Genomic DNA, 57671 nt, shown 5'->3' on the forward strand with positions numbered 1-57671 from the left:
ACCCCTGACCTGGAGTACCCATGGGCACGGACAGGACCCACGAGATCGCCACCCTGGTCGTTCGCCACCGCGTCAAAGCCGGCAGCGAAGACGCCTATGAAATCTGGCTGCGGCGCACCATCGACATCGCCAGCCGCTACGTCGGCCACATGGGCGTCGACGTCATCCGCAGCCGCCACGAGGGCCTGGCCCTGTTCACCTGCGTGCTGCGCTTTTCCTGCACGCTGCACCTGCAAGCCTGGCTGGACTCCACCGACCGCCATGAGCTGGTCGACGACGTCGCCCCGCTGCTCGCCGACGGCGACCACACCGATATCAGCCAGGCCCGCGAGTTCTGGTTCGTGCCACCGGCCGACCAGCCGCAACCGCCGCGCTGGAAGCAGGCCTGCGTCACCTTCCTGGTGATCCTGCCGCTGAGCCTGCTGGTGCCGCTGCTGTGGCAGCCGCTGTTCGCCAGCGTTCCACCCCTGGGCGGCTACGTGGCCAGCAACGTGCTGATCACCCTGAGCATCGTGCTGCTGGTGGTGTACCTGTTCATGCCCCTGGCCACGCGCCTCTTTTCCCGTTGGCTAAACCCCTGATTCCATGGAGAATTGCCATGAGTAAAGACCCCTCGGACAACAGCCGCCGTCAGTTCCTCGCCGCCAGCACGGTGGTGGGTGCAGCGGGTGCGCTCTGGTCCGCCCTCCCTTTCGCCGGCACCTCCGGCTCCGCTTCCGCCAGCACTCAAGGAGTTCCAATGAGCGCCGATCTGATCCTGTTCAACGGCCGCCTGCACACGGTCGACCGTGAGAAACCCCAGGCCACCGCCGTCGCCATCAAGGACGGCAAATTCGTCGCCGTGGGCAGCGATGCCGAAGCCATGGCGCTGCGCACCGACGCGACCCGGGTGATCGATCTGCAACGGCGTACCGTGGTCCCCGGCCTCAACGACTCGCACCTGCACCTGATCCGCGGCGGCCTGAACTACAACCTGGAACTGCGCTGGGAAGGCGTGCCGTCCCTGGTCGATGCCCTGCGCATGCTCAAGGACCAGGCTGACCGCACCCCGGCGCCGCAATGGGTGCGCGTGGTCGGTGGCTGGAACGAATTCCAGTTCGCCGAACGCCGCCTGCCAACCCTGGACGAGATCAACAAGGCGGCGCCGGACACCCCGGTGTTCCTGCTGCACCTCTATGACCGCGCCCTGCTCAACCGCGCCGCCCTGCGCGTGGTGGGCTACGACAAGAACACCCCCAACCCGCCCGGTGGCGAAATCCAGCGTGACGCCAACGGCGAGCCGACCGGCATGCTGATCGCCCGCCCCAACGCGATGATCCTCTACGCGACCCTGGCCAAGGGGCCCAAGCTGCCGCTGGAGTACCAGGTCAACTCCACGCGCCAGTTCATGCGCGAACTCAACCGCCTGGGCGTGACCAGCGCCATCGATGCCGGCGGCGGTTTCCAGAACTACCCCGACGACTACGAAGTGGTGCGCGAGCTGGCCAAGCAGGACCAGCTGACCATCCGCATCGCCTACAACCTGTTCACCCAGAAGCCCAAGGAAGAACTGACCGACTTCAAGAACTGGAGCGGCATGGTCAAGCCGGGTGACGGCACGGACTTCTTCCGCCACAACGGTGCCGGGGAAATGCTGGTGTTCTCCGCCGCCGACTTCGAAGACTTCCTGGAGCCGCGCCCGGACCTCGCACCGACCATGGAGCAGGACCTGGAGCCGGTGGTCCGCCACCTGGTGGAACAGCGCTGGCCGTTCCGCCTGCACGCCACCTACGACGAGTCCATCTCGCGCATGCTCGACGTGTTCGAGAAGGTCAACCGCGACATCCCGTTCAACGGCCTGCCGTGGTTCTTCGACCACGCCGAAACCATCACCCCGAAGAACATCGAGCGCGTGCGCGCCCTCGGCGGCGGCATCGCCATCCAGGACCGCATGGCGTTCCAGGGCGAGTACTTCGTCGACCGCTACGGCAGCAAGGCCGCCGAGCAGACCCCGCCGATCCAGCGCATGCTGGCCGAAGGCGTGCCGGTCGGCGCCGGCACCGACGCCACCCGCGTGTCCAGCTACAACCCCTGGACCTCGCTGTACTGGCTGGTCAGCGGCAAGACCGTGGGCGGCCTGGAGCTGTACCCCAACGGCCTGTCCCGCGACACCGCCCTGCAACTGTTCACCCACGGCAGCGCCTGGTTCTCCAGCGAGCAAGGCAAGAAGGGCCAGATCAAGGTCGGGCAACTGGCCGACCTCATCGCCCTGTCGGCGGACTTCTTCAGCGTCGACCAAGAGCAGATCAAGTGGATCGAGTCGGTGCTGACCGTCGTCGATGGCAAGGTGGTCTATGGCGCGGCGGAATTCGACAAGCTGTCGCCGCCCACCCTGCCGGTGATGCCGGACTGGTCGCCAGTGGCCAAGGTCCCCGGTCACTGGCGTCCGGGTTCGCCGCTGGTGGCGCAGGTGCACCAGTGCTCCGGGCCGTGCGCGGTGCATGCGCACAGCCACGACAAGGTGCGTCGCTCGTCGGTGCCGGTCAGTGACTTCCAAGGCTTCTGGGGCGCCTTCGGCTGCTCCTGCTTCGCCTTCTGACCATGGACGCGACGATCGAAAAGCGCTCCCCGTGGAGCGCCCTGCGCCATCGCACCTTCCTCTGGCTGTGGCTGGCCAGCATCGCCTCCAACATCGGCACCTGGATGCACGAGGTGGGCGCGGGCTGGCTGATGACCACCCTGTCCGCCAGCCCGATGCACGTGGCCCTGGTGCAGGTCGCCGGCTCCGCGCCGATGTTCTTCCTGGCCCTGCCCGCAGGCGCCATGGCCGACATCGTCGACAAGCGCCGCTACCTGCTCAAGGTCCAGGTGTGGATGGCGGCAGTGGCCATGCTCCTGGCGCTGCTCACGCTCAACGGCATGATGACGGTCAGCCTGCTGCTCCTGCTCACCCTGGGCATGGGCATCGGCACCGCGCTGATGATGCCGGCCTGGTCGGCACTGACGCCGGAGCTGGTCGACAAGCGCGACCTCGGCTCGGCCATTGCCCTGTCCAGCCTCGGCATCAACATCGCCCGGGCCATCGGCCCGGCCATCGCCGGGGTGCTGGTCAGCCTTGCCGGCCCCTGGGCCACCTTCGCCCTGAACGCGCTGTCGTTCTTCGCGGTGATGGCGGTGCTGTACAGCTGGAAACGCGAGCAGACCCCGGCCCTGTTCCCCGCTGAACGGCTGTTCGGTGCGGTGCGCGCCGGCTGGCGCTACAGCCGCAGCTCGCGGCCGCTGCAGGCGGTGCTGGTGCGCACGGCGGCGTTCTTCGTCGGTGCCAGCGCCGGCATGTCGCTGCTGCCGCTGATCGTACGCGGCGAGCTGCAAGGCACCGCCAGCGACTTCGGCCTGCTGCTCGGCAGCGTCGGTGTCGGTGCGGTGCTCGGCGCCACGCTGCTGCCGCGCATCCGTGAGGCGGTCAAGCCGGACCACCTGGTGGCCGGCGCCAGCGTGCTCTACGCCCTGGTGCTGGTCGGCCTGGCCAGCCTGCGCAACCTGTACGCCCTGGTGCCAGTGATGATGATCAGCGGCGCGGCCTGGATCGCCGTGCTGTCGAGCCTGCAGATGGCCGCCCAGACCTCGGTGCCCAACTGGGTCCGGGCGCGGGCCCTGGCGGTGTACATCCTGGTGTTCTTCGGCACCATGGCCGCCGGCGGCACCCTGTGGGGCTTCGTCGCCAGCCACCTGTCGATCACCCAGGCCCTGCTGATCGCCGGCGGCCTGTTGCTGCTGGGCATCGTGCTGACCCTGCGCTTCCACCTGCCGGTCACCGAAGCCGAAGACCTGGCGCCGTCGCTGCACTGGCCGGCACCGATCCTGGCCGACGACCAGGATCAGGACCAGGAGCGCGGCCCGGTGATGGTCACCCTGGAGTACCGCATCGATCCCGCCCAGGCGCTCCAGTTCCAGCAGGCCATGCAGGAAGTGCGGCGCATGCGCGGGCGCAACGGGGCGTTCTCCTGGGGGCTGGTGCAGGACAGCCAGGACCCGCAACGCTGGCTGGAGTTCTTCTTCGACGAGTCCTGGCTCGAACACCTGCGCCACCACGGCCGGGTGACCAAGGCCGAGCAGCGCATCGAGGCCGCCGCCCGGCAGTTCCAGCAGGCCGGCATCGATGTGCACATTCGTCACTACCTGACGCCCGCCAAGCCTCACGGCTGAGGGCGCCGCACAGCGCCCGTCGGCACACCGCGTCGGCGGGCGCTCCCACAGGGGTTCACGGATGAACGTAACGGCGGTCTTCATCCAGGGCGAGTGGCTGTCGGGCGACGCCTGGAACAACTTCCGGCGCCGCTACAGCGCCTGCGGTTACACCTGCATCGCGCCGCCCTGGCCACTGCGCGACGACACCCCTCGCCAGCTGCGCCAGGCCCCGCCGGGGGAATTGTCGGAGCTGGGCATCGCCGCTATCGTCGAACACTACGACCGCCTGATTCGCCGCCTGCAGCGTCCGCCGCTGCTGATCGGCCATTCCCTGGGCGGCCTGATCGTGCAACTGCTGCTGGACCGCGGCCTGGGCTGCGCCGGCATCGCACTGGCCGCCGTACCACCGGCCCGCTTCCTGCCTCGTCCGGGGCTGCTTTACCGCACCCTCCCCTTGCGCCTGTGGGGCGGCTGGGGCCGCGTGCTGCACCTGCCGCGGGATGACTTCGCCCGCAGCACCGGTCATTTCCTCAGCCACGCCGAGGCCGGCACCCTGTACGACCAGCAGGCCGTACCGACCCCGGCCCGGGTGTTCTTCGACGCCGCACTGGGCATCGGCACCCGCGTCGATTTCGCCAACGACCGCCGCGCCCCCTTGCTGCTGGTCAGCGCCGGCGACGACCGCATCGTCCCGCCGCGCCTGGTGGCCGCCACCTACCGCCGGCACCAGCGCTCGATCGCCATCACCGGGATCAAACGCTTCGCCAACCACAGCCACTGGTTGATCAATGAGCCGGGTTGGGAGGTAATAGCGGACTACACGATCGACTGGGCCCACCGGCACCTCGGTCGCTACTGACTCCCCACGCGGTTCCGGCCATGCCTGCAGCGAGCGCTCACGCGGCAACACCCCATGCACGCACGCCGAAGGCGCGGCGCGGGGCCCGGCTGCTCATCGGCTGGCTGCTGGGCCTGGCGCTGCTGCTCGGCAACCAGGCGGTACTGGCCAACGGCACACGGCTGAGCGACCTGGAACACCGGCGCTGGACGGTTGCCGACAACGGCCCCCGGCAGGTCGGCGCCCTGGCCCAGACGACGGACGGTTACCTCTGGCTCGGCACCCAGGACTCGCTGTACCGCTTCGACGGCCTGCGCTTCACCCGCTACCAGGCGCCGGACGGCCAGCCCCTGGGCGTCGTCTCGACCCTGTACAACGACGAACAGGGCCTGTGGGTCGGCCTGCGCAAGGGCGGCGTGCGCCTGATCACCCCCAGCGCCATGCTGAGCTACCCCGCGGGCCAGGGCCTGCCCGCTGGCGTGGTCTACGGGCTGGCAAGGGACCGCACGGGCGCACTCTGGGCGGCTGCCCACGACGGCCTGGCGCGTTTCGATGGCCAGGACTGGACGCACGTCTCGCAGGACTGGAATTTTCCCGAACACAACGCGCGGGCGGTGTTCGTCGACCGCGCCGGCACGCTGTGGGCCGCCAGCGAAGACCGCCTGTTCTACCTGCCGAACGGCGCCCAGCGCTTCGTGGACGCCGGCATCACGGTGGACTGGGCCAGCCAGATCACCCAGGCACCGGATGGCGCGATCTGGCTGGTCGAGCGCGAGGGCGGCGTGCTCCATCGCCTGCAACAGCTGTTCGGCATGCCGTTCGCACAGCGCCACGTCATCGCCGGGGCCAAGCAGCTGCTCTTCGACCGTCGCGGTGCGCTGTGGGTGAGCACCATCAGCCGTGGGCTGCTGCGGCTGCCGCCCGCCCCGGCGGTCGAGCCGCTCGACCTGAACACCCTGGAGGCCTTCACCAGCCAGGACGGCCTCAGCGCCGACAGCACCCGCCCTCTGCTGGAAGACCGCGAGGGCAGCATCTGGGTCGGCAGCAGCACCGGCCTCGACCGCTTCCGTCCACGCCGGATGACCGTGGCCAGCCTGCCAGGCGACGCCCGCAACCTGGCCCTGGCCGCCAGCGCCGATGGCAGCCTGTGGGCTGGCACCAGCAACCGCCCGGCCCTGCACCTGACGGCCGAGGGCGTGCAGGACACGGCGATCCCGGCGGGGATCAGCAGCGCCTTCGCCGACCGCCACGGCGACGTGTGGATGGCGGGCAACCGGGGCATCTGGCGTGCCCGTGGCCAGCAGGTCGAGCGCGTCGCCGACCTGCCGGTGGCCGCCGACCTGGATTCCCCGGTGCGCGCCATGGCCCTCGATCACCAGGGCGATTTGTGGGTGTCGATCAACCGCACCGGGCTGTTCGTCCTGCGCGACGGGCAGTGGACGCTGCAGCCCTCGCCCACCCTCGCGCCCAGCCAGGTGATGCCGGTGACCGCCAGCACCGATGCGCAGGGCCGACTGTGGTTCGGCTACCGCGATAACCTGATCGTCACCCGCGATGCCAGCGGCGAGCGCCAGTGGGGCGAGGCCGATGGCCTGAACATCGGCCATGTCACCGCCCTGCTGCACCAGCCGGACCGCACCTGGGTCGCCGGCCAACGCGGGCTGGCCTACTTCGACGGCGCGCGCTTCCACGGCCTGCGCCTGCCGGACAACGGCCTGTTCGACAACATCTACGCCCTGCTCGCCGCCCCGTCCGCCTGGTCCCGGGCGCGGGGCGACGACCTGTGGCTGCAGAGCAAGGCCGGCATCTTCCAGATCGCCGCCAGCGAGCTGGAGCGGGCCATCGCTAACCCCGAGCACGCCATGCGCTACCGCAGCTACGAGTTGCAGCGCAGCCTGGCCAACGACCCGTTCCAGGTCATGCCGCTGCCGAGCGCCGTGCGCAGTGCCGATGGGCGCCTGTGGTTCACCACCAGCCAGGGCGTGGTGTGGATCGACCCGGCGGCCATCGAGCCGCTGGCCGGCTCGCCACGCATCCTGATCGACGGGTTCAACGTGGATGGGCACAGCGTGCCCCTCGACCCGCCGCCGACCCTGTCGCCCGAATCCCGGCGGATCGAAATCAGCTACTCGGCGCTCAGCCTGTCGGCCCAGGAAGACCTCAATTTCAGCTACCGTCTGGACGGTGTCGACACCGCCTGGCACCCACTGGACACCAACCGCAGCGCCGTCTATTCCGGCCTCGGCCCGGGCACCTACCGCTTCCGGGTCATCGCCTCCGACCAGGCCGGGGTCAGCAGCGACCACGAGGCGCAACTGACCTTCAGCATCCAGCCGCTGTTCTACCAGAAGCCGCTGTTCATCCTGCTCTGCGTGGTGCTCCTGGCGGGCCTGCTGTGGGCCCTGCACCTGCTCAACATGCGCCGGGTGGCGGCCAACCTGCGGGCGCGCCTGGAGGCCCGCCACGAAGAACGCGAGCGCATCGCCCGGGAACTGCATGACACCCTGCTGCAGGGCGTGCAGGGGCTGGTGCTGAGCTTCCAGGCGGCCAGCCAGCTGATCGACGAGCAGCACCCGGCACGGGTGCGCATGGAGCGCGCGCTGGACCGCGCCGACGAGGTGATCGCGGAGGGCCGCGACCGGGTCAACGACCTGCGCCGCCTGAACCAGCCGGCACCGGCCCTGATCGACGCCTTCGCCCTGCTCGCCCGCGACCTCGAACAGGACGGCAGCACCGCCTTCAGCCTCGACACCCGGGGCACGCCGCTGCCGTTGCACCCCCTGGTGCGCGAGGAAAGCTACCTGATCGGCCGCGAGGCCATCGTCAACGCCTTGCGCCACGCCGGTGCCAGCCGCATCGCCATCACCATCGCCTACAACCGGCACACCTTCGACGTGAGCATCATTGATGACGGCCGGGGCATTCCCCAGGACTACCTGCCGCCCAACGCCCGACCGAACCACTGGGGCTTGTGCGGTATGCTCGAACGCGCCGACAAGATGGGCAGCCGCCTGCTGATCCGCAGCGGCGCCAACGGCGGCACCGACATCCACCTCAGCGTGCCGGCGCAAACCGCCTACCGCTACCGGCCCGGCTGGCTGCAACGCTGGCTGCGCCCCTTCAACCGACCGAGGAACTGACCGTGCAACCAGCGCCCGACATCATTCGTGTCCTGGTCGTGGACGACCACCCGCTGCTGCGCGAAGGCATTGCCGCCGTGCTCGAAGCCCAGCCCGACATTTTCCTGGTCGGCGAGGCCACCAATGGCCGCGAGGCCCTGTACCTGTACCGCGACCTGCAACCCGACGTGACCCTGATGGACCTGCAGATGCCCGACATGGACGGCATCGAGGCGATCCATGCCATCCGCGGCGAATTCCCCGCCGCGCGCATCGCCATCCTCACCACTTACCGGGGTGACGTGCGCGCCCTGCACGCGATCAAGGCCGGGGCCATGGCCTACCTGCTCAAGAGCAGCCTGCGCAAGGAACTGCTGGACGCCATCCGCACCATCGCCGCCGGCAAGCGCCACATCCCGGTCGAGATCGCCACCGAGCTGGCCGACCACCTCGCCCAGGACGCCCTAAGCCCGCGGGAACTCCAGGTGCTGCAGCGGGTGGCCATGGGCAAGCCGAACAAGGAAATCGCCGCCGAACTGCTGATTTCCGAAGACACCATCAAGGGTCACCTGAAAAGCATCATGGACAAGCTGGGCGCCAACAACCGCACCCACGCCGTCACCCTGGGCATCCAGCGCGGCATCATCAGCATCTGACCCCCACTTTCGAGGGGGGTATCGCCCCCCCTTTGTCGGCTTTGCGCCGGCACGCCGGGTCCGCATCATGGCCGTCGCGATGATGGACCACGAGAGAAGACCCCATGCTCGATGCCCTGCATGACGAACGCCTTTCCCGTGACGCCGTGGGTGCCGTGCTGCGCCTGCTCGACGAAGCCCAGTCCTGCCTGCACCTCGACCAGGCGTCCGCCTGCCAGCACCTGGCGCAGGCCCTGGCGATCCTGCGCCAGGAACCGCACCCGACGCGCGCCCAGGGTGGCCTGGCCGGCTGGCAACGCCGGCGCCTCACCGACTTCATCGATGACCACCTTAGCAACCCGATCCGCACCACCCAACTGGCCGCCGCCCTGGGCCTGAGCGTCAGCCACTTTTCCCATGCCTTCAAACAGAGCTTCGGGGTCACGCCGCTGGTGTACATCGCCCAACGGCGCATCGACTCGGCCCGCCAGGCGATGCTCGACAGCCGCCTGTCGCTGACCGAAATCGCCCACAGCCACGGCTTCTGCGACCAGTCCCACTTCAGCCGCACCTTCCGCCGCGAGACCGGCGTGACACCACAAACCTGGCGCCGCCTGCGCGGCCTGGAGCCGGCCACCGCGCAGCCGGCGGCCAACGACCTGTCCCGCCCGGCCTGACGCCCCGCTACCGACCGCCGCCCCACCGGGTATTTATTGCGCCTGTCGGGCAGCAACCCGGGAGCTGTGCCATAACGTAAGGAGCGACCTGCTCCGTGCGGCGGACCAAAACCTGAAACGACAGCAGCCGGGTACGGGTCTACCGTGGGCGGAACGGAACGCTGAGCGACAGGCTGCCCCTGCAAAAGGTTGCACCTAGAACGCGCTACCATCGAACAAAGGTGCAACCATAATCAGACACAGCTGAACGAGCGTTCCAGTCCATGTGAACAGGGTTAAGGCGCCAGCAAACCGACACTTTCTGCGGGCTGAATCTCCGACCTGACGGCCCTCCAGGAACCGTTCATCGAGAGGCCGGGGTGAATCGATATCGACAAGGTTGCACCTGGTTGCACCCACCCACCGACAGGTTTACTCTCTCGCCACTTTTTCTGCGGTACACCAGATAACAGGACCCCCTCATGGCCACTACCACTCTTGGCGTAAAGCTCGACGACGCAACCCGTGAACGCCTCAAGCAGGCCGCGCAGTCGCTCGACCGCACCCCGCACTGGCTGATCAAGCAAGCGATCTTCAACTACCTGGAGCAGGTCGAAGGCGGTCTGACCCCGCCGGAGATGTCCGGTCTTGCAGCCGCAGCGGGCGAAGAGTCGGTAGAAGGGCTGAGCGAGCAGGGCCTGCAGGTCTTCCTCGATTTCGCCGAAAGCATCCTGCCGCAATCGGTGCTGCGCGCCGCCATCACCTCGGCCTACCGCCGTCCGGAAACCGACGCCGTGCCGATGCTGCTGGAGCAGGCCCGCCTGCCCAAGGACAAGGCCGACGCCAGCACCAAGCTGGCCATGAGCATTGCCGAGAAGCTGCGCAACCAGAAGAGCGCCGGCGGCCGCCAGGGCCTGGTGCAGGGCCTGCTGCAGGAATTCTCCCTGTCGTCCCAGGAAGGCGTGGCGCTGATGTGCCTGGCCGAAGCGCTGCTGCGCATCCCGGACAAGGCCACCCGCGACGCCCTGATCCGCGACAAGATCGCCAACGGCAACTGGAGCCAGCACCTGGGCCAGAGCCCGTCGATGTTCGTCAACGCGGCCTCCTGGGGCCTGCTGATCACCGGCAAGCTGGTGTCCACCCATAACGAAGCCGGCCTGTCCAATTCGCTCAACCGCATCATCGGCAAGGGCGGCGAGCCGCTGATCCGCAAGGGCGTGGACATGTCCATGCGCCTGATGGGCGAGCAGTTCGTCACCGGCGAAACCATCGCCGAGGCCCTGGCCAACGCCAGCGCCATGGAGAGCAAGGGCTTCCGCTATTCCTACGACATGCTCGGTGAAGCGGCGCTGACCGACGAAGACGCCAAGCGCTACCTGGCGTCCTACGAGCAGGCCATCCACGCCATCGGCAAGGCCTCCCACGGCCGCGGCATCTACGAAGGCCCGGGCATCTCGATCAAGCTGTCGGCCCTGCACCCGCGCTACAGCCGCGCCCAGTACGACCGCGTGATGGACGAGCTGTACCCGATCCTCCTGGGCCTGACCCAGATGGCCAAGCAGTACGACATCGGCCTGAACATCGACGCCGAGGAAGCCGACCGCCTGGAGCTGTCCCTGGACCTGCTCGAGCGCCTGTGCTTCGACCCGTCGCTGGCCGGCTGGAACGGTATCGGTTTCGTCATCCAGGCCTACCAGAAGCGCTGCCCGTACGTGATCGACTACGTCATCGACCTGGCCAAGCGCAGCCGTCACCGCCTGATGATCCGCCTGGTGAAGGGCGCCTACTGGGACAGCGAGATCAAGCTGGCCCAGGTCAACGGCCTGGAAGGCTACCCGGTCTACACCCGCAAGCCGTACACCGACGTTTCCTACATCGCCTGCGCCCGCAAGCTGCTGGCCGTGCCGGAAGCCATCTACCCGCAGTTCGCCACGCACAACGCCCACAGCCTGTCGGCCATCTACCACCTGGCCGGGCAGAACTACTACCCGGGCCAGTACGAGTTCCAGTGCCTGCACGGCATGGGCGAGCCGCTGTACGAGCAGGTCGTGGGCAAGGTCGCCGACGGCAAGCTGAACCGTCCGTGCCGCATCTACGCACCGGTCGGCAGCCATGAAACCCTGCTGGCCTACCTGGTGCGTCGCCTGCTGGAAAACGGCGCCAACACCTCGTTCGTCAACCGCATCGCCGACCACAGCATCTCGATCAAGGACCTGGTCCTGGACCCGGTGCAGCAGATCGAGCAGATGGCCGCCCAGGAAGGCACCGTCGGCCTGCCGCACCCGCGCATCCCGCTGCCGCGTGCCCTGTACGGCGAGGCCCGCCTGAACTCCGAAGGCATCGACCTGGCCAACGAACACCGCCTGGGCTCGCTGTCCTCCGCCCTGCTGACCAGCACCAACACCGCCTACGTGGCCCAGCCGATCCTCGGCTGCGACACCCCGGCACCGGGTGCGACCGAAACCCTGAAGAACCCGGCCGATCACCGCGACATCGTCGGTCACGTCAGCGAAGCCAGCGAAGCGGATATCAAGAGCGCGATCCTCTGTGCCCTGTCCAGCGGGCAGATCTGGCAGTCCACCGTGGCCGCCGAGCGCGCCGCCGTGCTGGACCGCGCCGCCGACCAGATGGAAGCGGAAATGCAGCAGCTCATGGGCCTGCTGGTCCGTGAAGCGGGCAAGAGCTTCGCCAACGCCATCTCCGAAGTGCGCGAGGCCGTGGACTTCCTGCGTTACTACGCGGCCCAGGCGCGCAACCACTTCGCCAATGACACCCACCGCCCGCTGGGTCCGGTGGTGTGCATCAGCCCGTGGAACTTCCCGCTGGCGATCTTCAGTGGCCAGGTCGCCGCTGCGCTGGCCGCCGGTAACACCGTGCTGGCCAAGCCGGCCGAGCAGACCCCGCTGATCGCCGCCCAGGCCGTGCGCATCCTGCTCGAAGCCGGTGTGCCGGGCGGCGCCGTGCAACTGCTGCCGGGCCGTGGCGAAACCGTCGGCGCGCGCCTGATCGCCGACGAGCGCGTGCGTGGCGTGATGTTCACCGGCTCCACCGAAGTGGCCGGCATCATCCAGCGCAACATCGCCGGTCGTCTCGATGCCCAGGGCCGCACCATCCCGCTGATCGCCGAAACCGGCGGCCTGAACACCATGATCGTCGACTCCTCGGCCCTCACCGAGCAGGTGGTGGTGGACGTGATCTCCTCGGCCTTCGACAGCGCCGGTCAGCGCTGCTCGGCCCTGCGCGTGCTGTGCGTGCAGGAAGACGTGGCCGACCGCGTGATCACCATGCTCAAGGGCGCCATGGCCGAATACACCCTGGGCAACCCGGAGCGCCTGAGCACCGACATCGGCCCAGTGATCGACGCCGAAGCCAAGGCTGGCATCGAGCAGCACATCGAGAAGATGCGCGAGAAAGGCCGCAAGGTGTTCCAGACCGCCCGCGCCAATGGCGAGGACATCAAGCGCGGCACCTTCGTGATGCCGACCCTGATCGAGCTGGACAGCTTCGACGAGCTGCAGCGCGAAGTCTTCGGCCCGGTGCTGCACGTGGTGCGCTACCAGCGCGCCGACCTAGGCAACCTGCTAGAGCAGATCAATGCCAGCGGCTACGGCCTGACCCTCGGCGTGCACACCCGCATCGACGAGACCATCGCCCAGGTGGTGAGCAGCGCCAAGGTCGGCAACCTCTACGTCAACCGCAACATGGTCGGCGCCGTGGTCGGCGTGCAGCCGTTCGGCGGTGAAGGCCTGTCGGGCACCGGCCCGAAAGCCGGCGGCCCGCTGTACATGTACCGCCTGCTGTCGACCCGTCCGCAGGACGCGGTGGCCAAGCAGCTGAACCAGGAAACCCCGGAAAGCGAAGCCCAGCGCCCGGCGCCGCAGCAGAAGGCCTTCCAGGCGCTGAATGAGTGGCTGACCCAGCACGAACCAGCCCTGGCCGAGCTGAGTGCCCAATACGGCGCCCAGGCCCAGAGCGGCGTCACCCAGATGCTGGCCGGCCCGACTGGCGAGCGCAACAGCTACACCCTGTTGCCACGCGAGCACGTGCTGTGCCTGGCCGACGACCGCCATGACCTGCTGACCCAGCTGGCCGCCGCCCTCGCGGTGGGCAGCCAGGTGCTGTGGCAGGAGCAGGAGGTCACCCGCGAGCTGTTCAAGGCCCTGCCCAAGGACGTGCAGGCGCGCATCCAGTGGGTCAGCGACTGGGGCACCAGCGAGGCGGCGTTCGACGCCATCCTGCACCACGGTGATTCCGACCAGCTGCGTGCGGTCTGCCAACTGGCGGCCAAGCGTCCTGGCGCGATCGTCGGTGTCCACGGCCTGAACAAGGGCGAGACCGACATCCCGCTGGAGCGCCTGCTGATCGAACACGCCCTGAGCGTCAACACCGCGGCCGCCGGCGGCAACGCCAGCCTGATGACCATCGGCTGACCGCACCCGCCAGGCGCTCCCCGCGAGCGCCTGGCACGGCCGTCACCGCCTTGCCGGGCGGCGCCGGTCACGCACGGTACACCGCTGAAAAACGGGGGCTCACCCGCCCGGTACCGCGCGCTTTCCTCCTGCACAATCGTGCCGCACCCGCTTACCCGGTGGGTGCAGGAACGGGCCACCCGCCCCGACCACCCCAAACGAAAAAGGCCCGTCATACGACGGGCCTTTTTTATTGCGGTACGACAGCCAAATCAGCTCGGCGGCGGGGTCGCGGTCTGCTCGTTCCAGCCGCCACCCATGGCCTTGTACAGATTGACCTCGCTGGTCAGCTGGTTGAGGCGATCGCCGATCAGTTGCTGGCGGGCGCTGAACAGCTGGCGCTGGGCATCGAGCAGGGTCAGGTAGCTGTCCACGCCGGTGCGGAAGCGCCGTTCGGCCAGGCGGTAGTAGTCCTCGCTGGTGCGCACCAGGCTGCGCTGCGCGTCCAGCTGGTCTTCGTAGGTGGTGCGGGCGGCCAGGCCGTCCGCCACTTCCTGGAAGGCCACCTGGATGGCTTGCTCGTACTGGGCGACCTCGATGTTCTTCTGAATCTCGGCGTAGTCGAGATTGGCCCGCAGGCGGCCGGCGGTGAAGATCGGCAGGTTGATCTGCGGCTGGAACAGCCAGGTACCGGAACCGCCGTCGAACAGGCCCGACAGCTCGCTGCTGGCGGTGCCGGCGTTGGCGGTCAGGCTGATGTTGGGGAAGAACGCCGCACGCGCCGCACCGATGCTGGCATTGGCGGCACGCAGCTGGTGCTCGGCCTGGAGCACGTCGGGACGGCGTTGCAGCAGGTCGGACGGCAGGCCGGCCGGGACCTCGGCCAACATGTCGTCGTCGAGGCCTTCGCCAGCCGGCAATTGCGCTGGCACACCGCTGCCGAGCAGCAGGGTCAGGGCATTGCGGTCCTGGGCCACCAGACGGGTGTACTGCGCCAGGCTGACCTGGGCACTTTCCACGGCAGTACGGGCCTGGCTCAGTGCCAGGGCGTCGGTCACCCCGACGTCAAAGCTGCGCTTGGTCAGCTCGTAGCTCTTCTCGTAGGTGTCGAGGGTTTCGCGGGTCAGTCGCAGCAGGGCTTCGTCGGCCTGCAGCGTCAGGTAGGCCGTGGCGACGTTGGCCACCAGGCTGATCTGCACACTGCGGCGCGCTTCTTCGCTGGCGAAGTACTGCTGCAGGGTCTGCTCGTTGAGGCTGCGCAGGCGACCGAAGAAGTCGATCTCCCAGGCGCTGGTGCCCACGGTGGCGCTGTACTGCCCGGTGGTGGTCGACGAGCCGGTCTGCGACAGGTCACCCGGCAGGCGCTGGCGGGTCGCGCCGCCGCCGGCCGAGATGCTCGGGAACAGTTCGGAGCGCTGGATGCGGTGCTGGGCGCGGAAGGCGTCGATGTTCAGCGCCGCGACACGCAGGTCACGGTTGTTCTGCAACGCCACCTCGACCAGTTGTTGCAGGGCCGGGTCGCGGAAGAATTCGCGCCAGCCCAGGTCGGCGGCAGTCGTCCCGGTCTGGGCGGCGGCATCGTTGCCGGTGTAGGCCTCGCCTTGCGGCCAGGCGCCGGCTACCGGCGCGTCGGGGCGCTGGTAGTCGGGGATCATGCTGCAGCCGCTGAGCACGACGGCGGTCACAGCCAGGGTCAACAGGGACTGCTTCACTGCAGCACCTCCTTCTCGGTTTCACCGGCCGGCTCGGCTTTCTTCTTCTCGAACAGCGAGCCAACCAGCACGTAGAACAGTGGAATCCAGAAGATCGCCAGCACCAGGGCGCTGAGCATGCCACCGATCACCCCGGTGCCGATGGCGTGCTTGCTGCCCGCACCGGCACCGCTGGCGATGGCCAGCGGCAGTACGCCGAGGATGAACGCCAGCGAGGTCATGACGATCGGGCGCAGACGCATGCGGCAGGCTTCCAGCGCCGCGTCCGCCAGGCTCATGCCCTGCGCATACTGGGCCCTGGCGAACTCCACGATGAGAATCGCGTTACGCGCCGACAGGCCGATGGTCGTGAGCAACCCCACCTTGAAGAACACGTCGTTGGACAGGCCACGCATTTCGGTGAAGAACAGCGCACCGACGATGCCCAGCGGCACCACCAGCATCACCGCGAACGGAATCGACCAGCTCTCGTAGAGGGCGGCCAGGCAGAGGAACACCACGATCGCCGAGATCACGAACAGCGCCAGGGTCTGCGAACCGGCCAGGCGCTCCTCGTAGGACAGCCCCGTCCAGGCGTAGCCCACCCCTTCGGGCAACTGCGCCGCGATCTCCTCGACCGCAGCCATGGCGTCACCGGTGCTGTAGCCAGGGGCCGGGGCACCGAGGATCTCCGCCGCCGACACGCCGTTGTAGCGCGACAGCTTGGGCGGGCCGTAGGTCCACTCGCCACTGGCGAAGGCGCTGAACGGCACCATCTCTCCGGCGTCGTTGCGGATGTACCACTTCTTCAGGTCTTCCGGCCCCATGCGCGACTCGGGCGAGCCTTGCAGGTAGACCTTCTTCACCCGACCGCGGTCGATGAAGTCGTTGACGTAGCTGGCACCCCAGGAGATCGACAGCGTGCTGTTGATGTCAGCCAGGGACAGGCCCAGGGCACGGGCACGCTCGTCGTCGATCAGCAACTGATACTGCGGTTCGTCGCGCAGGCCGTTGGCCCGTACGCTGTCCAGCACCGGATGGGCGTTGGCCAGTTGCACGAACTTGTCGCGCGCCTCGTTGAGCACCTGGTGGCCGACGCCGGCCTGGTCCTGCAGGAACAGGTTGAAGCCGGTGGCGTTCCCCATCTCCATCACCGCCGGCGGGGCGAAGGCGAACACCATCGCATCACGGAAGCTGAAGAAGTGTTGCTGCGCACGCTGCGCCAACGCGGCCACGCCATTCTCGGCGCCCGGGCGATCGCCCCACGGCTTGAGCATGATGAACGCCATGCCCGAACTCTGGCCACGGCCGGCGAAGTTGAAGCCGGTTACGGTGAACACCGATTGCACCGCCTCGCCTTCGTCGTCGAGCAGGTACTGGCGCATTTCGTCGACCACCGCCTGGGTCCGCTCGGCACTGGAGCCCGCCGGGGTCTGGACCTGGGCGAACAGCACGCCCTGGTCTTCCTCGGGGAGGAAGGCCGTGGGGATACGGCTGAACATCCACACCATGATGCCGACGATCACCAGGTACAACAGCAGGTACGGCATCTTGCGCTTGAGCATGCCGGCGACGCCGCGCTGGTAGGCGTTGTTGCCACGGTCGAAGGTGCGGTTGAACCAGCCGAAGAAGCCGCTCTTGGCCTCGTGGTGGTCGCCGTCGATCGGCTTGAGCAAGGTGGCGCACAGCGCCGGCGTGAAGATCAGCGCCACCAGCACAGACAGCACCATGGCCGAGACGATGGTGATGGAGAACTGTTTGTAGATCACCCCGGTGGAGCCACCGAAGAAGGCCATCGGCAGGAACACCGCCGACAGCACCAGGCCGATACCGACCAGGGCGCCCTGGATCTGGCCCATGGACTTGCGCGTCGCCTCCTTGGGCGACAGGCCATCCTCGCGCATCACCCGCTCGACGTTCTCCACCACCACGATGGCGTCGTCCACCAGCAGGCCGATGGCCAGGACCATGGCGAACATCGTCAGGGTGTTGATCGAGAAGCCGAACGCCGCCAGCACCCCGAACGTACCGAGCAGTACCACCGGCACCGCCAATGTGGGAATGATGGTGGCGCGCAGGTTCTGCAGGAACAGGAACATCACCAGGAACACCAGCACGATCGCCTCGAACAGGGTCATTACCACCCCTTCGATGGACGACGAGATCACCGGCGTGGTGTCGTACGGGAAGACCACTTCCATGCCCGCCGGGAAGAACGGTTCCAGGTTGGCAATGGTTTCGCGCACCGCCTTGGCGGTGTCCAGGGCGTTGGCACCGGTGGCCAGGCGAATCGCCAGACCGGACGCCGGCAGACCGTTGAACTGGGCGTTGATGGCGTAGTTCTCGCCCCCCAGTTCGACCTTGGCGACGTCGCTCAGGCGGACCTGGGACCCGTCACGCTCGACCTTGAGCAGGATGTTGCGGAACTCTTCCGGCGTCTGCAGGCGGGTCTTGCCGATGATGGTGGCGTTGAGCTGGTTGCCCGGTGCCGCCGGCAGGCCGCCGAACTGGCCCGAGGAAATCTGCACGTTCTGCGCCTGGATGGCGCCGCGCACATCGACCGGGGTCAGCTGGAAGCTGTTGAGCTTGGCCGGGTCGAGCCAGATACGCATGGCGTACTGCGCACCGAACACCTGGAAGTCGCCCACGCCCTTGGTCCGCGAGATCGGGTCCTGCAGGTTGGAAACGATGTAGTTGGACAGGTCCTCGCGGGTCATGCTGCCGTTCTTGGAAACGACGCCGATGACCAGCAGGAAGTTGCGCACCGATTTGGTCACGCGGATGCCCTGCTGCTGCACTTCCTGCGGCAACATCGGGGTGGCCAGCTGCAGCTTGTTCTGCACCTGGACCTGGGCGATGTCCGGATTGACCCCCTGTTCGAAGGTCACGATGATTTCCATGCTGCCGTCGGAGTTGCTCGACGAGCTGACATAGCGCAGGCCGTCCAGGCCGTTGAGCTGCTGCTCGATGACCTGCACCACGGTGTCCTGCACGGTCTGCGCCGAAGCCCCCGGGTAGCTGACCTGAATGGCAACGGCCGGTGGCGCGATGCTCGGGTACTGGTTGATCGGCAACTTGAGGATGGACAGGCCACCCGCGAGCATGATCACCAGCGCGATCACCCAGGCGAAGATCGGCCGGTCGATAAAGAATTTTGACATTCAGCGATTCTCCGTTAGCCCTGGCCGTTGTCGTGTTCGGCGCTCTGCACCGTCTGGCTGGCTTTGACGTTGCGTGCCGGTACCGCCTTGACCTCGGCGCCGGGCTGGATGAATTGCAGGCCTTCGGTGATCAGACGGTCGCCTTCGCTCAGGCCCTCGTCGATCAGCCAGGCATTGCCGGCGGTGCGCTCGGCCTTCAGCACGCGCAGCTCGACCTTGTTGTCGGCGCCGACCACCAGGGCCGTCGGTTCGCCACGCGGGTTGCGGGTCACGCCCTGTTGCGGCGCCAGGATCGCTTTGTCGTTCATGCCGGAGCTGAGCTGGGCATGCACGAACATGCCGGGCAGCAGCAGGTGATCCGGGTTGGGGAACACGGCGCGCAGGGTCACCGAGCCGGTGCTCTCATCCACCGACACCTCGGAGAACTCCAGGGTGCCTTCGTGGCTGTACTGACTGCCGTCTTCGAGGGTCAGCTTGACCGCGGCAGCGTTGTCGCCGACCTTCTGCAGCTTGCCGCTGGCCAGGTCGCGGCGCAGGCGCAGCAAGTCCTTGGTCGGCTGGGTGACGTCGACGTAGATCGGGTCGAGCTGCTGGATGGTCGCCATCTGGTTGGCCTGGCCGTTGTTGACCAGCGCCCCTTCGCTGACCGAAGAACGGCCCACGCGGCCGGCGATCGGCGCCAGCACCTTGGTGTAGCGCAGGTTGATGCGCGCCTGCTCCAGGGCAGCCTCGGCCTGCAGGCGCGCGGCCTGGGCTTCGTCGTAGGCCTGCTTGCTCACGGCCTGGTCGGCGACCAGGTCCTTGTAGCGCTCGGCCAGTGACTTGGCCGAGGCCAGGGTGGCCTGGGCGCTCTTGTAGGTGGCCTGGTAGACCGACTGATCGATCTGGTACAGCTGCTGCCCGGCCTTGACCTCGGAGCCTTCGGTGAACAGACGCTTCCGGATGATGCCATCGACCTGCGGACGCACTTCGGCGACGCGGAAGGCAGCGGTGCGCCCCGGCAGTTCAGTGGTCAGGGTGAACGGCTGTGCCTTCAGCTCCACGACGCCGACTTCGGCGATCTGCGCGGCGGGGGCGGCGGCCTCCTCCTGACAGCCGGTGAGGGTGAGCATGGCCACGGCAATCGCCGTCGCCATTGCCACGAAGGCAGGCTTCTTCTGCATCTGAGTGAACCTCGTTCAGTACTGTTTGCCCGGGCGGGCATGACCACAGCCAGGAACCATGGTGGATTGTTTAGTAGGCTAACGAATATACTTACGTTCGAGAATGTTTGTAAATGCCCAATCCTGCAAACCTCTGTCAAAGAATGTGTCCAGTTGAGGCGCGCTGTAGCGGGCTTCATCGCCACGAAGGTAGCCATACGCCATGGTCCGACGCACCAAAGAAGAAGCCGAAGAAACGCGCGCGCACATCCTCGATGCGGCCGAGCACGTGTTCTATGAGAAAGGCGTCTCGCGCAGCTCGCTGGCCGATATCGCCGCCGCAGCCGGCGTGAGCCGTGGCGCCATCTATTGGCACTTCGACAATAAGGTGGATATGTTTCAGGCGATGCTCGAACGCCTGCGCCTGCCCCTGGAAGAGCTCGCCCGGGCCAGCGAAAGCGAGGACGAGCCCGACCCGCTGGGGCGCATGCGCGAGCTGCTGATCAAGGCCCTCAAGCGCACCGAAGACGACCCGCGCAGCCGCCGGATCAGCGAAATCCTCCAGCACAAATGCGAGTACAGCGACGAGCTGGGCGACCTGCGCCAGCGCATGCAGAGCCTCAGCCTGGAGTGCGACCAGCGCATCGCCAAGGCCCTGCGCAATGCCGTGAGTAAGGACCAATTGCCGGCCGACCTGAACTGCGAGCGCGCCGCCGTGTGCCTGCACGCCTACATGGAAGGGCTGCAGGCCAACTGGCTGCTGGTGCCCAGCAGCTTCGCCCTGGCCGACCAGGCCGAATCCCTGGTCGATGCCCTGTTCGACATGCTGCGCCACAGCCCTGCCCTGCAGCGCGCCTGAGGCTGAGCCCGCCTCGACGCAACGCACATCAGGCCGTCACCGGGGCCGGAAGCCCCCTCATCCGGGGCCCTGCGACGATGCAACGCGGGCAAAAATCCGCCAAACGCCGTCATTTCCCTGTATAACGCCGCTCCGCGCGCGCCGGCATGAACGTGGCGCCGTCCTTGCACCGCCGTCCTTGCACAGTCTCACCCAGCCTGCACACAGACAGGTCAACACGAATCAAACCCAGGAGCACACATGAACCGCACCCTCTCTTCCCTGATGCTCGCCAGCGGGCTCCTGGTCGGTGGCCAGGCCGTCGCCGGCGATCTGCTGCAGTGGCAGAACAACAGCCTCAGCTACCTGTACGGCCACGACTTCAAGATCGACCCGGAAATCCAGCAGACCATCACCTTCGAGCACGCCAGCGGCTGGAGCGTCGGTGACCTGTTCCTCTTCGTCGACACCATCAAGTACAACACCGACGCCACCAACGGCGCCGGCGACGGCCACACCTTCTACGGCGAGATTTCGCCGCGCCTGAGCTTCGGCAAGCTGTTCGATACGAAGCTGCAGTTCGGCCCGGTGACCGACGTGCTGCTGGCCATGACCTACGAGTTCGGCGAAGACGACGTCGACGCCTACCTGATCGGCCCGGGCTTCGACCTGGCCATCCCGGGCTTCGACTATTTCCAGCTCAACACCTACCTGCGCACCCCCGATGGCGACCGCGACGGCAAGAACGTCTGGCAGATCACCCCGGCGTGGAGCTACACCATCCCGGTGGGCAACTCCGACATCCTGATCGACGGCTTCCTCGACTGGGTCGTGGACAACGACGACACCTACCACGCCAACGTGCACTTCGTGCCGCAGGTCAAATACGACCTGGGCAAGGCCATGAACTGGGGCGAGAAGCAGCTGTACGTCGGCTTCGAGTACGACTACTGGAGTGACAAGTACGGCATCGACAACGACAGCGTGCTCGGTGACGACGTGCTCGGCGGCACCGACCAGAGCACCGCCAGCCTGCTGGTCAAGGCGCACTTCTGATCGACCGCACCTCGGCTGCCCGCCAGCCGAGGTGCCCCTCCCTGCAACTTTCCGCCAATACCCCCGCCCGCGCCTTTGCGTTTAGATAGCGGTTCCCTCACCGCCAGACCTCGCACAAGGATGGCCGATGACGCACCGCACCCTGCTGTTGACCGCCCTGGCCATGCTGGCCTTCGCCGGTAACTCCCTGCTCTGCCGCCTGGCCCTGAAAGACACCGAGATCGACGCCGCCACCTTCACCAGCCTGCGCATCGTCTCCGGCGCCCTGACCCTGTGGCTGCTGTTGCGCCTGCGCCCCGGCCGCAGTGCCGTCGGCGGCAGCTGGTTCGGCGCGCTGGCGCTGTTCGCCTACGCGGCGGCGTTCTCCTTCGCCTACATCAGCCTCGATGCCGGGGCCGGGGCACTGCTGCTGTTCGGCGCGGTGCAGATCAGCATGCTGCTGTGGGGTTTCTACCGGGGCGAGCGCCTGGGCATGGCCGGCAGCGCGGGCCTGCTGATGGCCTTTGCCGGCCTGCTGGTTCTGCTGTTGCCCGGGGCCAGCGCGCCCGCCATGAGCAGCGCCCTGCTGATGCTGCTGTCCGGCGTGGCCTGGGGTGCCTACTCGCTGCTCGGCCGTGGCGTGAGCGATCCGCTGGCGGCCACCGCCGGCAATTTCCTGCGGGCCGTCCCGTTCGCCCTTGCCACCAGCCTCCTCTTGCTCGGCAGCCTCCACTGGGACGGTCCGGGGGTGCTGTACGCCCTGCTCTCCGGCGCCCTGGCCTCGGGCGCCGGCTACGCCATCTGGTACACCGCCCTGCGCGGCCTGAAGGCCTTCCAGGCGGCCACGGTGCAACTCAGCGTGCCGATCATCACCGCCCTGGCCGGCAGCCTGCTGCTCAGCGAACCCCTGACCCTGCGCCTGCTGATCGCCTCGGTGGCCGTGCTCGGCGGCATCGCCCTGGTCCTGGGCAGCCAGCGCCAGCGGAGCTAAACCGGCGCACCGTGGTCTTCTATCTGAAGCCATTGCCCGAAGGGAAGCCCACCATGTCCCCCACCTTGCGCGTCCTGCTGTTCGGCCTGCTCACCAGCCTGCTGGTCGGCTGCAGCACCCTGAGCGGCCGCGATCCGCTGCACATCGACCTGGTCGGGCTGGAGCCGCTGCCCGGTGAAGGGCTGGAAATGCGCTTCGCGGTGAAGCTGCGCGTGCAGAACCCCAACGACCGCGCCATCGACTTCGACGGCGTGGCCCTGCAACTGGAAATCAACGACCAGCCGCTGGCCAGCGGCGTCAGCGACCAGCGTGGCCAGGTGCCGCGCTTCGGTGAGACGGTGATTCGCGTGCCGGTGAGCATCTCCGCCTACTCGGCCATGCGCCAGGCCTGGGGCGTGGCCGGTTACCAGCCGGGGGACGGCCTGCCCTACGTGGTCCGCGGCAAGCTGGCCAGTGGCTTTTTCGGCACTACCCGCTTCGTCGATTCCGGCAGCCTGGAATGGCCACAACCCGCACCGTTGAGCGCACCGCCCACGCGCTGAACAAAACCCTATACACTATGCGGCTTTTCCAAACCGAGGACTCGCCGTGAGCGCGCTGCCACCCTGCCCCCAATGCAACTCCGAATACACCTACGAAGACGGCACCCAGCTCGTCTGCCCGGAGTGCGCCCACGAATGGTCCGCCACTGACAACGCCGACGCCACGGGCGACAGCGAAAAGGTCATCAAGGACTCGGTCGGCAACGTGCTGCAGGACGGTGACACCATCACCGTGATCAAGGACCTCAAGGTCAAGGGCTCGTCCCTGGTGGTCAAGGTCGGCACCAAGGTCAAGGGCATCCGCCTGGTCGACGGCGACCACGACATCGACTGCAAGATCGACGGCATCGGCGCCATGAAGCTCAAGTCCGAGTTCGTGCGCAAGGTCTGATCCGTCGCACCTGAAGAGCCCGGCACAGGCCGGGCTTTTTTGTGTCCGGCTCATTGCTTCTGCAGATGCGGAGCGTCCGGGTCGGATCAACGTGGGAGGGGCTTCAGCCGCGACGCCTCCTCAAAAGCTCGCCGCTGAAGTGCCTCCTACAGGACGGGGCTTCACTGCCATCTGATCGTTCCCACGCTCCGCGTGGGAATGCCTCCCGTGACGCTCCGCGTCACCCACGGCCCTCGGCCATGACCCGCTCGATGGCCGCACGCAGGTCCGGGTGCTGCGGCACGCGAATGCCGAACACCTCACGCAGCACCTCCAGCACCTCATCCGCATCGCGCAACTGCACGCGCTGGCTCCGTTCGCCCACGCGGTGAGTGGCGAAGCTGCCGTTGTGCAGCGTATGGCGCAGCCCATCAGCGGTGCGGGCCACAATCAGCTGCCCGAGAAACGGCGAGTCCGGATGCGTGCACACGTACCAGTTGCCCACCGTGTAATCGATCTCGGCAGGCGGCTGCAGGTCGAACAGGTACATCGCCCGCCATTCATCGCCCACCCGCGCCTGCAGCCTGTAGCTGCCATCGACCTGGCTCAGTCGGTAGAGCTCGTGGGGCGTGGCCTGCTCGGCCTCGCTGTCGAGCAGCAGCGGGCCGGTCGGCACCATGCCGCCGAAACCCACGTCGGTGATGTAGCGCGTACCGCCCAGGGTCACCAGCACCAGCATATGCGTGCGCGCAGGCAACGCCGCCCCCTCCGGCAAGCCCATCACCACCCGCCCAGTCAGCCCGCGCGCGTCATAGCCCAGCGCCTGCAGCAGCCGCAGGTACAGGCCGTTGAGCTCGAAACAGTAACCGCCACGCCCCTGCTTCAGCAGCTTGTCCTGCACGTCCGACGCCTCGACCGACACCGGCAGGTGCAGCAAGGCCGACAACGTCTCGAAAGGAAACGCCGCACAGTGGCGACGCTGCAGTTCACGCAGGGTTTCCAGGGTCGGCGGCGGGGCCGACGGGTAACCGAGGCGGGCGAGGTAAGTGGGCAGGTCGAGCATGAACGGCTCGCGCATGGCGGGCTCCTTGATCGGGCGGCTTCAAGTACATGACGATTCAGCCTAGCCGATTGGGACAACCGCCCGACCGAATGCTTGCGCTCGGCTCACTGCACCGGCAGGAAGTTGATGAACAGCAGCCCCTGGGCATAGCTCACACCAATGCGCCGATAGCGCTCGTCCAGCACATTGGTCAGCAGGTCGAGGCGCGCGACGATCTTGCCGAACTCCACGGCAAAGCTCAGGTTGCGCGCCTCGGCGGTGATCTCGTTGGACAGCAGCAGCGGCTTGCCATCGATGCCCTGGCGGCTGGCGAGCATCCAGGTGGCCTTCTCGATATTACGCGCCGCGTTGTGCACGAACTGCGGGTCGATCACATCGGTGAGGTAGAACTCGGTGCGGCCGCCGTGGGCGGTCACCAGCATGCTGCCGATGGCGTAGATGAAGGCGCCGACCCGGTCACCTTCGAAGTCGGGCCCGAGGGCATAACTCAGTGCGGCGACGTCTTCACGTCCGCCCAGATTGGCCAGGGGCTTGCCCGATTCGATCGCGGTCTGGACGGCGCGGGCGGCAGCGGTGCGGCTGTCCAGGCCGGTCTTGCGCCACTCGCGCGGGTTGCGCAGGTAGAGCTTGTCCATCAGCCGGTACAGCGCGTTGAGGTTGTTGCGCATGGCCAGGGTGGCCAGGCGATCGGAAGGGGTCTGGAACAGCTCGGTGGGCTTCACCGAACTGACGTTACTGATGAACGAGGCATTGCTCTGGTGCCGTGCGCACCCGCTGCCGGCCAGCAGCACCAAGGCCCCCAACAGCACCATCAGGCCGCGCCAGACGCGCCGCCTCGAGCCCCCGCCAGGCTGTTCTCCTACCCCTATCCCCATAGGTGTATCGACCGTCCATTGCGAAACCTGTCCGAACTATAGGCACGAAAACGTACGACATGCACCCCGAAGCGCGTAGGACGTTTCTGCACCGTGCCGCGGTCCGCAATTGCCCAGGTTCGTCGAACTCTCGGCCACCTCGGCCTTCTAATGCCACTCGACGAAGAAAGGAGGCCCCAATGAGAACAGCATCCCTTGCCTGCGCCCTTGCGCTCTGCGCGCCCCTGGCGCTGGCCGCCCAGGCCGACAAGGTGGACATCGTCTCGCACCTGAATGGCCTGAACATCGTCATCGAGCCGCTGGGCGTTCCCCCGCGTGACAGCAACGCGGTGCAACAATTGGTTGGCGTGCGCGCCGTCAAGGTCCTCAACCAGACCTCGGAAGCCGCGACCTGCGAATTCCATGTCGAAGCCAAGGACCGCACCAGCACCGACAGCCCGGTCTTCACCGTCGGTCCCAACAGCCAGGTGATCGAACGCGTACCCGGCGAATACTCCCCCGACAAACCCTACGCCGAACTGACCTGCAAACCGACCAAGCGCTGAGGCGCCACGGTTCCTCTGTACATGGCGGGATGACCTGATCGCATCGCGACCGGAAAAGCCCGCCGCTGAAGCGCCTCCTGCGGCCAGCGCAAGTCTGGCGGTTAGCTGATTAGCTGTGGGAGGGGCTTCAGCCGCGACGGCTTCCTCTCCGTATCTGCATCTGTCCTCACCGAACACCGTTGCGGCCGCAGGGTGTCCGAGGCTACGCCCCCACGCAGAGCATGGGCGCGATCAGTAAGAGCGTGATCGATCGTTCCCACGCTCCGCGTGGGAATGCCTCCCGTGACGCTCTGCGTCACCCACACGAGCCCACGCCCTCTCCCCAAACATAGGCAGTTGGCACCAAATTCAGACCACACTGATACGTTTTCCTGCGTGCCTCCTGATATTGCTATTGAACGCAGGCAACGATGGCCAAGGACACGGCCGCTGCTTCATAAACACTCCGCAAGGACCGCGACCATGACTGGAAAACCCGCCGCACGCGTCACCGACCCCACAGCCTGCCCACTCCCTGGCCACGGAATCACCCCCATTGGCAGTGGCTCACCCAACGTACTTCTCGACAATCTGCCCGCTGCTCGCCAAGGCGACAGGTCGGCATGCGGTAGCCTTCTAACCGGCAATCTCGTAAGCAACGTGCTCATTAACGGCAAACCCGCCGCAACAATCGATTCAACAGGCAGCCACGGCGATCTCGTGATAGGCGGATCGGCAACTGTGATCATCGGCACAAACGTGGTTATCGCCGACATCCCCGTAGTGCCTCCAATCCCGAGTCGATTCAACGAACAGTTCGAGCTGCTGGATGTGGAAGGTGAGCCCGTCGCAGGTTTCAACTACAAAATCACCACCACCTCAGGAAGGGTCTTTCGCGGCACGACCGACTCAGCGGGATTATCCCGGCGGATACACACGGAAAAAGTCGAAATGCTCCACATCGAACCCGATGACCGTGTTTGATGGAGGACAGCACATGATCAGACCAGTATTGATAAACGACAGAGGCACGACCTCTTCTGAAAACGACACACGCCACACCGTTTCCATCACAACTCGATATACCAGACGGCCTGACGACTCGGGTTGGCTCGCGATCAGGCTCGAGCCCAGCGGCCGAATTGTCTCCCTCTGCGAGTTCACCAAAGTGCTCATACTCGGAAGCAGGAGTGGAAGAACATATTTTCGTATCGCCGACGGAAACGGGAGCTATGTTGGAATGGAGGCAAGCCTCCGAGACGAAAACGCAGCTCGCTACCTGTCAGGAAACGGACCGTCATCAGCCGCTACCATAGTTGTCACCTACGATGGCTTGCCGAAAAATGAGTACTCGCCGGTCAGAAGAGACACCCAAAAACATCAGTGGGCAAGCATCAGCTTCAATGGCCTGAAGGCGCGCGCAACGCTCAACAGCATATGGGGGCGCGAGTACACACCTATTCCTGCAGGCCAACATCGCATCATGGCTCCTGACTACTCACATGCGAATATTTCCACAGGAGGCTATCGGCAGGCGCATCCTGGGCAAGTACGTTGCACAGATGTCTGGTTCCCCATTGCACTAGAAGGTAGCGAAACCAACAGCAGCCGATACATACACATTGGCCATTTGTCAGAGGGCTGCATTACCGTCTATGAGCTGTTGAAGTGGAACGCTCTGTACGATTACCTGATCAATAAACGCGTTCCCCGCAGCCAGGGAAAATTCATCGGCACTCTCATCGTTGAGTCGTAGGCATGCACAAGTCACTCGGGTACCTGATTACCGTTGTCCTACTACTCCTGTCCGGCTGCGCAACCGCCAGCCCCCGATGCCATGACATGCTGCAAGCAATCAGTACACCCCCTGCGTTTATCCAATACGAGCGCTGTGAGGTGCAGGCACAGAACCAGGGCGTTCCCGTCGTCGCCATTTACCGGATCGACGGGGCCGACGCAGCAGCGGCCGAAGACTTTCTTCGCGAGCGTTTCGGATTGGCCAGCAGCTTTGTGCGCAGTTGCTGCATGTGGGAGCTTCCGGCCGCGATCCCCTATCAGGAAAACGCAGCGGCGCCCTACTACACCATTCGGATGTACTCGGAAGAGACAGTGGTCAGCACGCGGAAGGACTGGCCGAAAATCCAGAATTTCTACCTGACCGTCACCACCTACAGCGAAGACATCTGACAACCGCCTGGCGGCCTGGATCATTGCGAGCACAGGTGCGTCTCACAACTCGAACCGCTGGTACCAGAACAACGCCACCTCCTCCCGGGACGATTGCTCCAGCGCGCTGTAGAGGTAGCGGTCGAACCCGCCCAGTTCGAAGCCCTGGCGCCGGTAGAAGCGGCACGCAGGCACGTTGTTGCTTTGGGTTTCCAGACGCAGGCCTGGCAGGCCGCGCGTCTTGGCCCAGGCGATGGCATGGTCCATCAACTGCGTGGCCAGGCCGGTGCCGCGAAAGCTCCGATCGACGGCAAAGTCATCGACCAGCCCGTAGCGATTCCAGTCCTCGGACGCCAGCAGGTACCCACACACCCGCCCCGCGGCCCTTGCCACCAGCAGCACCTGATCCGCACCAACGCGGGCAAATTGCTCGGCGTCGAAGTCATACGCCTTGCGGTACGGCGCCACGGGCCTGGCTTGCAGCGCCTCATACGGCGCGACCAGTTCGGCGGTGACCTCGAACGAAAAATCACAGTGGGCGATGGCGTCAGGCGAGAGCTGCGAGGCGTATTCGATGATCATCGGCAAGGGTCTCCTCAACCCCAGGTCAGTGGGTCCAGGCGCAGGTAGAACGACAGGCGGCTGTCGTCCGCTACCGATAGGCCCAGCAGCTCGACGGTCAGGCGCCGCGCCTCCTGAGCCTGCTCATGGGTCGCCCAGCTTTCCCGGGCATTGGCCAGCAACAGGGAGAGGTCGACGTGCCGATCAGCGCGACCGAGCCGGCTCAGGTCGACCAGGCCCACGCAGCGCAGCGTTTGTGGATCGATCAGGAAATTGGGCAAGCACGCATCGCCGTGGCATACCACCTGATCGTCGGCTTCCTGCGCCAGGCGCAAAGGCAGTTCGGTGCGCAGCGCGTCGAGCAGCCGTGCCGGCGGAGTGCCTCGGTGCTCGTCGTCGAGAAACTCGATATTCACCGCATCGCGCGCGACCACGCTCTCGGCACGCGACCATGTGCCAGCAAGCCCACGCTCGAACGGGCAAGTCGCCACCGGCAGCCCGTGCAGCGCCTTGAGCCGATCGACCATGGACGGCCAGGCTTGCAGCAGCTCCGTGGCATTCAGCTCACTGGCCGGCACGCCTTCCAAGGCGCTCAGCACCAGGCAGGCGTGGTCCTCGGCGTCGATCCAGCCCAGCACGTCGGGCGAACCGACACCCTGCCCGGTCAGCCACAGCGTGCGCAGGTGCTCCGCCCGCAGTTCGGCAACCGCGGTGCCTCGGGCCACTTTGGCGAACGCCGCGCCATCGGAGCGTCGGTACACCGCATCGCCCGATTCGCCGTGGCTCACAGGCACCCACCGCACGCCATCAGGCGGACTGGGTAGCATCGATTTCACTGGGTGGTCAGTCATGCTCCACACTCTATCAGTCACCACGGGGGCTTGTTAGCGGGCGCGCGGTTGCGTAGGTTGCGCGCTGGTGGCCCGATGCCACACCGACTTTCAGGGAGAGAACGCGTGAGACTGTCCGGAAAATACGCAGCACTGATCGTGATGATCGCCATTTTTGCCGTGTGGGCGGCGGCCTACCCGCTGGCGCAATTGCTCCCCCGCGACACCTTCAGCGACCCGTTCGAACCGGTCTACAACGGCCTCAACGTGCTGTTCACCGCCCTGGCGTTCGGCGGCGTGATCGTCACCCTGTTCTTCCAGGCGGACGAAGCGCGCATCGCCCGGCGCGAGGCGGTGGAGCGCTCGATCTTCGAGATGTTCCAGACCTTCACCAGCCCCGACTTCCAGGACGTCAAGGACCGCGCCTACCTGGTGCTGCTGACCGCCGTGAAAGACCGCGCCTACGGCGAATTCCTCGCCAGCCGGCTGTTCGTGGTCGAGCAGCAACGCCTGCCCGAAAGCAGCATGGTACTGGTTCGCTCGCTGGCACCGGAGAAGCAAGACCTCGACGACAAGGCCCTTGTCCACGCGGACCGCAACGACCGCCTGAGGCTCGACAACATGATCAACTTCTTCAACATGCTGGCTCAGCGCGAGTCATCCGGCACCGTGGTCAAGCACTTCGACTTCGCCTACGACTGGTGGCGCCCAGTGCTGTGGATCATCGCCCAGTTCCAGCTGCAGCAATACGAAGCCTCGCCCACCATTCGCCAGTACTGCCGCAACCCGCTGCTGAGCAGCACCCTCAGGACCCTGGATGCCGTCTACGGCCACGCCCCGCTGAACACCTCCGCCGAGGTCTGGGCCTATATCAACACCCATCCGAAGCTCAAGGATTTCGAGCTCGACCCGAACTACCAAACACTGCCGGAAACGCAGCCCGCTCACCCGTAACAGGACACGAAATATGGAAGTTTCACGCACCCGCCTGCTCGCCTTGCGAGGGGTCGCCTTTACCCTGGATCTGCTGTTTCTGGTGGGCAGCGTCTACCTGTTCATTCTGTTCGAGTTCACTGCGCTGCCAGCCTTGCTGTACGTGGTGGCCTACGTGTTTCTGGCCGAATGGCTGTTTCGCGGCTACACCCTCGGCAAATGGCTGTGCCGGATACGCGTCATCGATGGCAACGGCCAGCCCCCTGTCCTGCTGCAAGTGATCCTGCGCAACCTGTGCCGGCTGATCGAAACCAACCCCTTCCTGCTCGGCCCGTTGCCAGCAGCCGTCATCTTCATCTTCTCCCCTCGCAGTCAACGCATGGGCGACATGCTGGCTCGCACCTATGTCATCGAGTGCAAGGAACTGGCGGCGATACTGGAACAGATCGAGTACGAGCAGCAGGCGCACGCCTGATCACTGGGGCCCAACAACGCTCGCCGCTAAAGCGCCTCCCACGACCCGCGGCGTACCCGTGCTAGCGGCTTCAGCCGCGACAACCACCACCCGCCGCCCGATCGCTCCCACGCTCCGCGTGGGCATGCATCCCGTGACGCTCTGCGTCACCCACCGTCATCGGCCTGACCACCTCACTCAGCCAACCAACCGTAGCGGACGCGGAGCGTCCGAGGCGACGCGCCCCACGCAGAGCGTGGGTGCGATCAGTCAGGATGCACGCCCGTTGCAGTGACCACACTTGAAGCACACCCAGTCGTTACCCGGCAGTAAAGCTCGCCGCTGAAGCGCCTCCCACGGTCCGTGGTTATCCGAGCGCCCACAACACGCCCACCATCTGTGGGAGGGGCTTTAGCCGCGACAAGCCGTGTTTCGCAGCACAGGCCACCGCTCCAATAGTGGCGTTTTAGAGCCTCGCGTTCAGGTTCACTTAAGTAAGAGTGCTTATCGTTGCCCTGAACGTGACCAATCGGTCACGGGCGTTTGGTCAGTAGTCGAGAACGTCGTTCACGCTGTAACAGGAGATAAGCACGATGAACTCAACCACTACCCGAGCCGGGACTATCCAGCGACCGGCAGAGTCGCAAGCCGCACTCGACACACTCATCCAGGGCTTCCGGCGTTTTCGTCAGGAGGTCTACCCCCGCCAGCAGGCGCTGTTCAAACACCTGGCCAGCGCGCAGCAACCCAAGGCGATGTTCATCACCTGCGCCGACTCGCGCATCGTCCCCGAGCTGATTACCCAGAGCGACCCGGGCACCCTGTTCGTCACCCGCAACGTCGGCAACGTGGTGCCGCCCTACGGCCAGATGAATGGCGGGGTCTCCACCGCCATCGAATACGCGGTGCTGGCGCTTGGCGTGCGCCACATCATCGTCTGCGGCCATTCCGACTGCGGCGCGATGAAGGCCGTGCTCAACCCGCCGAGCCTCGACGGCATGCCCACCGTGCGCGCCTGGCTGCGTCACGCCGAAGTGGCGTGCAGCGTGGTGGAAACCAGCTGCACCTGCGCCGCCCATGAAACCCTCGGCGTGCTGACCGAGGAGAACGTGGTGGCCCAGCTCGACCACCTGCGCACCCACCCCTCTGTGGCCGCGCGCCTGGCCAGCGGACAGTTGAGCATCCACGGCTGGGTCTACGACATCGACGCCGGCACCATCCGCGCCTACGACGCCAGCAGCGGGCGCTTCCACCCGCTGGAAGGCGACGAAATCCCCTCGGCAACGCCCCAGCCGCGCTACGCCAGCGCCTGATCGATCCCGTTTCTGCCCCGCCCCGGGGACCTGCTCAACGGCTCGCATGCAGCAGCCTTTGAACAGGTTCTCCGGGCGGTGGGCACCCTTTTGCCTGGAGAATGCTTTATGACTGTATTTCGCACGCTGCCACGGGACGCGCTGGCGTCCGTGGTGGTCTTTCTCGTCGCCCTGCCGCTATGCATGGGCATTGCCATCGCCTCCGGCATGCCGCCGGCCAAAGGCCTGATCACCGGCATCATCGGCGGTCTGGTGATCGGCTTCCTGGCTGGCGCGCCGTTGCAGGTCAGCGGCCCGGCGGCGGGCCTCGCGGTGCTGGTGTTCGAACTGGTGCGCACCCACGGCATGGCCGCCCTCGGCCCGGTGCTGCTGCTCGCCGGGGTGATCCAGCTGGCGGCCGGCGCCCTGCGCCTGGGCGGCTGGTTTCGGGTCACCGCGCCAGCCGTGGTCTACGGCATGCTCGCCGGCATCGGCATCCTCATCGTGCTGTCGCAGGTGCACGTGATGCTCGACGCCGCGCCCAAGGCCTCTGGCCTGGACAACCTGCTGGCCTTCCCCGCTGCGGTGGGCGACGCCTTCAGCCTGGTGGGCGGCAACGCCCTGACGGCCGGCCTGGTCGGCCTCGGCACCATCGCCAGCATGTGGCTATGGGAACGCTACCGCCCGGCGCCGCTGCGTTTTTTGCCCGGAGCCCTGGTGGGCGTGACCCTCGCCACCCTGACCAGCCTGTGGCTGGCACTGCCGATCAAACGCGTGGAACTGCCAGCCAACCTGGGTGACGCCATCGACTGGATCACCCCGCAGGGCCTCGCCAGCCTGGCCGACCCACAGCTGCTGGTCGCCGCCTTTGCCCTGGCCTTTATTGCCAGTGCCGAGACGCTGCTGTCGGCCGCCGCGGTGGACCGCATGCACGACGGCCCGCGCGCCCGCTTCAACCGCGAGCTGTCTGCCCAGGGCATCGGCAACATCCTGTGCGGCGCGGTCGGCGCCCTGCCGATGACCGGCGTGATCGTGCGCAGCTCGGCCAACGTCCAGGCCGGCGCCCGTGGCCGCGCCTCGACCATCCTCCACGGCGCCTGGCTGCTGGCCCTGGTCGCCCTGCTGCCCGGCGTGCTGCAGAGCATCCCGGTGGCCAGCCTGGGCGCGGTGCTGGTGTACACCGGCTGCAAACTGGTCGACCCCAAGGCCATGCGCAACCTCGGCCAGTACGGTCGCGTGCCGCTGTGCATCTACGCGGCCACGGCGCTGTGCATCGTCTTCACCGACCTGCTGACCGGCGTGCTGGTGGGCTTCGCCCTGACCCTGCTGAAGCTGGTGTGGAACGCCTCGCGCCTGCGGGTGAAGCTGGTGCCCACCGGGCCGCAGCGCGCCGAGCTGCGCATGAGCGGCGCCGCCACCTTCCTGCGTGTGCCGCAACTGGCCAAGGTGCTCGCCAGCGTCGAACCCGGCACGCTGCTGCACCTGAGCCTGGAGCGGGTCAACTACATCGACCACGCCTGCATGGAACTGCTGGAAGACTGGGACCGCTCCGCCCGCGCCCAGGGCGGCGCCCTGGACATCGTCGAAGGCGCCGCCCTGAAACGCAGGGTGGAAGGCCGGCAGCGTACGGCGCTGGCCTGAGTGCGTGACGGCTCATTTACCTTGGTCGGTGAGTGAGCCGTCAGGTGGGATTCAGTGATAGCCACCGCCAGTGGTCGTACCCACCCTCACGTGGGCGCGATCACCAAGACTCGCCGCTAAAGCGCCTCCCACGGTCCGTGGTTACCCCCATGCTCGCCCCCCCAACCACAACCTGTGGGAGGGGCTTTAGCCGCGACATCCCCGACGCTCGCCGCCAAGGCGCCTCCTACACGAACGAGGCAACCCACAAACGACCGGCTCGCCCTGAACCCATCGTTCCCACGCTCCGCGTGGGCATGCATCCCGTGACGCTCCGCGTCACCAACCGCAACCAGCCACCAACTACATCGAGCCGGCATCCGTTGCGGATACAGGTCGTTCAGGGCACAGTCCATTACAGGCGCGAGCCAAATACCCTCACCCGCAAGCAAGCTGAAATGCATGGATTGCATCCGATGAAAACAGTTGTTTCTTACCTGCTGGTCGCGCTTGTGAGTGCCGCTATCGGCTTCAGCCTTAGCCCAAGTGAAGTGGACAAATCGCTCGCCTTTCGCCTCGAAGAGCCCGCTCAAATCGCTACCCCCACGGGCCAGCAAAACTACCTTTTGCCTGGCGGCACAGTCGTCTATCACCAAGCCAGCTTCGACGAAGGCCACAGCCTCTACCTCATAGAGGTGATGTTCGATGGACAGGTACCCCTGCAAGAACTTTCGCCGAATGAAGTCGCAGAGCCGCTCTGGTTGTACAAGCCGGATGCTGCCGACCAGTAGCACCAAGAGGGTCTAGGAACAGGTCCACGCCCAGCGAGCGCACACTCATGTGGGAGGGGCTTCAGCCGCGACCGACACACCTGGGAATCCCCTGTCTTGCCATCGCCCGACCCGCTCCCTATTCTGCGCAGGCCACGGTCAATCCCGTGGCCGGGTTTGACAGCTCGGTAACTAGGCGCGAAGTGCCATCTGGTGCATGCGAAAACGGCGTACGTTTTTGCAGGCCCCACCATGCATGCAGTTTCACTGCAACGCTCTATGGCAGATCGCGTGGGGAGACCCTAGTGGTCTGCCGGTTCCGAGTTCCGGTCTGTCAACCCTGCGCGGTCTGCCTCCATTCGATTGACAGCGAATGAGGCAGCTCTCCAGCCCAAACTTGGAGCGTCACTCATGCAGGAAGCATTCACCCCCATCGTTTTCCAGCGTCACCACAACCAACTGCGCGCCGTGCTGATCGATCGACAACCCTGGTTCGTCGCCGCCGACGTCGGCCGCCTGCTCAGCCAGCGTCACGCCGAACGCCTGTGCCAGCGCATGGACGCCGACCAGCTCAGAACCCTGCGCCTCGCCTACCGCACCGGCCGCGAAGAAACGGTGCACGCCATCAACCAGGCCGGCCTCTACAAGGCCCTGTACCGCTTCCCCCACCCGGAACACCAGGCCATCGCCCGCTGGTTCAGCCACGACGTCATCCCCACCCTGCACGACCAGCACCACCTGCACGGCAACCCACCCCGCCGCGTCCTGATGGCCTGGCACAACAGCCGCATCGCCCTGCTCGACTGGCAAGGCGAACTCTGGGTGCCCCTGCACAAACTGCCCACCTTCAGCCCCTGGCAGGAGCCATCGAGGCCACGGCGCTGGTTTGGTTGAGGTACTGACTTCGTAGGATGGGTTGAGCACAGCGATACCCATCACTCGATTCCCCGGGTATCGCTTCGCTCAACCTGCGCGGCCCGACCCAGGCTACGATCAGTTTTTTCTGCAAAGGATTGCAGTCATATGGTTCTTTATCGCCGCGACAGGACCCCGGGCGCGACCTGGTTTTTTACGCTCAATCTGGCGAACCGCCAGAGCAGCTTGCTGACTGAGCACATTGGTCTTCTGCGCTCCAGCTTTACGCATGTCATGCGCCTTCACCCATGGCGTATCGATGCCATTGTGATCTTGCCCGAGCATTTGCACGCGGTTTGTACCCTACCGCCGGGTGATGCCGATTTCGCCGTTCGCTGGCGCTTGATCAAGAGCGGCTTTTCTCGTGGGCTCCCGCATGGGGAATCGGTTTCCACGAGCCGACAAGGAAGAGGCGAACGCGGCATCTGGCAGCGTCGCTATTGGGAACACCGCATTCGGGACGACGCGGACTTCGCTCGGCATATCGATTACATCCACCACAACCCACGCAAGCACGGGCACGTAGAGCGCGTGGTCGATTGGCCGTGGTCGTCGTTCCATCGTTATGTGGAAGCGGGTTTATTGCCGAGAGATTGGGCGGGTGATGAGGATGATGCGGTATCCGTGGGTGAGCGGGTTGAGACGTAGGATGGGTTGAGCTCGGCGATACCAATCATGCAATCGTCCCGGGTATCGCTTCGCTCAACCCAGGCTACGAACCACAGAAACAAAAAGCCGGTCTCTCGACCGGCTTTTTCTTTTAACGCCTTACCCAAACTCATCCATTACTCGGAAACGCAAACTGCGCGGCCTCGTGGCTGGCGCGTTGTGGCCAGCGTTGGGTGATGGCTTTTTTGCGGGTGTAGAAGCGTACGCCGTCCGGGCCGTAGGCGTGGAGGTCGCCGAACAGGGAGCGTTTCCAGCCGCCGAAGCTGTGGTAGGCCACCGGTACCGGGAGGGGGACGTTGACGCCGACCATGCCGACCTCGATTTCGTCGCAGAACAGGCGGGCCGCTTCGCCGTCACGGGTGAAGATGCAGGTGCCGTTGCCGTATTCGTGGTCGTTGATCAGTTGCATGGCGTCTTCCAGGCTGCCGACGCGGACGATGCACAGCACGGGGCCGAAGATTTCTTCCTGGTAGATGCGCATCTCGGGGGTCACGCGGTCGAACAGGGTGCCGCCGACGAAGTAGCCGTCTTCGTTGCCGCTCACGCGGTAGCCGCGACCATCCACCACCAGTTGCGCACCAGCGGCCGCGCCGTCGTCGATGTAGCCGACGACCTTGTCGCGGGCGGCGGCGGTGACCAGCGGGCCCATGTCGAGGCCGCAGGAGGTGCCGGCGCCGATCTTCAGGCCTTTGATCTGCGGGATGAGTTTCTGCACCAGGGCGTCGGCGATCTGGTCGCCCACGCACACGGCCACGGAGATGGCCATGCAGCGCTCGCCGCATGAGCCGTAGGCGGCGCCCATCAGCGCGCTAACGGCGTTGTCGAGGTCGGCGTCGGGCATCAGCACGGCGTGGTTCTTGGCGCCGCCCAGGGCCTGCACGCGCTTGCCGCGCTTGGTGCCTTCGGCGTAGATGTATTCGGCGATCGGCGTGGAACCGACGAAGCTCAGGGCCTTGACCGCCGGGGCCTCTATTAGTGCGTCCACGGCTTCCTTGTCGCCGTGCACGACGTTGAGCACGCCCTTGGGCAGTCCAGCTTCGTGCAGCAGTTCGGCGATGAACAGGGTGGAACTCGGGTCGCGCTCGGACGGCTTGAGGATGAAGCAGTTGCCGCAGACGATGGCCAGCGGGTACATCCACAGCGGCACCATGGCCGGGAAGTTGAACGGGGTGATGCCGGCGACCACGCCGACCGGCTGCAGGTCGGTCCAGGCGTCGATGTTGGGGCCGACGTTGCGGGTGTATTCGCCCTTGAGGATTTCCGGGGCGCCACAGGCGAATTCGACGTTTTCGATGCCGCGCTTGAGTTCGCCGACGGCGTCCTCAATGGTCTTGCCGTGCTCTTCGCTGATCAGCTGGGCGATCTTCTCTTCGTTCTGCTCCAGCAGGTTCTTGAAGCGGAACATGATCTGCGCGCGCTTGGCCGGCGGGGTGTTGCGCCAGGCCGGGAAGGCGGCCTTGGCCGCGGCGACGGCCTGGTCGATGGTGGCGCGGTCGGCCAAGGCTAGTTTCTTGGTGGCTTCGCCGGTGGACGGGTTGAACACGTCAGTGGTGCGGCCGGTGCCGGCGACGCGCTCGCCGTTGATCAGGTGTGAAATGTGGCTCATGGGGCTCTCCGTTCTTGAATTCTGTTGGGCGGCCGGGGCAGCGATGTAGGGTGGATGACGCTTTTTTCATCCACCGCTCAGCGGTGTCTGATGAGGGAAGCGTCAACTACGCGTCCCGATCCACCCTACGGTGTTTGGCGTTCGTGTTATGGAAAGGACTGAGCGGTGATTCGCATCACGCTGCGCAGCGTGATGCGTCGCGGCTAAAGCCCCTCCCACAGGGGTTAATTCAGCTTGTTCAGGGTGTCGCCCACGGCGCCCAGTACGCGCTCGAGGTCGTCCATCTTGGCGTTGAAGGTTGGCCCGAACTGCAGGGTGTCGCCGCCGAAGCGCACGTAGAAGCCGGCCTTCCACAGGGCCATGCCGGCCTCGAACGGGCGGATCACCGGGTCGCCGTCACGCGGGGCCAGCTGGATGGCGCCGGCCAGGCCGCAGTTGCGGATGTCGATGACGTGCTTGCTGCCCTTGAGGCCATGCAGCGCCTTGCCGAATTGCGGCGCCAGTTCGGCGGCCTGCTGGATCAGGTTCTCGCGCTTGAGCAGTTCCAGCGAGGCCAGGCCGGCGGCGCAGGCCACCGGGTGGGCGGAGTAGGTGTAGCCGTGGGTGAACTCGACCATGTGCTCGGGCGAAGGCTGCTGCATGAAGGTCTGGTAGATCTCGCTGGAGGCGATGACCGCGCCCAGGGGAATCGCGCCGTTGGTGATCTGCTTGGCGGCGTTGATGATGTCCGGGGTCACGCCGAAGTACTCGGCGCCGCTCCAGGTGCCCAGGCGGCCGAAGGCGGTGATCACTTCGTCGAAGATCAACAGGATGTTGTGCTGGGTGCAGATTTCGCGCAGGCGCTGCAGGTAGCCCACCGGCGGCACCAGCACGCCGGCCGAGCCGGACATCGGCTCGACGATCACCGCGGCGATATTGGAGGCGTCGTGCAGCTCGATGAGTTTCAGCAGTTCGTTGGCCAGCTCCACGCCACCGGTCTCGGCCATGCCGTTGGTGTACGCCAGGTGCGGCTGCAGGGTGTGCGGCAGGTGGTCGACGTCCATGAACTGGCCGTACATCTTGCGGTTGCCGCCGATGCCGCCCAGGCTCGTGCCGGCGATGTTCACGCCGTGGTAGCCACGGGCGCGGCCGATGAACTTGGTCTTGGCCGGCTGGCCTTTCAGGCGCCAGTAGGCCTTGGCCATTTTCACCGAGGTGTCGGCGCACTCGGAGCCGGAACCGGTGAAGAACACATGGTTGAGGTCGCCCGGCATCAGGTCGGCGATCTGCTCGGCCAGCTTGAACGACAGCGCGTGGCCGAACTGGAAGCCTGGCGAGTAATCGAGGGTGCCGAGCTGCTTGGAGACGGCGTCCTGGATTTCCTTGCGCGAGTGGCCGGCGCCGCAGGTCCACAGGCCGGACAGGCTGTCGTAGACCTTGCGCCCCTTGTCGTCCAGCAGCCAGCTGCCCTCGGCGGCGACGATCAGGCGCGGGTCGCGCTGGAAGTTGCGGTTGGCGGAGAACGGCATCCAGTGGGCGTCCAGCTTGAGCTGGCTGGCCAGGGACGGGGTTTCGGTCTGCGGCATGTTCATGGGGAGCCTCGCGCTCGAAGTGTCGTGGGAGGGGCTTCAGCCGCGACGGCCGCCAAAGCGCTTCCCTAGGAGTAAATCAGTTGTCAGCCAAGGTGCCACGGGCATAGAGTCAGTAAAACTCGACTCTTCTTAACTTCAGTTAGGCGACCACTAAACTAATGAGCACCCGCCGCCCCGACCCGCTGGCCCAGGTCAGCGACTTCGATATCCGCCTGCTCAAGCTGTTTCGCAGCGTGGTGGAGTGCGGCGGTTTTTCCGCCGCCGAAAGCGTGCTGGGCATCGGTCGCTCGGCGATCAGCCAGCAGATGAGCGACCTCGAACAGCGCCTGGGCCTGCGCCTGTGCCAGCGCGGTCGCGCCGGTTTCGCCCTGACCGAGGAAGGCCGCGAGGTCTACCACTCCACCCAGCAACTGCTGGCAGCGCTGGAGAGCTTTCGCACCGAGGTCAACGGCCTGCACCAGCACCTGCGCGGCGAGCTGAACATCGGCCTCACCGACAACCTGGTGACGGTGCCGCACATGCGCATCACCAATGCCTTGGCGCGCCTCAAGGAGCGCGGGCCGGACGTGCGGGTGCACATCCGCATGACGCCGCCGAGCGAGGTGGAACAGGGCGTGCTCGACGGCCGCCTGCACGTCGGCGTGGTGCCCCAGGCCGGCGCGCTGTCGGGGCTGGAATACCTGCCGCTGTACGACGAACGCTCGCTGCTCTACTGCGCCGTGGGCCATCCGCTGTTCTACGTGGATGACGCGCAACTGGCCGACGAGCGTCTGAATGCCCAGGACGCCATCGCCCCGACTTTCCGCCTGCCGCCCGAGGTGCAGAGCCACTACCAGGCGCTGAACTGCACGGCCAGCGCCTCGGACCGCGAGGGCATGGCCTTCCTGATCCTCACTGGGCGCTACATCGGCTACCTGCCCGACCACTACGCCAGCGCCTGGGTGCAACAAGGGCGCCTGCGCGCACTCAAACCCGCTACGCGCTTCTACGATGTCAGCCTGGCTTCGGTGACGCGCAAGGGCCGCCGCCCCCACCTGGTGCTGGAGAGTTTTCTCGACACCCTGGCCGCCAGCAGCTGAGCCCCGGCGGCCTGGCGAGCCGCCAGCCCAGGCAGATACATCAGGTAACAACTGGTGGAGCAATAGGCATGGGCACCCCGGTACCCGGGTCTATCATCGACCTTTTCCCGCCTTTCCCTGCAGTGCATCACGGAGGACTCCATGCCTAGCCGTCGTCACTTCATCCAGGGCAGCGCAAGCCTGCTGACCCTGGCCGCCGCAGCCCCCTTGCTGCCTTCCCTGGCCTTCGCCGCCCCTGCCCCGCTGATCCAGCGCACCATTCCCAGCAGTGGCCAGCAGATCCCGGTGATCGGCCTGGGTACGTCGCAAACGTTCAACGTCAGCCTCGATGACGACAGCCTCAAGCCGCTGGACGGGGTGATGCGCGCCTTCATCAATGGCGGCGGCACGCTGATCGATACCGCGCCCAGCTACGGCGCCTCGGAAGAGGTGACCGGCGAGCTGCTCAAGCGCACCGGTACCCAGGGCAAGGCGTTTCTCGCCACCAAGATTTCCGCCACCGGCCGCGAGCGCGGCCTGGCGCAGTTCGAGGCCAGCCTCAATGCGCTGCAGACCGACAAGCTCGACCTGGTGCAGGTGCACAACCTGCAGGACACCCGCACCCAGCTGGCGCTGCTGCGGGAACTGCGCGAGCAGGGCAAGGTGCGCTACATCGGCATCACCCATTACATCGAGTCGGCCCATGACGATCTGCTGGAGGTGCTGGCCGAGGAGAAGGTGGACTTCGTCCAGCTCAACTATTCGGTGGGCGAGCGCAACGCCGAGAAGCGCCTGCTGCCCTACTGCGCCGACAACGGCATCGCCACCCTGATCAACCGCCCATTCCAGCGCGCTCAGTTGCTCAACCGGGTGAAGGGCAAGCCCTTGCCGGAATGGGCCATGGAGGCCGACGCCACGTCCTGGGCGCAGCTGCTGCTCAAGTTCATCCTGGCCAACGAGGCGGTGACGGCGGTGATCCCGGCCACCTCCAACCCGCGCTACATGGCCGACAACATCAAGGGCGGCATCGGCCGCCTGCCCGATGCGGCGCTGCGCGAGCGGATCGTCCAAGCGTTCAGCTGACTTCGAGGGGCTTCGCTCCTGACTCACCCGACAGGCGCGGCCCTGCTTCAGGCCGCGCCGAGCCAAGGCACGCGCGATGACACCGACCCAACGCCTGGCCCAGGCGATCAACGCCCGGCCCATCGAACTGCTGGCCGCCCTCTGCGGCTTCGCCCTGTTCTTCTGCCTGTTCAGCGGCTATTTCATGCTGCGGCCGATCCGCGAGGCCATGGGCATTCGCGGCGGCGTGGAGAACCTGCAATGGCTGTTCACCGCCACCTTCGTGGTGATGCTGATCGCCGTGCCGCTGTTCGCCTGGCTCAACTCCAAGGTGGCCCGGGCGCGCTACATCGACTGGGTGTATGGCTTTTTCATCAGCAACCTGCTGGCCTTCGCCGTGCTGTTCCAGTACGCCGGCGACGACATCTGGGTGGCCCGGGTGTTCTACGTGTGGATCTCGGTCTACAACCTGTTCGTGGTGTCGGTGGCCTGGAGCCTGATGGCCGACGTATTCGACAGCACCCAGGCCAAGCGCCTGTTCGCCTTCATCGCCGCCGGGGCCAGTTGCGGCGGGCTGGTCGGCCCGGCGGTGGGTGCGTTGCTGGTGGACACCCTGGGCGAAAGCGGGTTGATCCTCCTGGCGGCGGTGTTGCTGGGCGTGGCGATCCTGGCCAAGCACTACCTGATGGCCTGGCGCGCCGAGGGCGGCGCCGGGCGCCCTGACGCACCGCCGAGCGAAAGCCCGCGAAAACCGGTGATCGGCAACCCGTTCAGCGGCCTGACCCGGGTGCTCGGCTCGCGCTACCTGCTGGGCATCAGCGCCTTCGTCATCCTGCTGGCCACGGCCAGTACCTTCCTGTACTTCGAGCAGGCGCGCCTGGTGGCGGAAACCTTCACCGACCGCAACGAACAGATCCGCGTGTTCGGCCTCATCGACTTCTGCGTGCAGTCGCTGTCGCTGCTGGCCCAGGTGTTCATCACCGGGCGCATTGCCCAGCGCTTCGGCGTGCGCGCCCTGCTGGCCGGGGTGCCGATCCTGGTGTGCCTGGGCTTCATCGGCCTGGCCCTGGCGCCGACCTTCGCCATGCTCGCGGCGCTGATGATCGTGCGCCGGGTCGGCGAATACGCTTTCGTGCGCCCGGGGCGGGAAATGCTCTTCACACCGCTGGATGCCGAGAGCAAATACAAGGCGAAGAACTTCATCGACACCGTGGTCTACCGCGCCGGCGATGCCGTCAGCGCCTGGGCCAAGGCCCTGCTCGACCTGCTCGCCAACGGCGTGCTGGTGGCGGCCGTGGCCGGTGCTGCCTGCGCCGCGCTGTGGGGCGCGCTGGGCTGGTACCTCGGCGGCCAGGCTTCGCGGCGGGCGGCCGAGCCGGTTGCCGGACGTGACGCCGAAATATCGCCCCGGCACCACCCCGCCGACTGAGCACCATTCGGCGACAAAATCGCGCAGGACGGGCCGACGGGCGCACAGTGACAGTGCACCGTAGAACCAATAGGTCACTCCGTGCGCTTTTTCGCCGCCCCGCGCTTGTCACTCAAGCGTCATTACGCTATCAGTGCACTCGCTCCGCCCTATGACCGCTCGGAATGACCCATGACCCTCGACGTCCCTGCGCACCGCGCCAACCCTGCCGGCAAACCTGCCGGGCGTATTCGTCAGAAGAACGAAGAAGCCATCCTCGCCGCCGCCGAGGAAGAGTTTGCCCGCCATGGTTTCAAGGGCACCAGCATGAACACCATTGCCCAGAACGTCGGCCTGCCCAAGGCCAACCTGCACTACTACTTCAGCAACAAGCTGGGGCTGTACCTGGCGGTGCTGAGCAACATCCTCGACCTGTGGGACAGCGCCTTCAACACCCTGACCGTGGACGACGACCCGGCCGAAGCGCTGGCCCGCTACATCCGCGCAAAGATGGAATTCTCGCGGCGCTACCCCAAGGCCTCGCGCATCTTCGCCATGGAAGTGATCAGCGGCGGCGAGTGCCTGTCCGAATACTTCAGCCAGGATTACCTGAGCTGGTTCAAGGGCCGGGCGGCGGTGTTCGAAGGCTGGATCGCCGCCGGCAAGATGGACCCGGTAGACCCGACCCACCTGATCTTCCTGCTGTGGAGCAGCACCCAGCACTACGCCGACTTCGCCACGCAGATCGCCCGCGTCTCCGGTCGCTCGCGCCTGACCAAGCAGGACATGGAAGACGCCAGCGACAACCTGATCCGCATCATCCTCAAGGGCTGCGGGCTGACGCCGCCGACGAACTGAGCCATGCCCTTCACCCTGCTCGGCCCTTGCGACTACCGCGAGGAGATTCGCAAGAGCCGCTTCCTCGCCCTCGCCGCGCCGGCCACCAGCGCGGCCGAGGCCCAGGCCTTCATCGCCTCGCACAGCGACCTCAGCGCCTCGCACAACTGCTGGGCCTGGAAGGTCGGCAACCAGTACCGCTTCAGCGACGATGGCGAACCCGGCGGCACCGCTGGCCGGCCGATCCTGGCAGCGATCGAAGGCCAGGACTGCGACCAGGTGGCGGTGCTGGTGATCCGCTGGTACGGCGGCATCCAGCTCGGCACCGGCGGCCTGGCCCGCGCCTACGGCGGCAGCGCCGCCAAGTGCCTGCAAGGCGGTGAACGGGTAGAGCTGGTGGCCCGCACCACCGTGGCCTGCCACTGCCTGTTCGGCGAACTGCCGCTGCTCAAGGCCCGCCTGGCCGAGGTCGAAGCGATACAGGCCAGCGAAACCTATGACGCCACCGGCGCCGACCTGCACCTCGCCCTGCCCGATGCCCGCATCGCCGACCTGCAGCGGCTGCTGGCTGATATCAGCCGCGGGCGTATTGTCTTGCAGCGGCTTTCAGTCGATTGACCGCCGCTCTCGTGGGAGGGGCTTCAGCCGCGAGCTCGGCGCCTTCGGCCATCCGAAAACCGAGCTGTCTGACAGAAAAGCTCGCGGGCAAGCCCGCTCCTACAAAAATCGCCGCTGAAGCGCCTCCCACGCAACGGTGGCCTCACCACTGACCTGATCGTTCCCACGCTCCGCGTGGGCATGCATCCCGTGACGCTCCGCGTCACCCACCGGCACCGGCCCCTGCAACCTTGGGACGGGCTTTAGCCGCGACTGCCCTTAAAGCTCGCCGCTGAAGCGCCTCCCACAGGTCCGGCCCCAAGCACCAATCGAATTTGAAAGCACGATTCGGATTGGCAGGCCTCGGCAACGAGTCGACAATCGAAACGTACTCCACAGGAACGCCGCCATGCTCGACCCTGACCTCTGCTGGCAAGCCGTTTGCGACCGCGACGCCTCACGCGACGGGCAGTTCGTGTTCGCCGTGCGCTCGACCGGGGTGTACTGCCGGCCCAGCTGCCCGGCCCGGCGGCCGCTGCGGCAGAACGTCAGTTTCCATGCCGATGCCCAGCTCGCCGAGCAGGCCGGCTTCCGCCCGTGCAAGCGCTGCACGCCCAAGGGTGCCAGCCCGGCGCAGCAACTCGACGAACTGGTGGCGGCGGCCTGTCGCCTGCTGATGGCGCAGGAAAAGCCGCCCACCCTCGACCAGCTCGCGGCACGTATCGGCCTATCCGCCTCGCACCTGGCCCGTGCCTTCAAGGCCCGCACCGGGCTGACGCCAAAGGCCTGGGTCCAGGCCCAGCGCCGGACGCAGCTCGAAGCGCAGTTGCCGCAGGCCAACAGCGTGCTGGATGCCGCCCTGGCGGCCGGCTACTCCGGCACCCGCGCGCTCTACGAACAACCCGACACCCTGAGCCCGGCCCAGCGTCGCCAGGGCGCTGCCGGGGAAACCCTGCGCTACGCCACCCGCGCCTGCCCGCTGGGCCATCTGCTGCTGGCGAGCAGCGACAAAGGCGTCTGCGCCCTGCTGTTCGGCGACAGTGTCGACGTGGTGGAAGGCGAACTGCGCCAGCGCTTCGCCGCTGCCAATCTGCAGCGTGACGACAAGGGGCTCGGTGATTGGTTGCAGCAGGTCATCGGGCAGATCGAAGAACCCCGCCGCGCCGCCCACCTGCCCCTGGACCTGCGCGGCACGGCCTATCAGCAACAGGTGTGGCGCGCCCTGCAGGCGATTCCCCTGGGCCAGACCCGGCAGTACGGCGAACTGGCCAGCAGCCTGGGCAGCCATCCCCGGGCCATCGCCCGCGCCTGCGCCAGCAACCCGCTGGGCCTGCTGATCCCCTGCCACCGGGTGGTCGGCGCCAAAGGCGCGCTGAGCGGCTACCGCTGGGGCGTGGCACGCAAGGCCGTGCTGCTTGCTGCCGAAGCGGAAGCAGCGGCAGAGCCCTGAAAGCTCGCCGCTGAAGCGCCTCCCACAAGACGTGCCCGCATGCAGCCCGTGGGAGGGGCTTTAGCCGCGATGGTTTCCTGTAGGAGCGGCCTTGGCCGCGAGCTCAGAGGCTTGTGTCCCGACACAGACTCCACGCGTAGAGCAAAAGCTCGCGGGCAAGCCCGCTCCTACAGATGAAGCATCTGATCGTTCCCACGCTCCGCGTGGGAATGCCTCCCGTGACGCTCCGCGTCACCCACCACCTTCAGCCCACCCCACGCGTTACAGCACAACCGGTGCGGACGCAGAGCGTCCGGGGATACACGCCCACGCAGAGCGTGGGTGCGATCAACGCGTAAGCCGACCAACCGACAGACGAAAAAAAGGCGGCGCCGCCTGCGCGGGCCGCCTCAAATCACGGAGTTGCTTACATCACGAAGCCACGATGAAGTGTGGCCACGGGGTATTGGATTACCGCTCGAGGATCGCGGTCACACCTTGGCCGCCAGCGGCGCAGATGGAGATCAGACCGCGGCCCTCACCTGCCACCGACAGCAGCTTGGCCAGGTTGGCGACGATGCGCCCGCCGGTGGCGGCGAACGGGTGGCCGGCGGCCAGGGAGCTGCCTTTCACGTTCATCTTGCTGCGGTCGATCGAGCCCAGCGGCTGGGCCAGGCCCAGGCGGGTCTGGCAGTACTCGGCGTCCTCCCAGGCCTTGAGGGTGCAGAGCACCTGGGCGGCGAAGGCTTCGTGGATTTCGTAGTAGTCGAAGTCCTGCAGGGTCAGGTTGTTGCGCGCCAGCAGGCGCGGTACCGCATAGACAGGCGCCATCAGCAGCCCTTCCTTGCCGTTGACGAAATCCACCGCCGCCGCTTCGCCATCACGGATGTAGGCGAGCACCGGCAGGCCGCGGGCCTTGGCCCATTCTTCACTGGCCAGCAGCACCACCGAGGCTCCGTCGGTCAGCGGCGTGGAGTTGGCAGCGGTCATGGTGCCGCGCGGGCTGCGCTCGAAGACGGGCTTGAGGGTCGCCAGTTTTTCCAGGCTGATGTCCGGGCGCAGGTTCTGGTCGCGGGTCAGGCCGCGGAACGGGGTCAGCAGGTCGTCGTGCCAGCCCTCGGCATAGGACGCGGCCAGCTTCTGGTGGCTGGCGACGGCCAGTTGGTCCTGCTCGTCCCGGGGAATGGCCCAGGTCTGTGCCATCAGCTCGCAGTGCTCGCCCATGGACAGGCCAGTGCGTGGCTCGCCATTGCGTGGCAACGACGGCGACAGGTGACGCGGGCGGATCTGCAGCAGGGCCTTGATCTTGTCACCGGTGCTTTTGGCCCGGTTGGCCTGCAGCAGGATCTGCCGCAGCCCTTCGTTGACGCCGATAGGCGCATCCGAGGTGGTATCCACGCCCCCGGCGATGCCGCACTCGATCTGCCCCAGGGCGATCTTGTTGGCCACCAGCAGCGCCGCTTCCAGGCCGGTGCCGCAGGCCTGCTGCACGTCGTAGGCCGGGGTCTCCGGCGCCAGGCGCGAGCCGAGCACGCATTCGCGGGTCAGGTTGAAATCCCGGGAGTGCTTGAGCACCGCGCCGGCCACCACCTCCCCCAGGCGCTCGCCATGCAGGTTGTAGCGTTCCACCAGGCCTTCGAGGGCACTGGTGAGCATGTCCTGGTTGCTGGCCGTGGCATACGCGGTGTTGGAGCGGGCGAACGGAATGCGGTTACCACCGACGATGGCGACGCGGCGTGGCAGGGTCATGGGGACCTCCTTGGCAAAGGTGAATGACGCACGGGCAAGGGACTGTAGCCTCCCATCGCGGCGGCGCGCAGGACTGACGTGGCAACAAACCTAGCAGCTGCCGACAGTGTGGCATTGGCCGCCTTGCCGGCACAGCATGCGACACGGTCAATTGCGCATTTCTCCTGTCTGCGTAGAGTGGAGGCACTTTTTTGATTCGTGCAGGAGCCACTCCCATGTCCGATCGTTACCTCGATTTTGCCAATTCCGCCTCGGGCCGCCGCCTGGTCGGCGCCCTCGGCCTGCCGGCGCCGCTGCGCCTGGAACGCTGGCAAGCCGGACGCAGCCGTCCGGTGGAAGGCGCCCTGCTGATCGGTGGCGAAGGCAGCCTGGCAACCGCCATCCTGCCGTTCGCCAACAAACTGACCAGCGAGCTGTTCGCCCCCCGCGAAGGCCAGTTCGAGCTGCCGCGCTGGACCGCCGAGCACGGCCCCAAGCTCAAGGCCCTGGTGTTCGACGCCAGCCACCTGACCCGTTTCGAGCAGTTGATCGAGCTGCGTGATTTCTTCCAGCCGGCCCTGAAGAACCTGGCGACCTGTCCCCGCGTGGTGGTGCTCGGCCGTGCGCCGGAAACCCTGAAGGACACCGTGGCCTCCAGCGTGCAGCGTTCGCTGGAGGGCTTCACCCGCTCCCTGGGCAAGGAAATCCGCCGCGGCGGCAACGTGCAGCTGCTGTATGTCGGCAAGGGCGCTGAAAGCCAGCTCGAAGGCGCGCTGCGCTTCTTCCTATCGCCCAAGAGCGCCTACGTGTCCGGCCAGGTACTGCGCCTGATCGGCAGCAGCGACGAGGTGAAGGACTGGACGCGCCCGCTGGCGGGCAAGAAGGCGCTGGTCACGGGTGCCTCCCGGGGCATCGGCGCCTCGATCGCCGAAGTGCTGGCCCGCGATGGCGCCGAGGTGGTGCTGCTCGATGTGCCCCAGGCCAAGGATGGGCTGGATGCCCTGGCCGCGCGTCTCGGCGGGCGCAGCGTGCCCCTGGACATCTGCGCCGAGGATGCCCCGGCGCAACTGGTGGAGGCGCTGGCCGACGGCATCGATATCGTGGTGCACAACGCCGGCATCACCCGGGACAAGACCCTGGCGAAGATGAGCGATGCCTTCTGGAACTCGGTGATCGACGTCAACGTGAAAGCCCCGCAGGTGCTGACACAGGCCCTGCTGGATGCCGACAAGCTCAACGAGAACGGCCGCGTGGTGCTGATCGCCTCGATCAGTGGCATCGCCGGCAACATGGGCCAGACCAACTACGCGGTGAGCAAGGCCGGGGTGATCGGCCTGGCCCAGGCCTGGGCGCCGGCACTGGCGAAACGCGGCGTGACCATCAATGCGGTGGCACCGGGCTTCATCGAAACCCAGATGACCGCCGCCATCCCTCTGACCATCCGCGAAGCCGGCCGCCGCATGAATTCCATGAGCCAGGGCGGCCTGCCCCAGGACGTGGCCGAGGCCGTGGCCTGGTTCGCCCAGCCCAGCTCCGGCGTGCTGACCGCCCAGGTGATGCGCGTGTGCGGGCAGAGCTTGCTCGGCGCCTGAGGAGGATGCGGTGGGAGGAGTTTTAGCCGCGAAAGCCGCAAAAGCTCGCCGCTGAAGCGCCTCCCACAGGATCGTGCCCCTCACCTCTGACCTGATCGTTCCCACGCTCCGCGTGGGCATGCAGCCCGTGACGCTCCGCGTCACCCACCGTCGTCAGCCTGCCTCAGCATGGTGGACCCGCAGCCGTTGCGGACGCAGAGCGTCCGGGAGTGCGCGCCCACGCAGAGCGTGGGTGCGATCAGTGGTGATCAACGTGGGAGGGGCTTTAGCCGCGAGCCCTGCGGTTCATGCCTCGTCACAGAAGCAACGCATCAATAGAAAAGCTCGCGGGCAAGCCCGCTCCTACAGAAAATCGCCGCTGAAGCGCCTCCTACGGATCGTGGCCTCACCTCTGACCTGATCGTTCCCACGCTCCGCGTGGGCATGCAGCCCGTGACGCTCCGCGTCACCCACCGTCGTTAGCCTGCCTCCGCATGTTGGACCCGCAGCCGTTGCGAACGCGGAGCGTCCGGGAGCGCGCGCCCACGCAGAGCGTGGGTGCGATCAATGGAGATCAACGTGGGAGGGGCTTTAGCCGCGACGCCCTGCGGTTCATGCCTCATCACAGAAACAACACATCAATCGAAAAGCTCGCGGGCAAGCCCGCTCCTGCAGAAAATCGCCGCTGAAGCGCCTCTCACACCACCGATCGGGAGCTGTCAGTGCCGGCCGCGCTTGCGGTATTCCACCGGGGTTTCGCCGACCCAGCGTTTGAAGGCGCGGTAGAAGGTGCTCGGTTCGGAGAAGCCGGTGCGTTCGACGATCACTTCGATGCGTTCGTCGGTCTTCAGCAGCAGGTCCTTGGCCAGGCGGCAGCGGTAGTCGGTGACCAGGTCGTTGAAGCGCACGCCGGCCATGGCCAGGCGTTCGCGCAGGCGGCGGGAGGGCATGTCCAGGCGGGCGGCGACCTGTTCCAGGGTGGCGCCGCTGTCGACCAGCAGTTCGCCGATCAGCTCGCGCACGTTGCGCACCAGGTCCAGGCGCTCGACCTCGGCCAGTTGCCGGCGGGCCAGCGACTCGTGCATGCGCAGCAACTCCGGCGCGGCATGGCGCGAGGCCTTGCCCAGCACAGCGGCATCGAACACCAGGGCATAGCGCTCGCTGCCCAGTTGCGCCGGGCAGCCATAGACCTGTTGATAACGCTCCGCGCAGGCCCCCTCTTCGTGCATGAACTGCACCTGGCGCGGGATGAAGTCGCCCTCGGTCAGGGCGTGGAACAGGCGGATCACCGCGCCGGCCAGCATCTCGGGGAAATGCCGCGGCGTGCCCGGCAGCAGGCCAAGGGTCAGCACGGCCTGGTCGCCTTGCACGTCGAGCCGGGCGTCCAGGGTGTCGGAGAGCAGGCGCACGTAGCGCAAGGCGTGGCGCAGGCCATCACCGAAGGTTTCGCTGGAGAGGAACAGGTATTCCAGCAGCAGGCCGTGGAAGGCTGGCAGGTGCTGGGCAAGGTAGAGGCCGACGTCGTCTTCGCCGCATTCTTCGCTGGCGGCCTTCCAGAACAGCCCCTGCGCGGCATGGGGAAAGCGCCCAGCGGGCAGACCGCCGGGGGGTAGGCCGACGCGGGCCAGGACCCGGTCCGGGTCGGTTCCACTGGCACGCAAGGCATCGATAACCGGGCGCATCAGCGCCACATCGTCGGTCAGATCACGCATATCGTCTGGAATTCTTGTTATTTGCGAGGCTCGATTATCTTAGGCAGCTTTGGCGTCGCCACTCAAGGCGCCGTCGGGCTGATTGACTGCCTTGCCGGGCCGCCCTGCGGTTGGGCCAATGCAGTCCCGTTCAAGGCGTCTAAGCTGCTGGCATCCGCTTCGAGGAGTTCGCCCATGGCCACCGATTGGCTCGATCTACCCGCTCCACCCGCTCTGCCCGGCCTGTTCCTGCGTGCCGCCCTGCGCCGCCGCGTGACCGGCAAGACCCTGCCCGGCGAAGGTCTGCGCTGCCCGGTCACCGTCGATCCCAGGCACCTGGCCCGCTACCGCAAGGTGTGCGGCTTTCGCGATGACGGGCGCCTGCCCGCCACCTACCCCCACGTCCTGGCCTTTCCCCTGCAGATGAAACTGCTGACCGACAAGCAGTTCCCGTTCCCCTTGCTGGGCCTGGTGCACCTGGAGAACCGCATCCGCGTGGTGCGCCAGTTGGGCGGCCTGGGCCCGTTCACCCTCAGCGTGCACACGGAGAACCTGCGGCCGCACGACAAGGGCGCGGTGTTCAGCGTGATCACCCGCCTGGAGGACCAGCTCGGCCTGCTCTGGGAGGGCGACAGCCGCATCCTCTGTCGCGGCCTGAAAATCGACGGCCCGATCATCGAACGCAGCGAAGAGCCGGCCCTGCCGCTGCTCGATGTGGACAGCTGGCAGGCGCCGGCGAACATCGGCCGGGCCTACGCGCGCATCGCCGGCGACTACAACCCGATCCACCTCACGGCCCTCACCGCACGGCTGTTCGGCTTTCCCCGGGCCATTGCCCACGGGCTGTGGAACAAGGGCCGGGCCCTGGCCGCCCTGAGCGACCATCTGCCCGCCGCCGGTTACAGCATCGAGGTGCGCTTCCAGAAGCCGGTGCTGCTGCCGACCCACGTCAACCTGACGGCCAGCGAACCCGCTGCCGTCGGGCAACTGAGCCTGACCGGCAAGGACGACGTGCCGCACATGGCCGGACGCTGGCAGGTGATCTGACGAGGCTGTTCCTGTAGACCGGCCTATCGCAACTGGCCTGATCGTGGGAGGGGCTTACGCCGCGACGCCCTCGAAAGCTCGCCGCTGAAGTGCCTCCCACGGGGCTGTGCATCCCCATCACCCTGATCGTTCCCACGCTCCGCGTGGGCATGCATCCCGTGACGCTTCGCGTCACCCACGGGAATGGGGCCTGTCCACACCGCTGCAGTGCCCCCCCGGCCCTGGCGGACGCAGAGCGTCCGGAGCTGCGCGCCCACGCAGAGCGTGGGTGCGATCTGTAGAGGGATCGTGGTCTCACCGCCAGCCTGAGCGAAAAGCTCGCGGGCGAGCCCGCTCCTACGGATAATGCGCCATCCGCCTGCCTGGGACCTGCCATGGACCTCACCGAACTGACCACCCGCCTGCACGCCATCCGTGATCGCAACGACTGGCGGCAATTCCACAGCCCGAAGAACCTGGCCATGGCCGCCAGCGTGGAAATGGCCGAGCTGGTGGAAATCTTCCAGTGGCTGACCGAAGCCCAGTCCCGCGAGCTGGCCCCGGAGCAACTGGCCCACGCCGGCCAGGAGGTCGGTGACATCGTGCTGTACCTGCTGCTGATGTGCAGCGAGCTGGGCATCGACATGGAGCAGGCCGTGCGCGCCAAGCTGGCCGACAGCGAGAGGCGTTTCGCATGACGGACCGGCACTTCGACGAGCTGGCCACGCGCTTTGCCGAGAAGATCTACGGCGGCGCCAAGGGCGCGATCCGCCTGGCGGTGCTGCAGGCCGACCTGGCCGAAGCCCTGCCGGACCGCCCGCTGCGGGTGCTGGATATCGGTGCCGGCCTCGGCCACATGTCGTTGTGGCTGGCCGAGCGCGGCCACCAGGTGACCGTCAGCGAACCCGCCGAGCCCATGCTCAACGGCGCCCGGGAACGCTTCGCCGCGGCCGGCCAGAACGCGACCTTCATCCAGGCGCCCTGGCAGGACCTGCTCGGCCAGCTTGAGCAGCCGTTCGACTTGGTGATCTGCCACGCGGTGCTGGAATGGCTGGCCGAACCCCACAGCATCCTGCCGGTGCTGCACCAGCTCACCGCCCGTGATGGCTGGCTGTCGCTGGCGTTCTACAACAAGGACGCGCTGATCTACCGCAACCTGCTTAAGGGCCACTTCCGCAAGCTGCGCAAGGCCGAGTTCGCCGGCGAGAAGCAGAGCCTGACGCCGCAGCGCCCCCTGGACCCGCGCGAGCTGGCAGCGCAACTTGCGGACGGCTGGCAGGTCGAACACCGCAGTGGGGTCAGGGTTTTCCATGACTACATGCCCCAGGAATTCCAGGCCAAGGCCGAGCTGATCGACCTGCTGGAAATGGAGCTGGCCCACCGCCGCCACCCGGCCTTCGAGGGCCTGGGGCGCTACCTGCACTGGATATGCCGGCCACGCTGAGCACAGCGGCACAGATCGCAACACGCGCCCTCTTCGCAGCGCGGCTCGACAGGCATAGGATCAAGAGCAGGACCGAGAGATTGAACGGAGGCCTGAGATCATCATGAGAGCCTTGATGTTTGCCCTGCTGCTGCCCCTGCTGGCGGCCTGCCAGAGCCAGAATCCCTACACGGCGCAGTCCAAGCCGATGCCGCCGGCGCCGGCCCATGCCGCCGACCACATCGACCTGAGCGCCTACCCGGCGCCGAGCCGCGATTTCGGCCAGTACCGCAACTGGACCTGGCTGGACGGCCGTATCCCCGGCGGCAGTGCCTGGGCCACCTCGGCCCAGGTGCAGGAAGCGCTGATCAACGGCCTCGACCAGCGCGGCCTGCGCCCGGCCCAGCCCGGGGCGAGCGCCGACCTCAAGGTCACCGCCAGCCTGTACCTGGAAAAACGCCTGCGCCAGGTCGCCGACCGCTACGGCACCTACTACGGCCACAACCGCTACCACGACGACTTCGGCATGTGGGGCAGTGCCCCGCTGGTGCGCACCTACGAGGAAGAAGTGGTGGTGGTGCGCATCGACCTGTACGACGGCAAGGACGGCCAGCCGGTGTGGAGCGGCAGCGCGGAAACCCTCAGCGACGGCAGCCAGGCCGAACGCGTCGATGCCCTGCGCGGCGCGGTGCAGAAAGCCCTGGAAAACTACCCACCGGCCTGACGCGCAGGCCATCCATCCCTAGGAGACCGATCATGCGCCTGCACCTGTTGTGGCTTCCCGCGTTGCTTCTGCTGAGCGCGTGCCAGACCACGCAACTGGAGCGCGACTTCGACCCCAACCGCGATTTCGGCGCCTACCGCAGCTGGACCTGGCAGGAGCCGGCGCTGCAGTTCCGTCCTGATGATCCGCGCCTGAAGAGCGACCTGACCGAGCAGCGTATCCGCAGTGCGGTGGGCGAGCAGCTCGACCAGCGTGGCCTGCGCCCGTCGGCCCAGGGCGCAGCAGGTGACCTCAAGGTACAGGTCTGGCTGATCGTCGATGACCGCCAGGAGCAGGTCAGCACCGGGTACGCCGGCGGCTGGGGCGGAGGCTGGGGCAATTACTGGGGCGGGCCGAACTACGTGGAAACCCGCACCGTGGACTACCAGGTCGGCACCCTGCAGATCGACCTGTACGACGGCAAGGACGGCAAGCTGGTCTGGCGTGGCAGCGCCCAGCAGATCATCCGCAACAACCAGAACGGCCCGAACGAACGCAGTGCGGCGATCCGCGAAACGGTGGCCAAGGTGCTGAGCCAGTACCCGCCGCGCTGAGCCTTCCATCCAGCGGCGTGACCAGGCGGTCACGCCGCTTCATGACAGACTTAACAAAGCGGCGCCGGCGCGGCACCCAACGGTGCAGGAAGTCCGACTCGCGGTGCTCCGTGCCCCGGGGAATTTCAGTAGGCTTCGAAAGGTACGCAGCCCTCAGCACCGCCTTTTCAGCCTTTCTTCAGCGATCACGCGATCGCTTCCAGGACCGTCGATGACTCACCCCAGCACCCTGTCCCACCGCCCCGCCACCGCCACCGATCTGCCGACCATCGTGACCTTCCCCCAGGACGCCAACGAGTTGTTTTTCGCCTACCCGAAAGCCAACTGGCCCCTGAGCGTCGGCCAACTGGCCGCGTCCATGGCAGAGCGGCGTGACAGCACGGTGGTGGTGTCGGAAGGACGGGTCGCCGGTTTCGCCAATTTCTACCAGTGGCAACACGGCGACTTCTGCGCCCTGGGCAACCTGATGGTGGCGCCCTGGGCGCGCGGCCAGGGCGTGGCGCATTACCTGGTGGCAGTGATGGAGCGGCTGGCCCGCGAGCATTACAAGGCCACCCGCATGAAGGTCTCGTGCTTCAACGCCAACAGCGCCGGCCTGCTGCTCTACCCCAAGCTCGGCTACCTGCTCGACGGCATCGTCGAACGCCGCGACCCGCAGGGTGCCCGGGTCGCCCTGGTGCAGTTCGGCAAGGCGCTGAAGGCCGAGACGGCGGCCTAAGGCTCGGCGATCTCCGGCGCGCTCGAGCCGGGCTTCTGCACCGGCAGGTCGATGTGAAAACAGGCGCCCTGCTCGGTGTTGCGGGCATGCAGGCGCCCGCCCATCTGCTGCACGATGCCGAAGCTCACTGACAACCCCAGGCCGGTGCCCTTGCCCACCGGCTTGGTGGTGAAGAACGGCTCGAAGATGCGCTCCAGCAGGCGCGGGTCGATGCCACCGGCGTTGTCTTCCACGCGCAGGTGCACCCAGCCGTCCGAGGTCTCGCAGTGCACGGCGATCCACGGCTTGAGCTCGGGCTGCTTTTCCTTGAACGACAGCAAGGCGTCGCGGGCATTGACCATCAGGTTGATCAGCACCTGCTCCAGCTGGTCGGCGTGACCATGCACCAGCGCCTGGGGCGTCTCGGTGCTCAGCCGCACCTCGACACCCTTGCCTTGCAGGCCTTCGCGTAATAGAGAGAGGGCGCCCTCGATGGCATGCAGCGGGTCGAACAGCTGCCGCTCCACTTCCGACCGGCGACCGAACACGCGCATATGCTCGACGATCTTGGCTGCGCGCTGCACCTGGGACTCGATACGCAGCAGCTTGTCCTGCAGGTAGTCCACCGGGGCGTCGCCACCGGCCAGGCGCTTGAGCACGTTGGCCACGGCCATGCGCATCACATTGAGCGGTTGGTTCATCTCGTGGGCCATGCCGGTGGCCATCTCGCCGAGGGTGGCCATCTTGGCGCCCTGGAACAGTTGCTGCTGGGCCTTGCGCACTTCGGTGTTGTCGCGCCCCACCGCCTGGATTTCCAGGAGGCGGCCGTGCTCGTCGAAGATGCCGCGGTCGGCCCAGACCCACCAGGCGTGGTCGCGCCCCGGCAGCTGCAGACAGATTTCCGCGGTGCTCACCGGCTGCTCCGGGGTCAGGCCGATGAGGCGCTGGCGAAAGCCGTCGCGCTGCTCGTCCGACAGCCAGTTGCCGAGGTTGTCGCCCTGCAGCTGCTCCGGCGTGCGTTCCAGGTAATCGGCCAACGGCCGGTTGGCGAAGACCAGGCTCAGGTCCGGGCGGTAGCGGCAGATCATCGCCGGCGAATCCTCCACCAGCACCCGGTAGCGTTCCTCGCTTTCGCGGATGCGCTCGGCGGCGAGCATCGCCTCGCTGACGTCCAGCCAGACGCCGACCACCTCCACCGGCTGGCCCAGCTCGTCGCGCAGCAACTTGGCTTCGTCGAGCAGCCAGTGGTAGTGCCCCTGGCGGTTGCGCAGGCGGTAGCGGCAGCTCACCGAGCCGTCGCGCAGCAGGCGTCGCGAGCGCTCAAAAAACGTCGCGTGATCTTCCGGGTGCACCTGTTCGGCGAGCAGCCCGGCCTGCAGCTCGGCCAGGCTCCAGCCCAGCAGCGGGCGCAGGCTTTCGCTGCAGAATTCGAGGTGCAGCGCGCCCTCGACATAACGCTGCACATAGACCACAGCCGGGGCGCTATCCAACAGGTTGCGCAGCCGCGCATGGGCCGCCGACGCGGCGTTTTCCTGGGCCTTGATGTCGCTGATATCGAGCAGCAGGCCGCACAGCCGACGCCGGCTGCCACGGCCCTGCACCTGGCCCTGGACCCGGTGCCAGATGTAGGCCTCGGCCACTTTGATGCGCACGCACTGGATGAACCCCTGCCCCGCCGTGGCCAGGGCGTTCAGGCGGACGCGGAATTCGTCACGGTCGGCGGGGTGGATACCCTGCAACCAGTCGTCCAGCGGCACGACATCTGGCAGCCCCAGGCTTTTCGACAAGGCCGGCGCCAGGTGCAGCTCGCGGGTGGGCTCCTGGTACTCCCACCAGCCGGCGCCCAGCAGCCCCTGCAGGGCCTCCAGGCGCTCGTGTTGGTCTTCCTCGCTTTGCTCACGCAGGCGCGCCAGCAGGGTGCTCGCCAGTTGCCCGAACAACTGCTGCCACTCCGCCGGTCCCAGCTCGGGCACCTGCCGCGCCGGCTCGTAATCCAGGCACAGCAGCCAGGCCGACTGGCCGTCACGACCTTGGTACGGCAGGCGGAACGAGGCGGTGTCCAGCCAGGCCGGGTCACTGCGCAGCACGGTGCCGACCGGCCAGGGCGATTCCACGTGGTAGGCGCTGTGGTCGGCGTAGATGCGCCAGGTGCCGCTGGCCTCGGGCAATGCCAGGGCCAGGGCGGGGATTTTCCAGCCCTGGGCCAGCTCGGCGAGGGCCTCGCCGGTCGCGTGCTGCAGGTCGCTGGCACTGGCGTAGCGCAGGCGCTCGGCCAGGCGCGCCGACTGGCTCAGGGCATGACGCCGCACTTCCTGGATGCGCGCCTGGGCCAGCAGGTCGTCGACGGCCTGCAACAGCAGCAGCCAGCCGTCGCCCCGGGCCTG

Annotated in this window: 49 protein-coding genes (1 of these 49 running past the window's edge); 37 read left to right on the forward strand and 12 right to left on the reverse strand. The window is 66.7% G+C overall.

Features of this window, described 5'->3' with window-relative positions:
• Positions 1–20 precede the first annotated feature (20 nt).
• The 8 genes from N5C28_RS18520 (at position 21) to putA (ending at position 13845) form a co-directional block, all read left to right on the forward strand.
• Positions 21–581, forward strand: a complete 561-nt coding sequence (locus N5C28_RS18520) for an antibiotic biosynthesis monooxygenase (RefSeq protein WP_279824605.1) — start codon at positions 21–23, stop codon at positions 579–581.
• A gap of 158 nt (positions 582–739) precedes the next feature.
• Positions 740–2578, forward strand: coding sequence for an amidohydrolase (locus N5C28_RS18525; protein ID WP_279824759.1), 1839 nt, complete (start codon positions 740–742; stop codon positions 2576–2578).
• Between the two features lie 2 nt (positions 2579–2580).
• A complete protein-coding gene (locus N5C28_RS18530) occupies positions 2581–4185 on the forward strand; it encodes an MFS transporter (RefSeq protein ID WP_279824607.1) in 1605 nt (534 codons plus the stop codon).
• Between the two features lie 61 nt (positions 4186–4246).
• Positions 4247–5026 (forward strand): alpha/beta fold hydrolase, encoded by a 780-nt coding sequence (locus tag N5C28_RS18535; RefSeq protein ID WP_279824609.1) that lies wholly within the window; start codon positions 4247–4249, stop codon positions 5024–5026.
• Between the two features lie 20 nt (positions 5027–5046).
• The gene (locus tag N5C28_RS18540) at positions 5047–8145 is read left to right on the forward strand and encodes a sensor histidine kinase (RefSeq protein WP_279824610.1); all 3099 of its coding nucleotides are present in this window, start codon (positions 5047–5049) and stop codon (positions 8143–8145) included.
• On the forward strand, positions 8142–8780 hold the full coding sequence (locus N5C28_RS18545) for a response regulator transcription factor (RefSeq protein WP_347881270.1): 639 nt from the start codon (positions 8142–8144) through the stop codon (positions 8778–8780). The genes N5C28_RS18540 and N5C28_RS18545 overlap by 4 nt, the downstream gene beginning before the upstream one ends.
• A 104-nt stretch (positions 8781–8884) precedes the next feature.
• Positions 8885–9436, forward strand: a complete 552-nt coding sequence (locus N5C28_RS18550) for an AraC family transcriptional regulator (RefSeq protein WP_279824612.1) — start codon at positions 8885–8887, stop codon at positions 9434–9436.
• 461 nt (positions 9437–9897) lie between these two features.
• Entirely contained in the window at positions 9898–13845 is a 3948-nt protein-coding gene (putA, locus tag N5C28_RS18555) for a trifunctional transcriptional regulator/proline dehydrogenase/L-glutamate gamma-semialdehyde dehydrogenase (RefSeq protein ID WP_279824613.1), read from the forward strand.
• A gap of 251 nt (positions 13846–14096) precedes the next feature.
• Here putA and N5C28_RS18560 read toward each other — a convergent pair whose 3' ends face one another.
• From N5C28_RS18560 to N5C28_RS18570, 3 genes are read right to left on the reverse strand one after another with little or no spacing between them, the layout of a single operon-like run.
• The gene (locus N5C28_RS18560; protein ID WP_279824614.1) at positions 14097–15536 is read right to left on the reverse strand and encodes an AdeC/AdeK/OprM family multidrug efflux complex outer membrane factor; all 1440 of its coding nucleotides are present in this window, start codon (positions 15534–15536) and stop codon (positions 14097–14099) included.
• A complete protein-coding gene (locus tag N5C28_RS18565; RefSeq protein WP_279824615.1) occupies positions 15533–18676 on the reverse strand; it encodes an efflux RND transporter permease subunit in 3144 nt (1047 codons plus the stop codon). The genes N5C28_RS18560 and N5C28_RS18565 overlap by 4 nt, the downstream gene beginning before the upstream one ends.
• Positions 18677–18690: 14 nt before the next feature.
• On the reverse strand, positions 18691–19839 hold the full coding sequence (locus N5C28_RS18570; RefSeq protein ID WP_279824617.1) for an efflux RND transporter periplasmic adaptor subunit: 1149 nt from the start codon (positions 19837–19839) through the stop codon (positions 18691–18693).
• Positions 19840–20041: 202 nt separating this feature from the next.
• Between N5C28_RS18570 and N5C28_RS18575 the strand changes: the two genes are divergently transcribed.
• From N5C28_RS18575 to N5C28_RS18595, 5 genes are all read left to right on the forward strand, one after another.
• Positions 20042–20677 (forward strand): TetR family transcriptional regulator, encoded by a 636-nt coding sequence (locus N5C28_RS18575; RefSeq protein ID WP_279824619.1) that lies wholly within the window; start codon positions 20042–20044, stop codon positions 20675–20677.
• Positions 20678–20917: 240 nt separating this feature from the next.
• The gene (locus tag N5C28_RS18580; protein WP_279824620.1) at positions 20918–21712 is read left to right on the forward strand and encodes an outer membrane protein OmpK; all 795 of its coding nucleotides are present in this window, start codon (positions 20918–20920) and stop codon (positions 21710–21712) included.
• A 127-nt stretch (positions 21713–21839) separates the two neighbouring features.
• Complete coding sequence (locus tag N5C28_RS18585; protein ID WP_279824621.1) at positions 21840–22682, forward strand: DMT family transporter; 843 nt, start codon at positions 21840–21842, stop codon at positions 22680–22682.
• A 53-nt stretch (positions 22683–22735) separates the two neighbouring features.
• On the forward strand, positions 22736–23224 hold the full coding sequence (locus tag N5C28_RS18590) for an LEA type 2 family protein (RefSeq protein ID WP_279824623.1): 489 nt from the start codon (positions 22736–22738) through the stop codon (positions 23222–23224).
• Between the two features lie 46 nt (positions 23225–23270).
• On the forward strand, positions 23271–23615 hold the full coding sequence (locus N5C28_RS18595; protein WP_279824624.1) for a zinc ribbon domain-containing protein YjdM: 345 nt from the start codon (positions 23271–23273) through the stop codon (positions 23613–23615).
• Between the two features lie 220 nt (positions 23616–23835).
• Here the strand turns inward: N5C28_RS18595 and N5C28_RS18600 are convergent, their stop codons facing one another.
• Together N5C28_RS18600 and N5C28_RS18605 are read right to left on the reverse strand one after the other, a co-directional pair.
• Positions 23836–24672, reverse strand: a complete 837-nt coding sequence (locus N5C28_RS18600) for an arylamine N-acetyltransferase (protein WP_279824625.1) — start codon at positions 24670–24672, stop codon at positions 23836–23838.
• A gap of 89 nt (positions 24673–24761) precedes the next feature.
• Entirely contained in the window at positions 24762–25469 is a 708-nt protein-coding gene (locus tag N5C28_RS18605) for a hypothetical protein (RefSeq protein WP_279824626.1), read from the reverse strand.
• Between the two features lie 242 nt (positions 25470–25711).
• Here N5C28_RS18605 and N5C28_RS18610 point away from each other — a divergent pair, with 242 nt between their 5' ends.
• The 4 genes from N5C28_RS18610 to N5C28_RS18625 all read left to right on the forward strand — a co-directional run bounded on the left by N5C28_RS18610 (position 25712) and on the right by N5C28_RS18625 (position 28243).
• A complete protein-coding gene (locus N5C28_RS18610) occupies positions 25712–26077 on the forward strand; it encodes a hypothetical protein (protein ID WP_279824627.1) in 366 nt (121 codons plus the stop codon).
• A 273-nt stretch (positions 26078–26350) separates the two neighbouring features.
• Positions 26351–27040 carry a PAAR domain-containing protein gene (locus N5C28_RS18615; protein WP_279824629.1) on the forward strand — a complete coding sequence of 230 codons (690 nt, stop codon included), beginning with the start codon at positions 26351–26353 and terminating at the stop codon, positions 27038–27040.
• Between the two features lie 256 nt (positions 27041–27296).
• On the forward strand, positions 27297–27812 hold the full coding sequence (locus N5C28_RS18620; RefSeq protein WP_279824630.1) for a hypothetical protein: 516 nt from the start codon (positions 27297–27299) through the stop codon (positions 27810–27812).
• Between the two features lie 2 nt (positions 27813–27814).
• Positions 27815–28243 (forward strand): DUF4952 domain-containing protein, encoded by a 429-nt coding sequence (locus N5C28_RS18625; protein WP_279824631.1) that lies wholly within the window; start codon positions 27815–27817, stop codon positions 28241–28243.
• Positions 28244–28285: 42 nt separating this feature from the next.
• Here the strand turns inward: N5C28_RS18625 and N5C28_RS18630 are convergent, their stop codons facing one another.
• Both N5C28_RS18630 and N5C28_RS18635 read right to left on the reverse strand, forming a co-directional pair.
• Entirely contained in the window at positions 28286–28804 is a 519-nt protein-coding gene (locus N5C28_RS18630) for a GNAT family N-acetyltransferase (protein ID WP_279824633.1), read from the reverse strand.
• Positions 28805–28818: 14 nt separating this feature from the next.
• Positions 28819–29610, reverse strand: coding sequence for an APH(3'') family aminoglycoside O-phosphotransferase (locus N5C28_RS18635; RefSeq protein WP_279824761.1), 792 nt, complete (start codon positions 29608–29610; stop codon positions 28819–28821).
• A gap of 129 nt (positions 29611–29739) precedes the next feature.
• Between N5C28_RS18635 and N5C28_RS18640 the strand changes: the two genes are divergently transcribed.
• The 7 genes from N5C28_RS18640 (at position 29740) to N5C28_RS18670 (ending at position 36245) form a co-directional block, all read left to right on the forward strand.
• On the forward strand, positions 29740–30567 hold the full coding sequence (locus N5C28_RS18640; RefSeq protein ID WP_279824634.1) for a hypothetical protein: 828 nt from the start codon (positions 29740–29742) through the stop codon (positions 30565–30567).
• Positions 30568–30580: 13 nt separating this feature from the next.
• Complete coding sequence (locus N5C28_RS18645; RefSeq protein WP_279824635.1) at positions 30581–31021, forward strand: RDD family protein; 441 nt, start codon at positions 30581–30583, stop codon at positions 31019–31021.
• A 572-nt stretch (positions 31022–31593) separates the two neighbouring features.
• Positions 31594–32313, forward strand: a complete 720-nt coding sequence (locus tag N5C28_RS18650; RefSeq protein WP_279824637.1) for a carbonic anhydrase — start codon at positions 31594–31596, stop codon at positions 32311–32313.
• Positions 32314–32421: 108 nt separating this feature from the next.
• Positions 32422–33933: a SulP family inorganic anion transporter gene (locus N5C28_RS18655; RefSeq protein ID WP_279824638.1), complete on the forward strand. Its 1512-nt coding sequence runs from the start codon at positions 32422–32424 to the stop codon at positions 33931–33933.
• A gap of 149 nt (positions 33934–34082) precedes the next feature.
• Positions 34083–34703 carry a hypothetical protein gene (locus N5C28_RS18660; protein WP_279824640.1) on the forward strand — a complete coding sequence of 207 codons (621 nt, stop codon included), beginning with the start codon at positions 34083–34085 and terminating at the stop codon, positions 34701–34703.
• Positions 34704–35093: 390 nt separating this feature from the next.
• The gene (locus N5C28_RS18665; RefSeq protein ID WP_279824641.1) at positions 35094–35576 is read left to right on the forward strand and encodes a BRO family protein; all 483 of its coding nucleotides are present in this window, start codon (positions 35094–35096) and stop codon (positions 35574–35576) included.
• 129 nt (positions 35577–35705) lie between these two features.
• Positions 35706–36245: a transposase gene (locus N5C28_RS18670; protein WP_279824642.1), complete on the forward strand. Its 540-nt coding sequence runs from the start codon at positions 35706–35708 to the stop codon at positions 36243–36245.
• 130 nt (positions 36246–36375) lie between these two features.
• On the opposite strand, the gene N5C28_RS18675 is transcribed toward N5C28_RS18670, so the two are convergent.
• Positions 36376–37872 carry a CoA-acylating methylmalonate-semialdehyde dehydrogenase gene (locus N5C28_RS18675; protein ID WP_279824643.1) on the reverse strand — a complete coding sequence of 499 codons (1497 nt, stop codon included), beginning with the start codon at positions 37870–37872 and terminating at the stop codon, positions 36376–36378.
• Between the two features lie 224 nt (positions 37873–38096).
• Entirely contained in the window at positions 38097–39443 is a 1347-nt protein-coding gene (locus N5C28_RS18680) for an aspartate aminotransferase family protein (protein WP_279824644.1), read from the reverse strand.
• A 158-nt stretch (positions 39444–39601) separates the two neighbouring features.
• On the opposite strand from N5C28_RS18680, the gene N5C28_RS18685 reads away from it, so the two are divergent.
• The 6 genes from N5C28_RS18685 (at position 39602) to ada (ending at position 45855) form a co-directional block, all read left to right on the forward strand.
• Positions 39602–40522: a LysR family transcriptional regulator gene (locus N5C28_RS18685; protein WP_279824645.1), complete on the forward strand. Its 921-nt coding sequence runs from the start codon at positions 39602–39604 to the stop codon at positions 40520–40522.
• A 141-nt stretch (positions 40523–40663) separates the two neighbouring features.
• The gene (locus N5C28_RS18690; protein ID WP_279824647.1) at positions 40664–41584 is read left to right on the forward strand and encodes an aldo/keto reductase; all 921 of its coding nucleotides are present in this window, start codon (positions 40664–40666) and stop codon (positions 41582–41584) included.
• A gap of 76 nt (positions 41585–41660) precedes the next feature.
• Positions 41661–42992 carry an MFS transporter gene (locus N5C28_RS18695; protein ID WP_279824648.1) on the forward strand — a complete coding sequence of 444 codons (1332 nt, stop codon included), beginning with the start codon at positions 41661–41663 and terminating at the stop codon, positions 42990–42992.
• A gap of 171 nt (positions 42993–43163) precedes the next feature.
• Entirely contained in the window at positions 43164–43829 is a 666-nt protein-coding gene (locus N5C28_RS18700) for a TetR/AcrR family transcriptional regulator (protein WP_279824650.1), read from the forward strand.
• Positions 43830–43832: 3 nt separating this feature from the next.
• Positions 43833–44426 (forward strand): IMPACT family protein, encoded by a 594-nt coding sequence (locus tag N5C28_RS18705; protein ID WP_279824651.1) that lies wholly within the window; start codon positions 43833–43835, stop codon positions 44424–44426.
• 388 nt (positions 44427–44814) lie between these two features.
• A complete protein-coding gene (ada, locus tag N5C28_RS18710) occupies positions 44815–45855 on the forward strand; it encodes a bifunctional DNA-binding transcriptional regulator/O6-methylguanine-DNA methyltransferase Ada (protein ID WP_279824652.1) in 1041 nt (346 codons plus the stop codon).
• A gap of 450 nt (positions 45856–46305) precedes the next feature.
• Here ada and N5C28_RS18715 read toward each other — a convergent pair whose 3' ends face one another.
• Positions 46306–47583: an acetyl-CoA C-acetyltransferase gene (locus tag N5C28_RS18715; protein ID WP_279824653.1), complete on the reverse strand. Its 1278-nt coding sequence runs from the start codon at positions 47581–47583 to the stop codon at positions 46306–46308.
• Between the two features lie 215 nt (positions 47584–47798).
• On the opposite strand from N5C28_RS18715, the gene N5C28_RS18720 reads away from it, so the two are divergent.
• Positions 47799–49154 (forward strand): 3-oxoacyl-ACP reductase, encoded by a 1356-nt coding sequence (locus tag N5C28_RS18720; protein ID WP_279824655.1) that lies wholly within the window; start codon positions 47799–47801, stop codon positions 49152–49154.
• Positions 49155–49852: 698 nt separating this feature from the next.
• On the opposite strand, the gene N5C28_RS18725 is transcribed toward N5C28_RS18720, so the two are convergent.
• Entirely contained in the window at positions 49853–50845 is a 993-nt protein-coding gene (locus tag N5C28_RS18725; RefSeq protein ID WP_279824656.1) for an AraC family transcriptional regulator, read from the reverse strand.
• A 174-nt stretch (positions 50846–51019) separates the two neighbouring features.
• Between N5C28_RS18725 and N5C28_RS18730 the strand changes: the two genes are divergently transcribed.
• The 6 genes from N5C28_RS18730 to N5C28_RS18755 all read left to right on the forward strand — a co-directional run bounded on the left by N5C28_RS18730 (position 51020) and on the right by N5C28_RS18755 (position 55308).
• Positions 51020–51871: a MaoC/PaaZ C-terminal domain-containing protein gene (locus tag N5C28_RS18730; RefSeq protein WP_279824657.1), complete on the forward strand. Its 852-nt coding sequence runs from the start codon at positions 51020–51022 to the stop codon at positions 51869–51871.
• A 374-nt stretch (positions 51872–52245) separates the two neighbouring features.
• Positions 52246–52548, forward strand: coding sequence for a nucleotide pyrophosphohydrolase (locus N5C28_RS18735; RefSeq protein ID WP_279824658.1), 303 nt, complete (start codon positions 52246–52248; stop codon positions 52546–52548).
• Entirely contained in the window at positions 52545–53294 is a 750-nt protein-coding gene (locus N5C28_RS18740) for a methyltransferase (RefSeq protein ID WP_279824659.1), read from the forward strand. Before N5C28_RS18735 ends, N5C28_RS18740 begins: the two co-directional genes overlap by 4 nt.
• 103 nt (positions 53295–53397) lie before the next feature.
• Positions 53398–53997, forward strand: coding sequence for a DUF4136 domain-containing protein (locus N5C28_RS18745; protein WP_279824660.1), 600 nt, complete (start codon positions 53398–53400; stop codon positions 53995–53997).
• A 32-nt stretch (positions 53998–54029) separates the two neighbouring features.
• Positions 54030–54590, forward strand: a complete 561-nt coding sequence (locus tag N5C28_RS18750) for a DUF4136 domain-containing protein (RefSeq protein ID WP_279824661.1) — start codon at positions 54030–54032, stop codon at positions 54588–54590.
• A gap of 211 nt (positions 54591–54801) precedes the next feature.
• A complete protein-coding gene (locus N5C28_RS18755; RefSeq protein ID WP_279824662.1) occupies positions 54802–55308 on the forward strand; it encodes a GNAT family N-acetyltransferase in 507 nt (168 codons plus the stop codon).
• Here the strand turns inward: N5C28_RS18755 and N5C28_RS18760 are convergent.
• Positions 55305–57671: the 3' portion of a PAS domain-containing protein gene (locus tag N5C28_RS18760; protein ID WP_279824663.1), read on the reverse strand. 309 nt of this gene lie beyond the right edge of the window; 2367 of the gene's 2676 nt are visible here — the last part of the coding sequence; the start codon falls outside the window, past its right edge; its stop codon occupies positions 55305–55307. The two genes, N5C28_RS18755 and N5C28_RS18760, sit on opposite strands and share 4 nt — an antisense overlap.

The sequence above is a fragment of the Pseudomonas sp. GD03944 genome, from assembly GCF_029839275.1.
Lineage (GTDB): Bacteria > Pseudomonadota > Gammaproteobacteria > Pseudomonadales > Pseudomonadaceae > Aquipseudomonas.

What these genes read in the sequence shown, in the direction of transcription:
- N5C28_RS18520 (WP_279824605.1), top strand. Translation starts at nt 21, where the DNA reads ATGGGCACGGACAGGACCCACGAGATCGCCACCCTGGTCGTTCGCCAC.
- N5C28_RS18525 (WP_279824759.1), top strand. Translation starts at nt 740, where the DNA reads ATGAGCGCCGATCTGATCCTGTTCAACGGCCGCCTGCACACGGTCGAC.
- N5C28_RS18530 (WP_279824607.1), top strand. Translation starts at nt 2,581, where the DNA reads ATGGACGCGACGATCGAAAAGCGCTCCCCGTGGAGCGCCCTGCGCCAT.
- N5C28_RS18535 (WP_279824609.1), top strand. Translation starts at nt 4,247, where the DNA reads ATGAACGTAACGGCGGTCTTCATCCAGGGCGAGTGGCTGTCGGGCGAC.
- N5C28_RS18540 (WP_279824610.1), top strand. Translation starts at nt 5,047, where the DNA reads ATGCCTGCAGCGAGCGCTCACGCGGCAACACCCCATGCACGCACGCCG.
- N5C28_RS18550 (WP_279824612.1), top strand. Translation starts at nt 8,885, where the DNA reads ATGCTCGATGCCCTGCATGACGAACGCCTTTCCCGTGACGCCGTGGGT.
- putA (WP_279824613.1), top strand. Translation starts at nt 9,898, where the DNA reads ATGGCCACTACCACTCTTGGCGTAAAGCTCGACGACGCAACCCGTGAA.
- N5C28_RS18565 (WP_279824615.1), bottom strand. Translation starts at nt 18,676, where the DNA reads ATGTCAAAATTCTTTATCGACCGGCCGATCTTCGCCTGGGTGATCGCG.
- N5C28_RS18570 (WP_279824617.1), bottom strand. Translation starts at nt 19,839, where the DNA reads ATGCAGAAGAAGCCTGCCTTCGTGGCAATGGCGACGGCGATTGCCGTG.
- N5C28_RS18575 (WP_279824619.1), top strand. Translation starts at nt 20,042, where the DNA reads ATGGTCCGACGCACCAAAGAAGAAGCCGAAGAAACGCGCGCGCACATC.
- N5C28_RS18580 (WP_279824620.1), top strand. Translation starts at nt 20,918, where the DNA reads ATGAACCGCACCCTCTCTTCCCTGATGCTCGCCAGCGGGCTCCTGGTC.
- N5C28_RS18585 (WP_279824621.1), top strand. Translation starts at nt 21,840, where the DNA reads ATGACGCACCGCACCCTGCTGTTGACCGCCCTGGCCATGCTGGCCTTC.
- N5C28_RS18590 (WP_279824623.1), top strand. Translation starts at nt 22,736, where the DNA reads ATGTCCCCCACCTTGCGCGTCCTGCTGTTCGGCCTGCTCACCAGCCTG.
- N5C28_RS18600 (WP_279824625.1), bottom strand. Translation starts at nt 24,672, where the DNA reads ATGCGCGAGCCGTTCATGCTCGACCTGCCCACTTACCTCGCCCGCCTC.
- N5C28_RS18605 (WP_279824626.1), bottom strand. Translation starts at nt 25,469, where the DNA reads ATGGTGCTGTTGGGGGCCTTGGTGCTGCTGGCCGGCAGCGGGTGCGCA.
- N5C28_RS18610 (WP_279824627.1), top strand. Translation starts at nt 25,712, where the DNA reads ATGAGAACAGCATCCCTTGCCTGCGCCCTTGCGCTCTGCGCGCCCCTG.
- N5C28_RS18615 (WP_279824629.1), top strand. Translation starts at nt 26,351, where the DNA reads ATGCCTCCCGTGACGCTCTGCGTCACCCACACGAGCCCACGCCCTCTC.
- N5C28_RS18620 (WP_279824630.1), top strand. Translation starts at nt 27,297, where the DNA reads ATGGAGGCAAGCCTCCGAGACGAAAACGCAGCTCGCTACCTGTCAGGA.
- N5C28_RS18625 (WP_279824631.1), top strand. Translation starts at nt 27,815, where the DNA reads ATGCACAAGTCACTCGGGTACCTGATTACCGTTGTCCTACTACTCCTG.
- N5C28_RS18630 (WP_279824633.1), bottom strand. Translation starts at nt 28,804, where the DNA reads ATGATCATCGAATACGCCTCGCAGCTCTCGCCTGACGCCATCGCCCAC.
- N5C28_RS18635 (WP_279824761.1), bottom strand. Translation starts at nt 29,610, where the DNA reads ATGCTACCCAGTCCGCCTGATGGCGTGCGGTGGGTGCCTGTGAGCCAC.
- N5C28_RS18645 (WP_279824635.1), top strand. Translation starts at nt 30,581, where the DNA reads ATGGAAGTTTCACGCACCCGCCTGCTCGCCTTGCGAGGGGTCGCCTTT.
- N5C28_RS18650 (WP_279824637.1), top strand. Translation starts at nt 31,594, where the DNA reads ATGAACTCAACCACTACCCGAGCCGGGACTATCCAGCGACCGGCAGAG.
- N5C28_RS18655 (WP_279824638.1), top strand. Translation starts at nt 32,422, where the DNA reads ATGACTGTATTTCGCACGCTGCCACGGGACGCGCTGGCGTCCGTGGTG.
- N5C28_RS18660 (WP_279824640.1), top strand. Translation starts at nt 34,083, where the DNA reads ATGCTCGCCCCCCCAACCACAACCTGTGGGAGGGGCTTTAGCCGCGAC.
- N5C28_RS18665 (WP_279824641.1), top strand. Translation starts at nt 35,094, where the DNA reads ATGCAGGAAGCATTCACCCCCATCGTTTTCCAGCGTCACCACAACCAA.
- N5C28_RS18670 (WP_279824642.1), top strand. Translation starts at nt 35,706, where the DNA reads ATGGTTCTTTATCGCCGCGACAGGACCCCGGGCGCGACCTGGTTTTTT.
- N5C28_RS18675 (WP_279824643.1), bottom strand. Translation starts at nt 37,872, where the DNA reads ATGAGCCACATTTCACACCTGATCAACGGCGAGCGCGTCGCCGGCACC.
- N5C28_RS18680 (WP_279824644.1), bottom strand. Translation starts at nt 39,443, where the DNA reads ATGAACATGCCGCAGACCGAAACCCCGTCCCTGGCCAGCCAGCTCAAG.
- N5C28_RS18685 (WP_279824645.1), top strand. Translation starts at nt 39,602, where the DNA reads ATGAGCACCCGCCGCCCCGACCCGCTGGCCCAGGTCAGCGACTTCGAT.
- N5C28_RS18690 (WP_279824647.1), top strand. Translation starts at nt 40,664, where the DNA reads ATGCCTAGCCGTCGTCACTTCATCCAGGGCAGCGCAAGCCTGCTGACC.
- N5C28_RS18695 (WP_279824648.1), top strand. Translation starts at nt 41,661, where the DNA reads ATGACACCGACCCAACGCCTGGCCCAGGCGATCAACGCCCGGCCCATC.
- N5C28_RS18700 (WP_279824650.1), top strand. Translation starts at nt 43,164, where the DNA reads ATGACCCTCGACGTCCCTGCGCACCGCGCCAACCCTGCCGGCAAACCT.
- N5C28_RS18705 (WP_279824651.1), top strand. Translation starts at nt 43,833, where the DNA reads ATGCCCTTCACCCTGCTCGGCCCTTGCGACTACCGCGAGGAGATTCGC.
- ada (WP_279824652.1), top strand. Translation starts at nt 44,815, where the DNA reads ATGCTCGACCCTGACCTCTGCTGGCAAGCCGTTTGCGACCGCGACGCC.
- N5C28_RS18715 (WP_279824653.1), bottom strand. Translation starts at nt 47,583, where the DNA reads ATGACCCTGCCACGCCGCGTCGCCATCGTCGGTGGTAACCGCATTCCG.
- N5C28_RS18720 (WP_279824655.1), top strand. Translation starts at nt 47,799, where the DNA reads ATGTCCGATCGTTACCTCGATTTTGCCAATTCCGCCTCGGGCCGCCGC.
- N5C28_RS18725 (WP_279824656.1), bottom strand. Translation starts at nt 50,845, where the DNA reads ATGCGTGATCTGACCGACGATGTGGCGCTGATGCGCCCGGTTATCGAT.
- N5C28_RS18730 (WP_279824657.1), top strand. Translation starts at nt 51,020, where the DNA reads ATGGCCACCGATTGGCTCGATCTACCCGCTCCACCCGCTCTGCCCGGC.
- N5C28_RS18735 (WP_279824658.1), top strand. Translation starts at nt 52,246, where the DNA reads ATGGACCTCACCGAACTGACCACCCGCCTGCACGCCATCCGTGATCGC.
- N5C28_RS18740 (WP_279824659.1), top strand. Translation starts at nt 52,545, where the DNA reads ATGACGGACCGGCACTTCGACGAGCTGGCCACGCGCTTTGCCGAGAAG.
- N5C28_RS18745 (WP_279824660.1), top strand. Translation starts at nt 53,398, where the DNA reads ATGAGAGCCTTGATGTTTGCCCTGCTGCTGCCCCTGCTGGCGGCCTGC.
- N5C28_RS18750 (WP_279824661.1), top strand. Translation starts at nt 54,030, where the DNA reads ATGCGCCTGCACCTGTTGTGGCTTCCCGCGTTGCTTCTGCTGAGCGCG.
- N5C28_RS18755 (WP_279824662.1), top strand. Translation starts at nt 54,802, where the DNA reads ATGACTCACCCCAGCACCCTGTCCCACCGCCCCGCCACCGCCACCGAT.